Origin of the sequence: Mesorhizobium sp. LHD-90, assembly GCF_030929505.1 — a bacterium.
Lineage (GTDB): Bacteria > Pseudomonadota > Alphaproteobacteria > Rhizobiales > Rhizobiaceae > Kumtagia.
Genome location: NZ_JAVFVV010000014.1, coordinates 115,344 through 173,014, shown reverse-complemented (window position 1 = coordinate 173,014; position 57,671 = coordinate 115,344). Strand labels below are relative to the sequence as shown.

Sequence of the window (57,671 nt, the reverse complement as noted above, 5' to 3'; positions counted from 1 at the left end):
TGGGCGCGGTGCTGCGTTGTCTCGAACTGAGCCGACTGCCGCTGCTCAATAGCCCAGTGCGGTTCAGCCAGCCAGGCCGCCGGTTGTTGTGGACGAGCCGTTCGCCGCGTCCAGCGTGGGATTAATTTTAACGAGGCGACGCCTGTATGCCGATAGCCAGGCCGGGATTGATCTGTTCCGGCGCAGGGGTCGCTTGTGCCTCCCATGCCGGTATCGACTGCGCAGGTTCACCGTCGGTCGTGGCAGCGGAAATACAGTCAGGCTGTGCCGAGGGACCGTCGAGCACGTTGAACAGGCTCGCACGCGCGCTGTCGAACCAGGTAGAATGATCGGTGGCGGAGCTGTCCCGGATCGTCACGGTTGCGGTCATGCCGGACACAAGCGGCACGCCGGGCGGCACTTCGTCGATGGCGATGCGCACCGGAACGCGCTGCGCCAGCCGCACCCAAGTATAGATCGGATCCACATTCGGCGGTCCCTGCGCGCCGGCGGTTGCATTGGAAACGCTTAAGCCCCGGGTGACCGTATTGACGTGCCCGATGATCGGCGTTGAGTAGCCCATCAACTTCGCCTCGGCGCGGGCTCCCGTGCAAACGCGCGCCATCTTGGTCTCTTCAAAATATCCGTCGATCCAGAAACTGTCGGTATCGATGTCAATCACCACTGAATCGGGACCCTGGTTTTTCATGCAAAAGGGGCTCTGACGCACTCTCGCTGCGGCCACAGCCTAAGTTGCACCGACGAGGCGCGCCTGGAGCAGATCAATCTTGGCGCGGCCGTACATTTGCCGCTTGATGAGTTTGAGCTTGGTGATCTGGCCTTCCCGCGTCAAAACGGACTGGCGCTCGCGCTGCGCGACATCGGATGCATCAATAGGTCCATCTTCCTGCCCCAATGGTGGCAGAACCCGGAAATGCGCAGGAACGCGACCGCCGGACTCAACAAGAGCGAGGCCCAAAATACCCTGGCTCGCGCGCTGTTTTTCAATCGGCTCGGAGAGCTGCGGGACAGAACCTTCGAGAGCCAGTACTATCGGGCGTCCGGACTGAACCTGCTGATCAACGCCATCGTCTATTGGAACACGCTCTATCTCGAACCGGCGTTCGCCGAACTCAACCGGGAAGGCGTCACCACACCGCCGGACGTGATCAAACACATCACCCCGCTCGGATGGCAGCACATCAGCCTGACCGGCGATTACATCTGGACCCCGACAGACAACCTCGACCTCAGGCCACTGCGACGCGAAACATCTATGCTGGCAGCCTGATCACCCTATGTTCTCAAAGGTCGGACAGATTCATCACTTTCGTGTCGTGACGCCTACACCTATGTCACCACCAAAGACTTCCTGCTGGAGTTCGGCCTCGCCACGCAGCGGGATTTGCCGGATTTCGAGGCGCTCGAAGACGCCGGCCTGCTGTCGAAGGAGAAGCTGCTGGCGGGCGACATTGTGCCCGACTTTTCCGGCAGCCACGAGGAAGCCGCCGAGATCGAGGACTAGCGGCCCGCCGATCGATCCTCGCCGTCGGCAGCCGCGCACGTTCGCGGCTGCCGACGGCGCGGCCTATGTCGGCGGGGCGGCGGCCGTTGCTGTTGCGGCCGGTACAGGAGGCGCTCTAAGTTTCCAGGCAAAGTACGCTCGACCTCGTCGGCGCAATCAACCCGCGCGAGATCATGGGGAAGGGTAGCTATCGCTGCTGTGGCATCGCGTAGGGCGATGGCGCCGTCAAGTAAATGCCCGATATGGCAAGCTACGACCGCTTTGCCTTTGATGTGCGCAATCGTTCTATGCGAACTGCGCGGCCGATGCGGTTACCGCTGCGGTCATCGCGGTGCTCGAAGTCATGAAGGACGCAAGAATTGAAGGAGACGAAGCCATGCCCTCACGCCGTGATTTACTTGCTATGGCCCCTTTCGCGGCGGCCGGCGCCATGACCCTGATGCCCGCGACGGCGCGGGCGCAGTCCGGTCCCACCCCTGGCGGCGCGCAGGCTATCAACTCCACTGTCTTCCATGGCGAGGACATCAAATCCGTCACGGCCGTCACGGAAGTGTTCGGGCGCAGCCAGCGCACCACCGCGGCAATCGTTGAATATGACGCCCCGATCGGAAGCGGCATGGTTGACGCGAACGCCTGGACCGTTGCCGGCCGGACAGTCATGCGGGCCTATGCCAACGATCATGCTGAAAAGGCCGCCGAGGAGCGCGACGGGCGCTTCGTCGTCCTCGAACTCGATCCCGAGGACGACGGCGCCGTGACCTACGCGCCCGATGTGGAGAAGCCGGCGACGGTCGTGGTTTCGCAGGTCGCCCCGGTGCACGCGGTTTCCGGCGCGACCTATGCGCCAACGGAGACCGCCATCATCAACACGCGGCAGACGAACCTGATCGTCGACGATTTCCAGCAGTTCAGGTTCACCGATCCGGACACCGGCCTTCTCCTCACCTACAACCTCTATGTGCCCAAAGATTACGACCAGTCGAAATCCTATCCGCTGGTCCTGTTCATGCACGACGCCGGCGTGACCGGCACCAACCCGCTGCGCACGCTGCAACAGGGGCTGGGCGCGGTGTCCTTCGCGAGCCCCGAGGATCAGGAAAAGCATCCGGCCTTTGTGCTCGCGCCGCAGTATCCCGTCGCCATCGCAAACGACGCGTCGCAGATCAGCGACTATCCGGAGGTCACCGTCCGCCTGATCCGGGACCTGACGACACGTTACAGCATCGATGAAGGTCGCCTCTACACGACGGGCCAATCGGGCGGCTGCATGGCTTCCATCGCACTCAACATCAAGTATCCCGATTTCTTCGCCGCCTCGCTTCTGGTGGCTGGCCAGTGGGACGCGGCGCAGGTGGCGCCGTTGGCGAACAAGAAGCTCTGGATCATCGTCTCGCAGGACGACGCCAAGGCATATCCCGGCATGAACGCCATCGCCCAGGTTCTGGAACAGAACGGCGCCGAAGTGACACACGCAGTGTGGGATGGGCGCTCGGACGCCGCCGCCTTCCAAAACGCGGTCGAAACGATGCTGAATGACGGGTCGGACAGCAACGTTTTCTATGCCGCCTTCCGAGAAGGCACGGTCATCCCAGAAGGCGTGAACGCCGGCGGCGGGTCGGGCCATGTCTGGACTTGGCCGATCGCCTATGCGATTCCGGGCGTGCGAGCGTGGTTATTTGAGCAGCGAAAATGAGGCTACTGCACACGCGAGAAGGTTTAGCCCGCCTCGCTCTGCCAGGAGACGCGGCGCCGTCCGCGATTGAGGTGGATATCGGTGGGCTGACGCGGCAGTTCGCGCCGCCGCGTCACCACCGCCATGCTCGCGGAGCGCGCGGGGTTTACCGGCGTGGAAACTGAGGATGCAGCAGCGCAAGGCTGCCTGAGCTCGACCAAACCTCAAACCTGCCATTGTCCAGCGGATAGATGGGTAACAGATTGAACCGGATACATGGGTTCCAGTTCTCCCCGTTGCTGGTCCGCAAAAGCGCCGGCTGGTTTGGGTTGCAAGGCGGTTTTGCGGACCAGCCTGCGGCGCTTCTCGTCGATGACGCCGAGGCGATGAGCGTGGAAGCGCATCGCCCATTCGCCGGCCTCGGTCTCCTCGATGGCGACCGGCTCGCCGCTGAGCGTCGCCGAGACGTAAATCTCTGCGCGCCGCCATTTGACGGCGCCGTTGTGGCGCACCTTGCGCGCCGCCGCCTCGGCCGGATAGTCGGGCTCGGGCGGTCTGGCCGGCATTTGCCGTGTCGACGGGCGATAGTGGTCGGCCGGCGTGTCCATGCCCAGCGCCTCGTGCGGCCGCTCTTCATTGTACTCGTGGCGGAACGCGTCGAAGACTTCGGCCTGCGCCGCCTGGTCGGCCGCCGGCGCCATGGCCAGCGGCAGCATGGTCAGGTGGAAGCGCTCGTGACCGCCGTTCTGCTGCGGCTGAGCGTTTGTCGAAGCCTTGCCCGGGTCGATGCGCTCCAGCACAATCCCCAGCCTGATGAAGCGCAGCGACAGTGGCGTCAGCCCGGTGACGCCGCTTGCCGCGAAGGGCGGGCCGTTGTCGCTGCGGATGCGGTCCGGCAGCCCATGCTCGCAAAACAGCCGCTCGAACACCGGCCAGGCCTCCGTCTCGCCGGTCGAGCCGGTCGCCTCCAGCGCCAGAAGAAAGCGGCTTTTGGCGTCCATCACCGTCAGCGGCTCGCAGCGCCAGCCATCACGGGTGCGGAACCAGCCCTTGTGGTCACCCGTCCACACCGCGTTCGGCGCCTCCGGCTGCGGCCAGGGGCCGTTGCCAGCTCCCTTCCAGCGGGCCCGCCGCCGCCCAACCAGCCCATGCCGCTGCAGGATGGCGCCCGCCGTCGAGGCCGACGGCCAGATTATGCCGGCCTCAACCCGCGCAAGCCGCGCCACGATCTTCTTGGGACCCCACAGCGGATGCGCCTCCTTCTCCGCCACGATCCGCTCGACAACCGCCGCCGGCGTCGCCCGACCGTGCGTGAGCGGCGCCCGCGGCAGGTCGCGCAGGCCCTCGGGGCCAAGCTCCCGGTAGCGCCCGAGCCACTTGTAGCCCGTCTTGCGCGATACCCCGAACCGCTCGCACAGCCCCGTCATCGTCTCCTCATCCTCAAGACACGCCGCAACAAACAAAAGCCGCTCGTCCATGACACAAGTCTCTCGCCATCCTATCGCCGGTCCTCCCGGCGGACAAGAAAACTGTCCCCCATGCTTCCGGTCCATTCTGTTACCTATCTATCAGGGTCGGACACCATTTGCTCCCCGGCCTTTGTCGGGGAGACGCCGATTGCGGAGAACGGAGATGACAGGACTCACAAGCCTTTAAGACGACAAACGTCAAGGCGCAGGCCGCTTGCCTGGGGCAGTGACCGTCGGTATGCGGGGATCGTTCGGGCTACCTTGGAGCCGGCTCGCGAGCGCCACGGTCAACGCTTGGGCGAGGCACATCGGCGCGGCGAGCGAACGCGAGAACGTGTACTCGTGCTCCGGTACTGCAAACAGCACTGCTGCTGACTTCGCAAGCGGGGACAACGTGCTATCTGAGATCGCGACTATGGGAATTCCCTTGGCCGCCGCCTGTTCAACGACGTTCACCACTTCGGTGGCGTAGAACCGGAACGACACAGCTACCAGCACGTCTTTCGGAGTTGCCGTGCGCGCCATGTAGGTTGCGAGCCCCCCACTGGGGTCCAGAAGAATGCACCTCTTGCCGAGCATCGTGAGCACGTAGCGAAGCAAGTCGACGACTGGTGCCGAGCGAAGCTGCCCGATGAGATAGACCGTGTCACTGTGCTCCAGGAGATCGACGGCTCGCGCCATATCCTCGGCAGGAGTCTGCGACAGCAACTCTTGAAGCGAGGCGAGGTCACGCACGACCAGATCCCGGAGAAAACCGAGTTCGCTCCTGTCAGTGCGTGTGCCGAGTTCTTCTTCAAGCGCCCTCTTCCTGGCCTCGAAGCCGGGAGCCGTCGTGGACAAGCGCTTCTGGAAGAGGCCCTGGAGTTCCTTGAACCCATCATAACCCAGAAATTGGCCATAGCGCACGAAACTCGAGGCGTGGACGCCACAACGTTCCGCGATGGCGTTGACCGACAACACCGCAACGTCGTTCGGGTTCTGCGTCAGATAGACCGAAATCTTCTGATAGGACTTGCTCATGTCCTCGAAGCGGTCGTGGATGACACGTATCAACTCTTCATAGTCACGCGGCGGTCCGGCTTCTGTCATTTTTAGGCCTTTCGCAATGTTCGTTGCATTTTGCGCCAAACTTTTGCGAACTGGCAACCGTGCTTGGTTCGCTCCGCACGGTGCATTCTCCCTGGCCTCCCGCCCTAGAAGGATTGCTGACCGGTCAGCTTCTCGATGAGCTTGTCGATCGACACAGCAAGCACAAGCAATAGTCCCGTCACGATAAGGCGAACCTCGTTTTCCACACCCATGAGGTTGAGGCCATTTTGCACGGTGCCAATCACAAGCGCGCCCAGCAATGCGGCATGGATGGCGCCGCGCCCGCCAAACAAGCTTACCCCGCCAATGACGGCTGCCGCGATTGATTCCAGAAGCAGTGTACCGCCGCCGACGCCTCCGCCAGAAAACACGCCAACGCCCAGCGTTCGCGAGGACGCGATGATACCGGCGATCGCGGCCACTCCCCCAGCTATGGCGAACGCCGCCATGCGGATTCGCGGCACCTTGATGCCAGCGCGGCGCGCGGCTTCATCGTTGTTGCCTACAGCGTAAAGATAGAGACCAAAGCGCGTCTCCTTAAGGGTGTAGCCGCCAATGCCGAGCATAGCGGCAAAGATCAGCACCGGCAGCGGAATTCCCTGATTGGCATTCAATACCAGCACTGCAACAGCACCAAGTGCACCTGCGGCGCAAAGCGGTACAATCACCGAATTCATTGTCGAGACTTCGAGCCCCGCCTTCCGACGCCGCTCGACGCCAGAGAGGATCAGCACGCCAAGCATGCCCATGCCCACCGCCCAGGCGAGCCAGGCATACAAACCCGAAATTGTGGTCTGCGCGATCAGTTCCACCCCGGTGCCCATCAATCCATAGCGCGCGGTCGCAGGCAGAAGCAAAAGCTGAATACCGTTCAGCGCCAAGCCAAGGCCCAGCGTCACAACGAAAGACGGAACGCCCACCCAGTTTACCCACCGGGCGGAACAAGTGCCGATGGCAGCGCCGATCAGGATCGAAACCGGCAATGCTATCCACGCTGAAACGCCGTACTCCACGATGAGCTTCGCGCCCAGTACAGCCGTTACACCGTGAATTGCGGCGACCGAAAGGTCGATTTCTTTCACCAGAAGCACGAACATCAATCCGAGCGCCATCATGCCAACGACGGTGGATTGCTGCAGCAGGTTTGAGAGATTGCGAGGCGTCAGAAACACATCGTTCTGAAGTGCGAAGAAGACCCAGAGGACAATCAGAGCGACGACGACTGGCAGCGCCCGTAGATCGCTTGTCAGAAGTTCACCAAAAGTGCGTCGTTTGGGCGCCGCGCTCGCAGAAATCGCAGACATCGATTTGATCCTTGAAATACGGAGGAGGCGCTCGAGGGTCAGCCCGCGAGGTTCACACCTTCGTTGCCTCCGACCATTGCATTGACCACCATTTCACCCGTCACATCCTTGGAGCGAAAGGTCGCGGCATTGGCGCCAAGGCGCATCACCACGATGCGATCCGTCGAGTTGACGACGAAATGATGGATGTCGTGGCTGACCACGACCACGCCCAATCCGTCATCGGCGAGGCTGCGAATAAGGTCGGCAACCTGCTGGGAGGCGGAGTGACTCAGCGCCGCAGTCGGTTCGTCGAGGATAACGACCTTGGGCTTCCACAGCACCGAGCGTGCGATCGCAATATTTTGCCGTTGGCCCCCGGACATAGCCCCAACAGGCCGGGTCAAGGAAAGGCTGCCGAGGCGCATTCGCGTCAACACTTCGCGCGCCCGAACCTCACTCTCGGCGCGGTGGATACGGCGGCCAAGCCAGCGCGAACCCGTCAGTTCGCGGCCAAGGAACAGGTTCTGAACGGCGTCCAGATTGTTGCAGAGCGCTAAGTCCTGGTACACTGTGGCAATGCCGTGACTGGTGGCATCCGAGGGTGTTCGGATGTTCGCAGGCTGCCCTTCGATTTCATACTCTCCCGTATCGGCGGCGTGCACGCCGGCCATGACCTTGACGAGTGTCGTCTTGCCCGCCCCGTTGTCGCCGACGAGGGCTACGATTTCGCCCGCGTGGACGTCCACCGATGCGCCGCGCAGGGCGTGTACGGAACCGAATGATTTCTTGATATCGCGCAATGAAATGAGCGGTACCGAGCTGGACGCCGTAGCGGCCTGCGTGACAGGCTGCGCTTCCTGTGCTGCGGTCATATCCCCTCCTCCCATCGCGTTGTCGGGAGCGGCGGCGTCCACCGCCGCTCCCAGGCGAGAACCGCCTACAGATTGCTTTTGCAGATATCGGTGGTTTCGATGCCTTTGCAGATTTCCGGCCACGTCCAGACACCGGCTTTCAAGACATCGGCAAGATTGTCCTTCGTGATGTTGGAAACCGGGAGGAATACAGCCGGAACATCCATGAACGTATTATTGACCTTACCGTTGATCAAATCCTTGGGCACGCCGTTGCCAGCAACAATCGACGCCACCACGTCAGCGGCATAGTTGGCCTGCACCTTCAGGTCCTTCAGAACCGAATTGTCCTGCCAGCCTTGAGCCACGTAGCGCAGCGCCTCGACAGTGGCATCCTGTCCGCCGGTCACGAGCTTGTCTCCCGGCTTGGCGCCCTGGGAAATGAGAGCGGCCACGGATCCGCCGGTCGTTCCGTCGTTCATGCCGATGAACACGTCGACATCGCCGCCGTTCTTGGTCAGGCAGTCTTCAGCAAAGCTCTGCGCGAGCACCGGATCCCAGTTCTGCGTGTATTGCTCACAAACGACCAGGACTTTGCCGGAGTCGATAAGAGGCTTCAGGAATTCGTTCTGGCCGGCCTCGTACTGGGTTGTTCCATACTCTCCCTGATTACCCTTGACGCGGGCGACCTTGACGGTCGACTTCGACATCGCCTGAATCAACTCTGCTGCGCGTTTGCCCTGTTCGCGGCCAACGGCCAGCGAATCGAAGACGATATGGGCGTCTGCCTTGCCGCCCACCGCATCGTGATCGTAGAGCACCACCGGCACGCCGGCCTTCTCCGCGGCCGCCAGCGAGCCGGCGGCAAGGTTGGCGTCCGCGGACGTCAGCACAATGACCTTGGCGCCCTGCGCGATGGCATCCTCAACCTGCGCCTGCTGCTTGGCGGGATCGCCCCCCGCATTCTGCACGACGACTTCAGCGTCGGGAGCCTTCTGTTTCATAGCTTCGATGAAGAACGGCGCGTCGCGGCTTTCGAAGCGTATGGTCGTTTGATTGGGCAACAGGAAAAAGACCTTCGCCTTATCCTGGGCGCTTGCGCCAAGGACCGATACGGTCGCGAAAACGGTCGTAGCGCAAAGTACGTTTATCAGGCGTTTCATTCATACCTCCCTTGAAACAATGATCTGCCTAAAGTCGCCAATAGGACGTGAGGCTGGCTCGTTCGTCCCCCTTGGCCTAAACATCACCAAACGTCATTTGGCAACGTTCATTGCAAAAACTAATATTCTGCAAAACACACTGAGTCAAAGGCAAAATGCAATGAATTATGGCAATCACATAGATTGGCAATAGATATTGCATCGCCACTCCAGGATGCCGTGACGGTGGCATCGCCGATCGCTCATTGCATGTCGCGTGGACGGCACTAGGCGCGCGCGCGCAGGGCGTTCCGATTTACGATGAGTTGAGGATCGATGCTGCCGGCAAAGAAGTTGAGCACATTCTCGACTGACGCAATCGCCATGCGTTCCCCACACTCTCGCGTCAGGCCTGCGATATGGGGCGACAAGATCACCTGATCGAAACTGAGCAAGGGATGGTCGGCAGCGGGCGGTTCGTCGTCGAATACATCGAGACCGGCCGCGCCAACCTGGCCGGAGCGCAACGCGTCAACCAGAGCGCTCTCCTCGACAACCCCGCCGCGCGCCGTATTCACGAGGATGGCGCCCGGTGACATCGCGGCGAGTTCGACGGCACCGATCAAAGGCTGGTCCGCCTTTGGCACGTTGACCGAGACGATATCCGCCCAAGCAAGCCCATCGGCCAGGGCGGCGACGGGCTCGGCCGATCCTTCGGGCCACCCTTGCTGAAGCAGGTAGGGATCGAAAGCTTGGATGGTCATTCCGAACGCGGACGCCATGCGGGCAAGATGCCTGCCGATGCGTCCATAGCCGACAATAAGAAGGCGTTTGCCGGAAATCTCCTCGGCTTGCAGAAGGTTGCGCCAGCCCCAATGTGCGGACTCCCGCACCGCCCGATCCCCCCGCAACGCTCTCTTGGAGGCCGCGAGAATGAGCATCATCGCATGTTCCGCAACCGATATTGAATTGACATCGCCGACGATCGTCAACGCGATGCCGCGCATATCAAGGGAGGGAAGATGCACGGCGTCATAGCCGACGCCGTGGCGCGAGACGACTTTAAGGCAATCGGCGTTTGCAACAGTCTCTGCGGAGAGTGGCTGAGTGCGGATAACCAGCGCATCCGCTTTGCCGATCAACGGCGCATACGAAGACTCCGACACCTCTTCGACATAATCAAACGTAATGCCGGGGGCGCTTCTCAGCATGCTGACGCCAGCAGGATGGAGCTTTCCGGCGACAAGAACGTGCGGCATCAGTAGGCTCCCTTCTCGCTGTTGGCGGCCTTGTTGCCAACCAGTTCGCGGAAGCGTGCAACGCTTGCGGCCGCGGCGGCGGCGAGCAATCGCGAGTCGCCTGACACCGTGGTCATGTCAAAGCCCCACCCTATCGCCCGAGCCGCGTAGTCGGGTGTGCCACAGTGCAGCGCGGCTTTGATCCCATTTGCCTTACAGGCCGCGACAATGCGCTGCAGCGCCTCGATCATTTCCGGTTCTTCGCGGTCGAATGCGGGAGCGAGCCTGCCGTCCGTTATGCTGAGCGTCAGATCGGCCGGTCCGACATAAATTCCATCGAGTCCCGGCGTTGCCGCGATGGCGTCCAGGTTCTGCATGGCCTGTTTGGTCTCGATCATCGCAAAGGCCAGGATCTCGGCGTTGGCCTCGCCGGCATAGTTCGCTCCGGACGCGAAACTGACCCGCGTGGGTCCAAAACTGCGCTGCCCGTGCGGTGGATAGCGGACGTAGCTGACGAACTCGGCTGCCTGCTCTGCCGTGCCGATCATCGGACAGATGACGCCATAGGCGCCGGCATCCAGAACCTTCATGATGATGCCCGGCTCGAGCCAGGGCACCCTCGCCAGCGGCACCACGCCTGAGGCGCGCATGGCCTGGAACATCGGCAGGACGGACGAGTAGTCGAGCGCACCGTGCTGGACGTCGATCGCGATGGAGTCATAGCCCTGCGAGGCCATGATTTCGGCACTAAACGCATTGCCGATGGACAGCCAGCCGTTGAGCGACGCTCGGCCTTCCGCCCAAATCTGCTTCAGCTTGTTCTTGATCACGACCGCCTCCTAGAAAACCACCTGGGCGAGTTTTGTGTCGAGGTAGTCGTTTATCCCTTCGATGCCGCCCTCTCGTCCCATTCCGGAATGGTTGGTTCCGCCGAAGGGCGCCTCCGAAGCAGCAAGGGCAACGCTGTTGATGCCGACCATCCCGGCCTTCAGCGCAGCGACGGTTCGGCGCGCCCGTTCCGGTGAACGCGTGAAAGCGTATGCCGACAGGCCCATATCGGAAGCGTTCGCGCGATCAAGCACCTCCTCCTCGTTCGAGAAGCGCGTTATCGCAGCAACTGGGCCGAAGTTTTCCGACGCAAAGACGCGCATGTCGTCGGCTACTTCAGTCAGCACGGTCGGTTTGTAGAAATGTCCGGCATTGAATTCAGCGGCGCGTTCACCGCCAGCGGCCAGTTTCGCGCCCGCCTTGACGGCCTCCGCCACCACGGCCTCGATTTCGCACAATCGCGCCGCATTGATCAGCGGACCCATTTGGGTCGCCGGGTCCAGGCCGTCTCCCAGCTTGAGGGCATTGGCACGCGATACAAAGCCCTCCACGAACTGGTCGTGGAGCCGCTCGTGAACGAAGAAGCGATCCGGCGTGACACAGACTTGCCCGGCGTTGGCAAACTTCGTCGGCACCGAGACATTGAGCGCCAGATCGAGGTCGGCATCGTCATAGACGATGAGCGGGGCATTGCCGCCAAGCTCCATGGACACCTTCTTCACCGTGTCGGCGGCGTCCCGGATCATCTGCTGACCGACGCGCGTAGAGCCCGTCAACGATACTTTTCGAACGGCTGGGTCGGTCATGATCGGCGCATAGGTGGCGGCGGTAGGGCCGACAACGAGACTGACGACGCCGTCGGGCAAATTGCCGGCCCGCAAGCACTCAACGATCAGCATCGCGACGCCTGGTGTCTGGCTCGAGGGCCGGATCACCACCGAGCAGCCTGCCGCAAGCGCCGGCGCCACTTTTCGAGCGACCAGGGCCGCGGGAAAATTCCATGCGGTAAAGGCTCCGACGATGCCGACGGGCTCACGCGAGACCTCAAAGCGTCCGTTTGGCACCCTGGACTCGATGATCCGTCCGTAGATGCGGCGCGCCTCCTCGGCAAACCAACGGAATTGGTCAGCCGATAGGCCCCATTCTCGCTCCGATTGAGCAATGGGCTTGCCAGTTTCGAGGGAAATCATTCGCTTGGCGTCATCCGTGCGACGGATCATCTCGTCGGCAACGCGATGAAGAGCGTCAGCCCGCGCGAAGGCTGCCGTCGCGCGCCACTTCTCGAAGCCCTTGGCAGCTGCTGCAAGAGCCCTCTGGGTGTCGGCGAGCCCGGCGGTGGGCACGCTGCCGAGGCTTTGAGCCGTGACAGGGCTGAAAACGCCGGCCGTCGCCCCATCGGCAGCCTTCGTCCAGGCGCCGTCGATAAACAGTCCATAATTCTCGTACATGGATCACCCGATCTCGCTGATTTTGACGCTGCGCCCCTGCGCCGCCGACACGATTGCCGCTTCCGCAAGGATCAGGGCCTGACGTCCGTCCTCGAACCCGACCTCCGGCGCCGCGCCCGTCTCGACCGCGTCGACAAACGCGCCGATCTCGGCCGTAAATGCTTCGACATAGCGGTTGATGAAGAAATTCAACAGGGGAGCGCCGCGGCCCGTGAAATCGGCGCGATGCAACGTCATCATGTTAGGACGTCGGTTCTCGGACGACGCCATGCCAGCCGTCCCCAGCGCCTCGACGCGCTGGTCATAGCCGTACACGGCCTGGCGGGAGTTGTTGATGATGCACTGTTTTCCCGAGGCGGTCTTTAGGATGACGCTCACCGTGTCATAGTCGTTGAGGCGCTTCATGAGGGGCGGATCGACGAGCCTGCTCCCAGTGGCGAAGACCTCCGTGACCTCTTCATCAAGGATGAACCGCGCCATATCGAAGTCGTGAATGGTCATATCGCGGAAGATGCCGCCCGACGCTTCGGCATAGGAAACCGGCGGCATGCCCGGATCCCTTGAGGTGATCACGACCTGATGCAGGTCGCCGATATCGCCCGCCCGCACCGCGTCCCTCACGGCGCGGTGGCCCGGATCAAACCTCCTGACGAAGCCGAGCATGATCGGGATATCGGAGCCCGCGATTGCCTTCGCACACGCGTTGACCCGCTCCAGGCTGAGATCGATCGGCTTCTCGCACAGGACTGGCTTTGACGCGGCGACGGCTTGCTCCAACAAATCGGCGTGAGTCGGCGTCGAGGTAGCGATGAGCACCGCGTCGACGTCGGTGCTCGCTAACACTGCTTCCGCCGATTCGTAGACCTTGGCATCGAGCTTGTTCGCGACATCCTCAGCCGCTGCGCGGTTTACGTCGAACACTCCGGCAAGACTTGCACGCGGATGCGACGCAATGTTTTGCGCGTGCATTCGACCGATGCGACCGCAGCCTAAAACCGCAATTCCAACCATGAGCGATCCACCCAAGAGATAATTTTCGCAATGAATGTTGCCAAACTCTTGCATTGTCAATAAATATTTCGTAGCTAGCAAAAAACGACATATCGGAGGAGATGACATGTCCCGCCAGACCGTGCGCCTGACGATGGCGCAGGCGCTCGTGCGCTATCTGTGCAACCAATTCACCGAGATCGATGGCGAGCGCGTTCCGCTGTTCGCTGGCGTGTTCGGCATATTCGGCCATGGCAATGTGACGTGCCTGTCCGAAGCACTTGAGGCCGTGCAGGACCAGCTGCCTACCTGGCGCGGTCAGAACGAGCAATCGATGGCGCTCGCTGCTGTTGCGTTTGCGAAAGCCAAGCGCCGACGCCAGCTCATGGTGGCGGCGACCTCAATCGGGCCTGGCGCAACGAATATGGTGACGGCGGCCGGAACGGCGCATGCGAACCGCCTGCCGGTGCTCCTCCTTGCCGGCGACATCTTCGCCAATCGTGTGCCAGATCCAGTCATGCAGCAAGTCGAGCATTTCACCGACCCGACTGTGACGGTGAACGACGCTTTCAAGGCGGTCACCCGCTACTGGGACCGCATCGTCCTGCCCGAGCAGATCATTTCATCTCTGCCGCAGGCGATTGGAGCCATGCTGGATCCCGCCGACTGCGGCCCTGCTTTTCTCGGGCTTGCACAGGACACCCAGGAACTCGCCTATGATTACCCCTCGGCATTCTTTGAGCCGACCGTGTGGAGGGTGCCTCGGCCGCGCCCGGACCGCACCAAGCTGGCTGAGGCAGTTGCGCTGTTAAAGACCGCAAAGCGACCGCTGATCATCTCCGGCGGCGGGGTTCGCTATTCGCTGGCGGGAGAAACCGTCGCCGACTTCGCCGTGAAGCGCGGCATCCCGATCATCGAGACAATCGCAGGAAAAGGCACCGTGACGCACGATCATCCGGCCCATGCCGGCCCTATCGGCATCGTCGGTTCGACCTCCGCGAATGCGCTTGCGCAGGATGCCGACGTCATCCTGGCGGTCGGCACCCGCCTCATGGACTTCACCACAGGTTCCTGGACCGCGTTTTCGCCTAACGCTCGCTTCGTTTCCATCAACACCGCCCGTTACGATGCCACGAAGCACCGTGCGGTCGCTGTGGTCGGAGATGCGCTGGAGACGGTTTCCGAACTGGATCAGGCACTAGGCGACTGGAAGGCTCCGGAAGGCCAGATGAAGAGGGCAAAGCAGCTATTCGCTGAATGGAACAGGATCGTCGACAAGCATCAGGTCGTCACCAACGGTCCGGTCCCGACCTACGCTCAAGTCGTCGGCATCGTGAACCAGTTCGCCAAGCCTAACGACACACTGATCGCCGCTGCTGGCGGAACGCCGGGCGAAGTCATGAAGGGTTGGCGCGTCAAGGACCCGAACACATTCGATTGCGAGTTCGGCTTCAGCTGCATGGGCTACGAACTGGCCGCCGGCTGGGGTCATGCCATGGCAAAGAACGGGGAAGGTACGCCGATCGTCATGCTTGGCGACGGCACGTACATGATGATGAATTCCGACATCTACTCAACGATCTTGACCGGCCACAAGATGATCGTCGTCGTCTGCGACAACGGCGGGTACGCCGTCATCAATCGCCTTCAACAGTTCAAGGGCGTTCCGGAGTTCAACAATCTGATAAAGGACTGCCGGGTCAAGCAGGCGTTCGGCGTCGACTTCGTGAAACACGCCGAATCGATGGGTGCGCTCGCCCGTCGATGCGAGAGCCTGGCCGACCTGAAATCCGCGATGGAGTGGGCGCAAACGACGGATCGCACCACCCTCATCACACTGGCAACCGATGCCTACGCATGGGTTCCCGGCGACGCAGACTGGGACGTGGGCGTTCCAGAGGTGTCCGATCGGCCGTCGGTTCAGAAGGCACGCGCGCACCAGGAAGAAATTCGCAAGAAGCAGCGGGTTGGCGTCTGATGAACCGCATCGAGGGGAAGATCGCCGTCGTCACGGGCGGCACCCAGGGACTCGGCGCCGCAGTTGCGCGAGCGTTTGCCAAGGCCGGTGCCGCTGGCATCGTGACCTGCGGCCGAAACGCTGAGAAGGGCAATGCCGTCGCCGCCTCCATAACCGAAGAGACCGGAACCCCGGTCTCCTTCGTTTCGGCCGATCTCGGAAAGGTCGAGGATTGCCGGACCGTTATGGCACAGGCAGATGCAAAGTTTGGCCGGGTGGACATTCTTGTCAATGCAGCCGGGCTGACCGATCGCGGTAACTTGCTGAACACAGAGCCCGAGCTTTTCGATCGCATGTTCGCGACCAACGTGCGGGCGCCGTTCTTTCTGATGCAGGATGCAGCCAGACTGATGATACGCGATGGCATCAAGGGCAGCATTGTGAACATAGGATCGACGTCCGAGCGAGCCGGACAGCCGTTTCTATCGCCCTATTCGGCATCGAAAGGCGCTCTGGCTACTCTGACGCGAAACTCCGGGTATGCCCTGATGCGCAATCAGATCCGCGTCAATCAGCTCGACATCGGATGGATGGCGTCCGACGGCGAGGACCGGGTGCAGCGGGAGTATCACGGCGCGGATCCCGACTGGCTCGCCAAGGCGGCGGCCGGACAACCTTTCGGACGCATTCTGGCCCCGGAAGAGGTCGCCCGCGCGGTCCTCTTCCTTGCATCGGATGACTCCGGAATGATGACCGGCGCTGTCATCCACTTCGATCAATCGGTCTGGGGCGCCTATGACGGCGGACCCCCGGCCCCGGCAGCCGCTCTCTCGGCATAAGGTGTTCGCCATGAAAACCATCAAGGGACCAGGAATCTACCTCGCCCAATTTGCAGCGGACCAAGCCCCCTATGACTCGCTGCCCGGCCTCGCCGGCTGGGTCGCGGACAAAGGCTTCGCCGGCGTCCAGATACCGACGTGGGACACACGCCTCATCGATATGAAGCAGGCCGCCGAGAGCAAGACGTACTGCGACGAACTCAAAGGTGTTCTCGCAGAGCGCGGTCTGGAACTGCCTGAACTCGGCTCCCACATTACCGGGCAGCTTGTGGCCGTCCACCCCGCGCACGACCGGATCATGGATAGCTTTGCGCCGGCGGCCGCTCATAACAACCCATCGGCGAGGCGGGCCTGGGCGGAAGAACAGATGCGTTTTGCGGCACGTGCGTCGCGCAATCTGGGTATCGACCGCCATGTCAGCTTCACCGGAACGTTGCTCTGGCCCTACCTCTATCCCTACCCGCAATGGCCAGAGGGCCTGATCGATGAAGCGTTCGACGAGTTGGCGAAACGTTGGCTGCCGATCCTGAACGATTTCGACGAACAGGGCGTCGACCTGTGCTTCGAAATCCACCCTTGCGAAGACGTGCACGATGGCCTGACCTTCGAGATGTTCCTCGAACGGGTCGGCAACCACCCACGCTGCAACATTCTCTACGACCCCAGCCACTTCGTCTTGCAGGCGCTCGACTATATGGAATTCATCGATCACTACCACGAGCGCATCAAGATGTTCCACGTCAAGGATGCCGAGTTCCGCCCGAACGGCAAGACCGGCGCCTACGGTGGGTTTCAGCCGTGGTCGAAACGCGCAGGTCGTTTCCGGTCGCTTGGCGATGGTCAGGTAGATTTCGGGACCGTTTTTACGAAGCTGTCCACCTATGGCTTCGATGGATGGGCAACCTTGGAATGGGAATGCTTCATAAAGAATCCCGAGGATGGAGCCGCGGAAGGCGCGCGGTTCATCCGCGACCACATCATCCGCGTGGGTGATCGAGCTTTTGATGATTTCGTGAAATCGGGCGCGAACCGCGAGGCCAACCGCGCAATGCTTGGACTGGACTGAGGCTCAATATGTCTGTGAACACTTCAAAGCGTCCCTTGCGGCTGGGCATGGTGGGCGGTGGGCAAGGTGCCTATATCGGCAACATTCACAGGATCGCCGCGCGGCAGGACGGTGACTGGCAGCTCGTGGCCGGCGCCTTCGACGTTGATGCCAAGCGCGGCCATGCGTTCGCGGCGGATGAAGGGCTCGATCCGTCCCGGTCCTACGACGACTACCGCGCCATGATCCACGGCGAACTGACCCGCGACGACAAGATCGACGCGGTGGCGATCTGCACACCGAACTTTACCCACTTTCCGATCAGCAAGGCGTTTCTCGAGGCCGGCTTCGACGTAATCTGTGAAAAGCCGCTGACGGCGACCCTGGCTGATGCGGTGGCGCTTGAGCAATTGGTACGCGACAGCGACCGTTTCATGGGCGTCACCTACACCTATTCCGGTTACCCTATGGTGCACGAGGCGCGGCATATGGTTGCCGCTGGGCTGTTGGGCAAAATCCGCACCGTGCAGGTGGAGTACCCGCTCGAATGGATGGCCACGGCGATCGAAACCGCGGGAAACGCGCAGGCTGCGTGGAGAACCGATCCGAATAAGAACGGGCGAGGCGGTTCCATCGGTGACATCGGTACCCACGCCTACCATTTGGCCGGCTTTGTTTCTGGGTTGATACTAGAGTCCTTGACGGCTGACCTCGCAACCTTCGTCGAAGGACGGGCCCTCGATGACAATGCTCACGTCATGCTGCGGTACCGCGGCGGCGCGCGCGGCCTGTTGTGGTCATCCCAGGTTGCGCTCGGATCGTCTAATGGTGTCAGACTGCGGGTCTTCGGCGAAAAGGCATCGCTTACGTGGTTCCAGGAACAGCCAAACGAACTGGTTCATGCGAAGCTCAACGGCAGGACGGAGATCATCAAGCGCGGCGCTGACGATCTGAGTGAAAGTGCAAAGGCGCGCACCCGCACGCCACCAGGGCATCCCGAGGGGTATCTCGAAGCATTTGCCAATCTGTACGCGGGATTTGCGGAGGCTATTCGCGCCAGATCGGAGGACCGGGAACCATCTGTGATCGGCCGCGACATACCCACCGCATATGATGGGCTGAAGGGCGTCGCCTTCGTGGACGCCGTGGTCGACAGCTCGGCTGCTTCTGATCAGCCGTGGCTGACGCCTGTCGCCGTGTGAGATCGCAAAGTTGCAGGGCCATCGCGGCGCCTTGCCGGCGACTCGCGTGGCCTAAAATGCTCGCTTCCTGGCACCGATAGCGTCGCCTTAACATGGCGTGTGGGCGCAGAGGCTCGATCCGGGAGTTGTCAACTTAACGCAGAATACTGCTTTCTACTCGTCAAGCTGAAAATCGTGGCGTAAGCAAATCAACGGCTTATGGGAGCGAAAATCGGGCTAGAAGCCCTCCAGGAGCGCTATACTGGATTAATTTGACAATTCCCTTCAGGGCAAACGATATGCCGGGATACAGATCCCGTTAGGTAGAGGATTCGCCTCGGTCTCCCTGTTGCGAAACCTGACTTATTTAACCATAAATCTCGAGCTGAATGGAAGGCTGGCGGCGCCAACTGCTTTTGGTGACGGTTTCAAATTGCTAGCAATGGCTTTGATACTCGGGCAGGCCGCTTCGAGATTGAGGCAAATGTCCTCGCAGACAGAATAAGGCGCATAGGAAGAGAGCACCACGCTCTCAAATTCGACAAACTGGCTAACGCCAGCGAGCGATCGCAACATTTCATCAACGAGACGCGCTTCCCACATTTGAATGATCTCATCTCTGTCTGGCCACGTCCCCGACCTGTCCCAAAGCGCATCAACGGACCTGCCGTCCCGCGCTAGCTCACGCTCAAGCGCCGCAATTCCAACGTCAAAACTTACGGGCGAATTTCCGTTGTGGATCTGGTGATTGAGGATAAGGCGGCCATGGAGCTTTGCACCCAGATAGAAGAACATATAGTCGGTGAGCGATTTGCCGACACCGAACATGCTCTCACCGCTCGCGGCCGCCGTGACGTCGTTCTGAACAAACACGGCGATTCCCAATTGTTCCTCAATCTCCTGCTGCAAAGCTATAAAATAAGCTTCTTCGTCTTGCCCGTCGGAAGCGCTATGCGGCAGGGCCATCCCGACACCTGCAAGCCGTAGCCGCTCTTTCTCAGGTAGCAGCGCGACGGCCTTGCGAATAGTTTCCAGGAACTGGGTGTGGTTGCTGCCGGGTGTGATTGCGGGATTGGCGAAAGTCTTGTGAAAGCGCACGGCCCCTACAAAGTCGATCAGAACGACATCCGTCTGCCGGGCACCAACGCTAAGGCCAACCGAATACGCGCCTTCAGGATTGAGCTCAATCGGCACGGTGGGTGGGCCGACGCGGCCCTTCAGCGCCGCGCCGAGCGCCACCAACCCCTCATGTTCAAGCGAGCGTACGAGCACAGAGACGGTCTGTGCGGACAGGCCCGTTCGTTCGCCAATTTCGAGGCGAGTTGTGGACTTGTTTTGGAGTAAAAGCGACAGGACAAGCCGCTCGTTGTAGCTTCTCACACTGACAGAATTCAGCCCGGTGGCGCGGTCCGCGATTCTCAAAGGATTGGGTGGCGCGAAGCGCATATCAGGCATTGCGGCAGTCCTCAGCGGATGGCGTATGGGGAAGCCATTTGGCTTTGGAAGACGGATAGCAGATCATTTCCAACCGATGGCCTCTACTTCGCGTGCCAGGGCCACGCCCAGCCCCTCATGCGCCCGTTGATTGATATGGAAGCCATCCAGCGGGTCGCACCCGACGACCGATCCGGCATCGAAGAAGTGGACCTCGAGAGAATCCGCGATGACCTCGAATTCGAGAGCAAGTTCGCGCGACTTGGGAGGCGCATTCTTGAAGATCTGCTCCCACTCCTTGATGTCATCGAGCATCGGCGGTGGTGCGACCACCAGGATTTCCGGGCAACTTCCCCTAGGCCCAGGTAGGAGCTCCTTGATGTCATGGACCAGGCAGCCGATGCCCATGGCGACTTCCGACGCGGGCTGGTTGAAACGGGCTTTTAGATCATTCGTGCCGAGCATGATCACGACGAGGTCCAACGGCGCATGACTCATCATGCAGGGGCGCAGGTAGCTCCTGCCGTTCTTGATTGCGCCCTCGATTGGATCATCGCGGACCGTCGTTCTCCCGCTCAACCCCTCCTCGATGACGTACCAGTCGCTGCCGAGTTCTCGGGCCAACACTCCCGGCCAACGCTGAGGGTATGGGTAGCGATCAAGCAGCGTCCCACCGGGGACCTGGCCATGGGTGTTCGAATCTCCGTAACACAAAACCGTTCGCATTGTCGGTCCGGCTCCGCATTTCCCATTTACAGACAATAGGTTACGGCCCACGATGGGCGCGCCACAATCGTTCAGTCATGACACCGACCGACGTGGATATAAAATAGATTTCTTATTCATTCAATCTGAATAACTATTGACACCGCGTTCGGACCGGTGTTTTTCCCTCGCCGGGAGGACAGACTTCGATGCACGAGTTGAGGGGGAGGTTACCACCTCGGAGCTAGCGTGAAGTCGCATCTGTCCAATGGAATTGCTGGCAAGGTCGATGAGCCGGCCACCAGTTGTCTGTGTTCCGGGACGCTCACACGTCCCGAAGCAGTCTGTCTTTGGCTCAGAGGAGGAACGTCAATGAAGCATCTCAGTTTGACCGTCGCGACCATCGGGTTGATGGCTGTGGCGGCACTCGCAGCGCCAGCGTTTGCTGCTGATTTCTTCAGCCCGTTGCCTGGCGCCGTTCCTGCGCCCGGCGACAATCCAGTCGTCGAGACCGGCAAATACAAGAAAGACTGTCCTTACACGATCGGCATGAGTCATTTCGGCGTTAATGCAAATACGTGGACGATTCAGGTCGCTCATGAAGCCCAGGCCGCCGCCGATCGCGAATCGTGCATCACGAAGTTCATTCTGCTCGATGCCAACTTCGATCAGAAGAAGCAGGTCGCCGACATCGAAGACCTGATCGCCCAGAAGGTCGACGCCATCATTGTTCAGCCGGTGACGTCGACGTCGGCTGACGCGGCAATCGAAAAGGCTGCTGCAGCCGGCATCCCGGTCGTTCTTCATACCGGCCTGGTCGAGACTGATGCCTTCACCACTGAAATCCGCGCCGGCGGTGTCTATTTCGGGAAGGTCATGGGCGACTGGCTGGTCAAGACAGTTGGTGACAATGGCAAGATCTGGGTTCTTCGCGGTCTTGCCGGCCACCCGGAAGATACTGGCCGCTACAATGGCCTGTTGGAATCCCTCAAGGGCACCAACGTCAAGATTGTCGCGGAGGACCATGGCGACTGGCAGTACGACAAGGGCAAGAAGGTCTGCGAGACGCTGTACCTGAACGACCCGAACGTCGATGGCATCTGGTCCTCCGGCGCCGATATGACGCGCGCCTGCGTTGACGTCTTCAAGCAGTTCGGCGCCAACATTCCGCCGATCTCCGGCGAGGGCAACAATGGCTATTTCGGCCAGTGGATCAAGGACGGGTTCCAGTCGATCTCCCCCGAATACTCGCCCGCACAAGGTGCGGCTGGCGTCCGCCTGGCCGTGGCGTTGCTGAAGGGCGAGGCGGGCATCTCCAAGCACTATGATTACAATCCTCCAGGCCTGGATCTGGAGAAGGCGAAAGCCCTCTATCGCGATGATCTCTCCGCCAATGTCTGGTGGCCGACCGACCTGCCGGAGGAAAAGCTCAAGGAGCTCTACGGCAACAAGTAAGGATCTCCCAAGACGACACTGCCTGTCGAGGCTTTCGGCCCCGGCAGGTGGTGTACAGCACGCCGCGAACTCCACGCCGTGGGAAGGGAGCGTACAATGGCCAATCTGATCGAGATGTCGAATATTTCGAAGTCGTTCGGCGGCAGCGTTGCCGTCGACCGGGTGTCGCTCGAATTGCTGCCGGGAACCGTGCACGCCCTGATGGGCGAGAACGGCGCCGGCAAGTCGACGCTGATGAAGATCCTGGCCGGCGTGTACCAGCCAGACAGCGGAGAGATCTACAAGAACGGCCAAAAGATCGCGTTCGCCAATCCCAGGGAAGCGCTTGCCTTCGGCATTTCGACGGTCTTCCAGGAACTGTCGCTTCTGACCAACCTCACCATCGCCGAGAACATGTTTCTCGGGCGCGAGCCGGTCACCCGGCTCGGATCGGTCGATTATGCCCGCATGAATGCGGAAACACGCAAGGCGCTTGCCGAACTCGGGCTTGATCTTGATTCCGAAACGCTGGTTTCCGAGTTGTCGATCGCCGAGCGGCAGTTCGTGGAAATCGCGCACGGCATCAAGGCCGACGCAGCCGCCTTTATCCTCGACGAACCCACCGCGGCACTGAACGCGGCCGACGTCGAGATTCTGAACCGGCACATCCGCCGACTCCGCGATGAAGGAAAGGCGATCGTCTACATCTCGCACCGAATGAACGAGATCTTTCAGATCTGCGACACCGTTACTGTACTCAAGGACGGGAAGCTGGTCGGCACAAAGCCCGTGTCCGAATTAACGCCGAGTTCGTTGATCGCCATGATGGTCGGCCGCGAACTCCAGGATCTGTTTCCTGACCGCGGATCGCCGTCCGGCGAAGTCGTTCTCGACGTCAAGCACTTCAAAATCGAGGCCGCATCGATGCCTTTCTCGATCAGCATCGCAAAAGGCGAGATCGTCGCGCTGGCCGGTCTGGAAGGACAGGGCCAGCAGAAGTTGATGCGATCGATCGTCGGACAGTTTCGGCCGTTTGCAGGCACGGTCACGATAAAGGGCAAACCGCTTCCCCTTCCGGTTCCGCAAGGAGGCGGAATTCGACGGCTGCAGGCGGCTGGGGTCGGCTTCGTGCCGGAAGACCGGAAGGAGGAGGGGCTGTTTCTGGGGCTTCCCATCGCACACAACATCGCTATCGGCCTGCATGCACGGCAGGGTGAACTGTCGATCGCGAGGAGCTTTCGCAAGACCGTCGCTGCTACCATGACGGAACTCAACATCAAGGCTGCGAGTGCGGCGGCGGCCGTGAACTCCCTGTCCGGCGGCAATCAGCAAAAGGTGCTCCTCGGCCGATATCTGGCGGCGGACGTCGACATCCTGCTGATCGAAGAACCGACCCGGGGCGTCGACATTGGCGCCAAGTCCGAGATCTACAAGCTGCTTCGGGACTTTGCCAACGCCGGCGGCGCGGTGCTTGTCCTGTCGCGCGAAACCGTCGAACTCATCGGGCTTTGTGACCGCATCTACGTGGTCCACAACAACACTGTCGTTTCCGAACTGCCGGCCGAGAAGGCGACCGAACACGACATTCTCAACGCCGCGTTGAACGCGTGATGCCGGGATCGAAAGCAAAGCCGATGAAGACAAGGCTTTCAAATTTGCTGACGGGAAACCAGAGCCGGCAAGGCCTATGGTTCCTGCCGATGCTGATCGCGGCAGCAATTGCATTCTTCCTTTCTATCCGCACGACCCAGTTCCTGGCGCCGGAGAACCTGTTCAATCTCGTCGCGCAAGCCATGCCGCTCGTCATTACGGCCATCGGCCAGATGTTTGTGGTTGTCGTGGGCGGCCTCGATCTTTCGGTGGGGTCGGTGATCAGCTTCACGACAGCAGTGCTGGCGCTCGGCGCTCCAGATTACATCACCATCCCAGCGGTATTCGCTCTCGCTGCGCTGGTGGGAATGACCAACGGTTTCGTCGTCACGCGGCTCAACGTGCACCCGATCATCGCCACGCTGGCGATGCAGTACATCCTGCTGGGGATCACACGGCTCATGCGTCCGGTATCGGGCGGTACGGTCCCGGATATCGTCATCCGGTCCGTCTCGGGTTCCATTTTTGGCATTCCGATGCCGGTGCTGTGGGGTATCATCGTCATCCTGCTTGCCTGGAAGCTGCTGCACGGATCGCGCTTCGGCTTGCATCTCTTTGCGATAGGCGGCGGCATAGCTGCCGGTACCGAGGACGCGGCCCGCAATTTTGGCGTCTCTGACAAGCGCAAGATCATGCTCGCCTATGTCGCCTGCTCCTGCTTCGCCGCACTCGCCGGCGTGTTTCTGGCCGGGCGGATCGTTTCGGGCGATCCGAATGTGGGGCTGCTGTTCGAACTGGATGCGATAACGGCGGTAGCCATCGGCGGCACACAATTGTCTGGGGGCGTCGGCAGCCTGCACGGCACCGTCATTGGCGCACTGGTCCTGGCGCTGCTCTCCAACGGCATGAACCTGACCAATGTCTCGCCCTTCATTCAAACGGCGATCAAGGGCAGCATCCTGCTTCTCGTGGTCGGGTTGCAGTCCCGCAAGAAGATGGGGCTTTGACGATGGCCGCGCTGTTGAACAGACCTCTTGCGCAACGGATTGTCGGCATTCCGCCGGCCTACTACGTTTTCGCCGCGCTGCTGTTCGTGTTGTGGATCGCCAGGCCCAACATGCTGAACGTGAACGTGATGGGCGTCTTCATCCGTCAGGTTGCGCCCCTCGGCGTACTGGTGCTCGGCCAGCTTCTGGTGATGAAGGTGAAGAGCATCGACCTGTCAGGGGGCGGCATCATCCTCCTCGTCAACTATTTCATCTCGTCTGGCATCTTTGCCGGTGCCTCGCTGGCCTTCTTCATCGCGCTCGCGCTCGCAATCGGGACATTCATCGGACTGTTCAATGGGCTGATGATAGCCAAGCGCCGCGTGTCCGCCGTGATCACCACCCTGGCGGTCAGCATCATTCTCGTCGGCTTCGTGCAATTCCTGTCGAGCGGCAAGCCGCCAGGCGACGTACCGTCAATCTTCGGCGATATCTACAATACCAAGCTCGGGCCGGTGCCGACGCCCGTCATCTTCTGGTTTGCGCTGACATTGGCGATGGCGGCGTTCCTGTCGCGTACCGTGTTTGGCCGCTACGTGATGTCGGTCGGCGAAAGTGCCGAGGCGGCGCATTTCTCCGGAGTGCCCGTCGAGCGCACGGTGATCCTGGCGCACACGCTTGCCGGTTTCATCGCGGGCGTCGCCGCACTCGTCCAGACCGCATCGATCGCCGTCGGCAGCGTGCGCGTGGGGCTCGACTTGCCGATCCTCGCGGTTGCGGCGACCATCCTTGGCGGTGTGGTCTTCGGCCGCGGCGATGGCGGTGTCTGGGGCCCGTTCTTCGGTGTTCTGTCCTTCGCGCTTCTGTTCGTGGTGATGACGGCGTTCGGCATCGGCGAGCCAGGCAAGCTGATCGCGCAAGGTCTGATCATTCTGCTCGCTGCCGTCTTCTACGGCGTGCGGACGGCGAAACTCAAATGACCAAAAGCAATCCCTATCGAGGAGCAGTCGATGACTGAGAGAAGGTCCATACTGTGTTTTGGCGACTCACTGACGTGGGGCTGGATCCCTGTCGAGACCGGCTCGCCGACCCTGCGTTATCCCTATGCCGAGCGCTGGACGGGAGTTGCGGCGGCGCATCTCGGCGAGGGTTACCACATCATCGAGGAGGGGCTCAGCGCCCGCACCACCAGCGCCGACGATCCCAACGATCCGCGGCTGAACGGCAGCCAGTACCTGCCATCGGCGATCGCCAGCCACTTGCCGCTCGATCTCGTCATCATCCTGCTGGGAACGAACGACACCAAACCCTTCTTCAACCGCACGCCCTACGACATCGCTTACGGCATGGCCAAGCTAGTCGGTCAAGTGATGACCGGTGGCGGCGGCATCGGCACAGCCTATCCGGCTCCCCGTTGCCTGGTGGTCGCACCGCCGCCGCTCACCCCCATGCCCCATCCGTATTTCCAGGGAATGTTCGGGGGTGGCCACGAGAAATCGGCCCAACTCGGCCAACAGTACCGAGACATGGCTGATTTCATGAAGATCGACTTCCTCGACGCGGCGGATTTCATCACGACCGATGGATGCGACGGAATTCACTTTACAGCCCAGAACAACCGCGATCTGGGCAAGGCGATCGCCGACAAGGTCATCGAGATCTTTAGGCGCGTCCCGGCCGTCGAGGCTGCCTAACTCCGAAGGGAGGGAGCGGCGTTGTCACGTTATCTGAGGTTGGACGTGAGGGACCACTGGCAGGGATATCAGGCGAGGGCTTGGGTTGCAGCTTTCCATTGCGCCATGGCGTTGAGGCGATGGAGATGGATCTGAAATGCGGGGCGTTGTTTTGAGCGGGCCGGGACGAAGAGATTGCGGAAGGCTGAGAAGATCAAGGTGAAGCGCTGCAGGCTGCCTGGCGAACAGAACCCCTGCATCGCCCGCTCCCGCTTTCGCAACGGCACGTGGGAGTTTTCGGCCCCGTTGTTGAGGCCCTTGTGCGCGCGGTGCTCAACATCCGCCATGGCCTGCCGTTTCGCCGCTCCATAAGAACGCAGCTTGTCGGTGATCATGCGCTTCGGTGCGAGGCCTTGTTTCGGTAGCCGCCCAAAGAAGCATCCAGACGATCCGCAGTCGGGACGAGGCCGAAAAGGACAGGCGAATACGCAGAAAACACCTGTCATGGCGATAGTGCAGCGGCCGAACAACGACACGCCGGACGCCCCGGCGGGCGATGCGCGTGCCGCGGTGATGACCGGCCTTCGTTCCGCGGTGCGGAGCGCGTCATCGAAACGCAGATCACGCCCAATGCCCGCTCGATGAGCGACGGTGCGAAGGCGTTCATGGCCACTGGTGAGAGTTTCGCAGAGCATGAGACCGTAAAGCACTCCAGCGGCGAATATGTTCGCGACGCTATCCACGTCAATTCGGTCGGAGGGAACTGAACTTGCCTGAGGACTTAAACTGGGCGACACTGGGTCTTCGAAAGCCGCTATCGATGATAACGGCGAGCAAAGGGATTCCGACAATGGCACTTGGCATATCAGGCCAGCTTCTTCGCTTGAAATCGAGTGCAGCGACTGTAAGAACAGCTTTGGCTGCTACGGCGCTATCGCAACTTGGAGCTACCTATCAAGCACATGCCGCCGAGGGCTCCTTTGATGAATTTCCGGTCATGGTTCATTGTGAGGTTAGCGGCGTCCACCGTGCGTACTATCTTTCCAAAGTCGACGCGGACGGAGTTGCCATCTATATTACACCCGACAGGCAGGCTGGTACTGTAACCATAGACGGCAAGGCCCAGCCCGTGGGCGGGGAAGGCCCGGGAAGTTGCTCGGGAAAGTCACTCCAGCAACTGCAATCCGCGGGTCAAGCATATTACTTGCAACCACGCTGATTTTTTGGGCGCGCGCTGCATTCTCTTGTTTAGACAATTGGCTATGGCCGCCGTTAGGTCAATAACGTTACACTCGGCCGCCGTAACGGCTTGAGGTTTGGCGCACCCAAGCCATCTGGGAGCCGAGACAAAAGAGGTCGATGTTTTCGGGCCACCCATGCCACAGCATTACTTCCTGAACAGTTCGAACCACGGCTGACCCAGATATCGTCCGCATAACCCGGGGTCACTCGCTATTTGCCCAACTCCTTGATCCAGCAATCGAAGCCGTCGCTGCTTAAGCCTCCACCCTGCGTCGACGGGTTCGCGGCCTTCTGGACGCGCATTCCGCGCGCTTCCGCCGGGCTCAAGCCAAAACGGCTCTTGAAGGCCCGTGAGAAATAGTCGGCACGGGTGAAGCCATATCCTGCGGCGACATCGGACACCTTGCGTGGGTGCTCGCTATCGGCCAAGGCTTGGCGAACCTTGTCCAGACGTCGAGCAAGAATGAATTTTTGGACTCCATGTATGTTCTCAAAAAGGCGGTAAAGCGTCCTTCTCGAAACACCCAGGAACGACGCAACCGAGTCCGGCGAGAGGTTTGGCGAGGAAAGCTCGCGGTCGATATAGTTTTTGGCGCGGCGAAGCAAAACGGCGTCCAGGTGTGGTTGAGCGATTTCCATATTGTTTAAAGAGGGCCTTAGACATGCGACCAGCATGTCGCAGGTAGCACTGGCAAGTTCCTCGCCGCTCGAAGCCGGCAGCCCCGGTAGCCGTTTAGCCAGCAGATCAAAGTAGTCCACCAAGAGTTCGGCAAAGGGTCCGACGGGCACTCGCCCATGCAGCGCAGCTATTCCAGGAAGCCGGCTTTCCAGTTTCTCCCGCGGTACGATCACACTGATCATATCGGAGCGCGGTTCGTGGCTCACCAGCGGCTGGGCCAGATCAACCACGCAAATTTGCCGCGCTTTCCCCTGAACCGGACCGGTTGTGCTTTCGCAGTCCCAACCGCCCAAACGATAAAGTGAGAACTGCAGATGGTCGATCTGATCGCGTCGAATCCGTTGGTCAGAACGCTTGTAGCGCTCGGCGTCGATGCAAGACACGGCCACGATGACGTCCGCAAGTTGGAATGCGTCGACCGTCGCACCAAACCCTCCCAATGCATGTTCGCTTTGGTTCTCCACATCGAAGATGACCGATATGCATTCATGCCACGCATCAAACTGGTCGCGCGGCGCCAGTTCAGAAGTCGAAAAGTGCGTGGAGACGATACCAGTTTGAGACACCGCTGCACCCTGAATCTTCCACCCAGAGCGATCATCTGCTTTTGGCGCGGAGAGTCAACACTTGGCATGCTTGCATGGCTAGTAATAGTCGTCGTTTCGTCCAATAGTGCACGCGGTCAAGGGCTTGGCTGAAGATCGATCCGGGGAGGGAATCATGATCGACTGGTTCGTCAACACGCTGCGCAGTTATCCCGAGATCGCGATTTTCATGTCCCTGGCGATTGGGTACTATTTCGGCTCCTTTACGTACAAAGGTTTGGGTCTAGGGGCCGTAACGGCGACCCTTATCGCAGCCGTGATCATCGGACAGCTTGGGATCACGATCTCTCCGCCGCTCAAGGCGACGTTCTTCCTTATGTTCCTGTTCGCGATCGGCTACGGGGTTGGGCCTCAGTTCGTCAGAGGCATCGCCAAAGACGGCGTGCCGCAGGCGCTGTTCGCGGTGGTTGTCTGCGTGTTCTGCCTTGCCGCGCCCTTCCTCGCCGCCAAGATTGCGGGCTACGACATAGGCTCCGCGGTGGGGCTTTATGCCGGCTCGCAGACGATTTCCGCTTCGATGGGCCTTGCGACGGACGCGATAAACCGGCTTGAACTCCCTCCGGAAGAGGCAAAGCGGCTGCTCGATGCGATGCCGGTGGCATACGCCGTCACCTATATTTTCGGCACCGTCGGTTCGGCGATCGTGCTGGCCCTGATCGGGCCGGCGCTGCTGGGCATCAATCTCGAGGCGGAATGCAAGCGCTACGAGGCGGAGTTCGGCGGCAAGAAGGAGGCGGGTGGGACCGGCACTGCCTGGCACCATTACGAATTCCGAGCGTATCGGGTGCGGGAAGGCGGCAAGGTCGCCGGCAAGACGGCGCGCGACGCCGAGGCGCTTCTTCCCGAGCATCGCGTGTTCATAGAGCGCATCCGGCGCAACGGAAAGGTCGAGGACGCCACGGCCGACACCGTGATCCAGGCGGGTGACGTCGTGGCGGTGGCAGGCCGCCGCGACGTGCTGGTGGATTTGATCGGACACGAGGCCGAAGAGGTCGAGGATCGTGAGTTGCTGGCTGTGCCCGCTGAGGGCGTCGATGTGCTGGTGATCAACAAGCAGGTCGACGGAAAAACGCTGGTCGAGCTGGCGAAAATGCCGGCGGCGCGAGGCGTGTTCCTGCGCAAGATCGTGCGCGGTGCCACCGCGACCGAGATCCCGATATTGCCGAACACGAAAATACATCGCGGCGACATTCTAACCGTCGTTGGGCGGACCCAGGACACCACCGCGGCCGCAAAGGCCATCGGCGTGATCGATCGCCCCAGCGACATCGCCGACGTGGCCTTCATCGGCGCGGCGATCACCATCGGCGCACTGGTCGGCGCCTTCGTCTATAAGGTCGGGGATGTGCCCCTGACGCTGTCTACTTCAGGCGGAGCCCTGATCTCGGGATTGTTCTTTGGCTGGCTGCGTTCGGTGCATCCAACCTTTGGTCGAATTCCCTCATCCACCGTCTGGTTTATGAACTCGGTCGGCCTGAATGTCTTTATCGCCGTGGTCGGCATCTCATCGGGGCCGGGCTTTGTGGCCGGCCTTCGGGAACTTGGGTTCAGCCTGTTCCTCTGGGGTGTTGTCGCTACGACCGTTCCCCTGGTGCTGGCGATGTACGTCGGAAAATACGTCTTCCGGTTCCATCCCGCGATTCTGTTGGGGGCCTGTTCGGGCGCGCGCACGACGACTGCGTCGCTGGGCATGATCAACGACCGGGCCAAAAGTCAGATACCCGGGCTGGGATACACCGTTACCTATGCGGTCGGAAACACGCTCCTGACTGTTTGGGGAATGGTTCTTGTCTTACTCATGACCTAGACGCGGCGCGCGGATAGGTTAGTCAGATAGAGAGGACGAAATGGCACAGAAATCTTCTGCAGAGACTGTTTCGGTTTCCACTCCCGAGCAGCGGCTGACGCCTTACGACGAGTTCAACATTCCCATACCGCGCGAGGAATTTCCGGAGCAGGGAATGTCGGCCCGGGCGGCGCTGGCGTTAGTGAATTCAGAGTGCTGGACCGATGCCAATCCGATGCTCAACCTGTCGTCCTTTGTCACCACTTATATCGAGCCGGAAGCCAAGGAACTCGCTCTCCAGCATTTTCACAAAAATTTCGCTGATCCGGATATGTATCCGCACACGAAGGGAACCGAATTCCAGTGCGTGAAATGGCTGCACGACCTTTGGAATGGCCCCAAAGATGCCACACCCTACGGTTCCGCCACGATCGGCAGCAGCGAGGCCTGCATGCTCGGCGGCCTGGCGCATAAATGGAACTGGCGCGAGGCCCGCGAGAAGGCCGGCAAGGATACCAGCCGCCCCAACATGGTGACCGGTGGCAACGTCCAGATCGTCTGGAAGAAGTTCCTGCGCTATTTCGACGTCGAACCTCGCATCGTTCCGCTCAGGCCTGGCAACTACCGCCTGACCGCCGAACATCTCGATAAATATGTCGACGAGAACACGATCTGCGTGGTGGCGATCGCCGGACAGACTTTTACGGGCGAAGACGATGACATCCAGGAGATCCACGACTGGCTTGACGCCTATGAGAAGAGGACCGGCATCTCGATTCCGATGCATATAGACGGCGCGTCGGGTGGATTCATCAATCCGTTCCTCTACCCGGACTACAAGTGGGACTTCCGATTGCCTCGGGTGCAGTCGATCAATGCGTCGGGTCACAAATACGGGCTCGTGCCGCCCGGCCTGGGATGGGTGGTGTTCCGCGACCGCAAGATATTCAACGAGAAGCTGGTGTTCTACGTCAACTATCTCGGCGGAGAGGCGGCGACAGCTACGCTGAACTTCAGCAAGGGCTCCGCTGCGATTATCCTCCAGTATTACCAGATGCTGCGCTTGGGGCGCGACGGCTATACGCGCGTCATGCGGCATGCGGTCGAGAATGCCGGGTATTTACGCAATCGACTGGTCGATAGTGGCTTCTTCAAGATCATGAACGAAACGCAGCGCATACCGGTGGTGGCGTTGACGCTCGACAAGACCAAAGCGAAGAACTTCAACGAATTCGATGTCTCGGCCAAGGTGCGGGAAAAAGGCTGGGTGCTTGCTGCCTATTCGATGCCGGCAGATGCGCAATCCGTCAACAGCCTCCGGATCGTCATTCGACCGCACATCAATCGCAATACGGTGGAAAACCTCGCTGACGACATTGAGCGGGCGTGCGAGTTCCTGAGCAAGCATGGCGGCAATGTCAAACCGCCGGAACTGCACGACCCGTACAAGACATCGCCGGTCAAATGCTGATGCTGGCGATTTTTGCAGAATGATCTTCATGGCCAATGCCGAAGCATTGGCCATTTTTGCTTGGAAAGGGATCATCATGGCACGCTATGTTGGAACAACAGCGATTTTTGGTCCTTTACTGACGGTGATGCTGGCACAGTCAGCCTCCGCGGCCGACGCTGCCTTGCCGCAAGAACCGGCCGCTCCCGCCACCGAAACCCGGGAGACGCTGTTTCCCAAACTGCGCTGGGGCGATGACCGACATTATCTTGAGTTTTACGCCCAGATAAACAAGGGGCTACTGGTCTTTGACGACGGCGGGTCGACCTTGGGCTATTTCCCGGTCGACAACGGCAATTCGTCATCACGCGCCGGACTGCGCGGCTACACCACTCTCGATGAATACTGGTCGCTTGGCGCCAATCTCGAATGGGAATGGAACCCTTATTCGACGAACAATGTGAACCAGTTCAATCGAGACGATTTCGATTGGGAAACCGATTTGCTTAGAAAGGCCGAGATCTACCTGGAATCCGAGCAGTACGGCAAGGTGTGGCTGGGTCAAGGCAGCATGGCCTCTGACAATACGGCGGAAGTCGATCTCTCCGGCACGACTGTTGTCGGCTATTCGCTTGTGGCGGACATGGCTGGCGGACCGTTCTTCCGTCTGGATGAAGGGGAGTTGTCGTCTGTGCACGTGAAGGACGCGTTTACGAATTTTGACGGCGTGAGCCGCAAATTCCGCGCCCGGTACGACACGCCGTCGTTCAATGGCTTCAGCCTTGCAGCCTCCGTAGGGACCCAACTGGTACCTGTAGAGACAGACATCACCGTCTGGGACATTGCGGCGCGATACGACAACACGTTCGGCGACTACAAGTTTGCCGCAGCCGTCGCGTTTTCACAGCCCAACCGCGACGAGGGCCTTTATGACGGGTCGTTTTCCATCCTGCATGAGCCGACAGGTCTGAGCCTCACGCTTGCGGCCGCCTATTCCGACGAGGAAGTTGCAGACGGGCGCTACGGCTACGTGAAGCTGGGTTATCAGGAAGACTTCTTCGAAGTAGGAAAGACGGCTCTTTCGGTCGATGCCTATTTCGGCCGAGACATCGCAGCCCTCGACAGCGATAGCACTTCATTCGGCGCGCAGATCGTCCAGAACTTGGACTATCTCCAGACTGAATTGTACCTGGGTGTCCGTTCCTACTCCTATGACGAAGAGATCGAGGATTTCCAGGACAGCGTCGCCATGCTGGCGGGCGCCCGAATGAAGTTCTGAGCTTAAGAACCAAGCGGGCATCAAAGTCCCGCACATGATTAGCGTGACCGTATAGAACGCAGCAGCCGATAAAAATCGCTGCAAGTACGAGGAGAAGTTCGATGGCGACGACGATCGACTACCGTGAATACGAGAAGATGAGCCCGTTCGAGATCAAGGATGGGTTGATGAAACTTGCCAAGCGAAGTGCGCAAAAATCCGCGCACGCCCTGCTAAATGCGGGGCGCGGAAATCCCAACTGGATTGCTACCGCACCGCGTGAAGGCTTTTTTCTGTTTGGGCAGTTTGCGCTGACCGAATGCCGGCGCTCGATGGACGATCCGAAGGCTGGTCTCGCCGGGATGCCCCAGATGAACGGGATAGCCGCCCGCCTGGAAAATTGGCTTGAGAAGCATTCCGACATCGCCGGCGCCGATTTCATCTCGAAGATGGTGGAGCATGGAGTGAAGCTGTTCGGCTTTGATGCCGACGCGTTCGTACATGAACTCGCCGACTCGATCATCGGCGACAACTATCCGGTTCCAGACCGTATGCTCGTTCACGCCGAGCAGGTAGCGCACCGCTACCTGATGTGGGCTATGGGAGGCGACACTAAGCAATCCGGCAGGTTCGACCTCTATGCCGTCGAAGGCGGCACGGCCGCCATGTGCTACATCTTCAAGTCGCTGATGGCCAACCGCATCCTGAAGAAAGGCGATACCATCGCGATAGGCACGCCGATCTTCACACCCTATATCGAAATCGCCGAACTCGAGGACTACGCGTTCAAGGCGGTGCACATCCGAGCGACGCAGGAACATCGCTTCCAGTATTCCGACGAGGAGATCAAGAAGCTCGAGGACCCGAAGATTAAGGCATTCTTCGTGGTCAATCCGGGAAATCCAACTTCGATGGCGATCGATGCCGCGACGCTGAAGAAGCTCGTTGACCTGGTAAAGACGAAGCGCCCGGATCTCATCCTGCTCACGGATGATGTGTATGGGACGTTCGTGCCGAATTTCCGGTCACTGCTGGTGGAGTTGCCGTACAACACAATCGGCGTCTACTCCTACTCCAAATATTTCGGCTGCACCGGGTGGCGCCTGGGGGTCATTGGTATCCACGAGAAGAATATCCTCGACGACACGATCGCCAAGCTTCCAGCCAAGGAACTGGAGGCCCTGGACAAGCGCTACATTTCCATCACGCTCGAACCGCGAAAGCTCAAGATGATCGACCGCATTGTGGCCGACAGCCGGGACGTGGCGCTCAACCACACCGCCGGTCTTTCGTTGCCGCAACAGGTGATGATGACCATGTTCTCCATGAGCGAGTTGATGGATACGGAGAAGGTTTATCAGAAAGCCTGCATGGATATCTGCAAGCGCCGTGTCGACAGCCTGCTCGAAGGACTCCCTTTGGATGTTCAGCCCAACGCGAATTTCGCGGCATACTACGGAACCCTCGATTTCGAGTTCTGGCTGCGGAAGTATGTAGGCGAGGAAATGGTGGAATGGTTGAAGCAGAATGTTCATCCGCTCGATCTTGTTTATCGCCTTGCGGAAGATCATTCGATCGTGCTGCTCAACGGAGGCGGGTTCGATGCTCCCAATTGGAGCGTGCGCGTCTCTTTCGCCAATCTCCAGGACGACGTCTATGACGACATAGGCCGCGCCGTCCGTGCCGTGGCGCGCAGCTACGTCGACACCTTCCAGGCTGTGCAAAAGAAATAGATTGGCAATCGCCATTGTAGGAACAGGAACAACCAGATGACCAATTGTTCCAGGTTCGGCCTCGTTTCAGTTGGTCTCGCTGCCCTGCTGATGCTTTCGTCGCCGGTGGGTGAGCCGGCCTATGCCCAGGCACCCACGCCGACCCCACGGCCGGCGACGGACGGTGACTCGGCAGCGGGCTCTGAGGAGTCTGCTCCTCTCACGCTCGACGAACTGAAGGTCCTGACGGCGCCAATAGCGCTTTATCCCGACGATCTCGTCGCACTCACCATCGCGGCTTCACTCTATCCGCTGCAGATCGTGCAAGCCGCCCGCTTCCTTGACGAAAAGGAAAAATCGCCTGACCTCGAGCCGAGCGACAAGTGGGACGGCAGCGTGATTTCGCTGCTCAACTATCCCGACCTCGTCAAGAAGCTGAACGACGATCTCGAGTGGACCGAGCAGTTGGGGAATGCGGCCGCCAACCAGCAGAAGGATTTGCTCGTCGCTATCCAGCAGTTGCGCGACGAGGCGGTGGCCAAGGACTACTTGAAGACGACGGAGCAGGTGCAGGTCGTCAACGAAGGCGACAATGTCGTGATCCAATCTGCCGATCCGCAGACGGTCTACATCCCGACCTATCCCCCCGAGATGCTTTACGAGCCCGACTACGTCATAGCGGGCGACCCGATCGTCTACGACCCGTACCCTTCCTACTACTTTCCGACGGCGCCCTACTGGCCGGCGCTCGTGACCGGTGCGATCTGGGCCGCCGCGGTCGACTGGGACGATTGGGGCACCTGGGGTGGCGACGTGGATATCGATGTCGACATTGGCGACAACATCGATATCGATTTCGACAATATCGACATCGACAACATCGACATCGACAAGCTGAGGGATCTCGATCTCAAGAACATTGACCGCGACAAGATCAATCTCAAGAACGCGAATATCGACCGCGACAAGCTCAAGCAGAATTTGAAGGGCAAGGACTTCAACAATATAGCGAAGAAGGCCAAGGACCGCGCCGGACCGGGAAAGCGCCGGGAGCCGGGCACTCTTCAGGCACGGGCGCATGATCTCAAGGGCAAGGACGTGCGCAAGAACGTCGCCGAGGGCCTAAAGCAGCATCCGAACGCCAAGCTGCCGAAGCCCGGGAACAGGATCCCTGATGCGAAGCGCATTTCCGATCAGCATAAGAAGGCCACATCGGCGGTCAACAAGCCTGCCGCAAAAAAGGTTGCGCAGAAGCGGGCCAGCAAGCCGAAACCTGGCGCGCGCGTGGACAACCGTCCGCGCAAGCCGTCGGCGATGGGGAATCACCGGCCCGGCAGGGTTGCGACCAACCATTCGAACCGCGGCGCCTATAGCCGGGGTGGCGGCCATCGCCAGATGAGCCGGGGTGGTGGCGGGCGCCAGATGCACCGGGGAGGCGGCGGACGGGGAGGCGGAGGCCACAGGGGCGGAGGAAGGCGCAGATAACGCCGCTGCTTGTTGCACCTTACAGGAACACGACCATGAACCGGTACTTCGTTACAGCAACTCTCGCACTCTCGCTCAGCGTTCCCGCGCTTTCGGCCGGCAGCACCCAGGAAGCAGAACCCAGCACGGTGAAGGATTTCGAGTCTTTTGTCGGGGAGGAGCCCCCGACCTTCGCGACTGTCGAGGAACTCGTAGAAGCGTTCCGCAAGGACCTCGCCGCCAATGACAAGGAGGCGGTGGCGTCGCTCCTGGGCCTTGCCCCTGCCGAGGTGATGAAATCCAAGGAGATCGACGAGAGCTTCGCCGAGATCAGGGAGGCCGCGGCGGTGTCGATTGCGGTCAAGGAGACCGATCCCGACCTCAGGACTCTTGTTCTAGGCGACAAGCTGTGGCCGTTTCCATTCCCGGTCGTGCAGGCAGAGGGCAAGTGGGCGTTCGATACCATTGCCGGACTGGAAGAAGTCATCAATCGCCGCATCGGCGATAATGAACTGACCACCGTCGCGAATTTGCGTGCTTATGTCGACGCCCAGGAGGACTATATGGAAACCGACTGGGACGAGGATGGCGTCGGCGAATATGCTCAGAAGCTGATCAGCACTCCCGAAACATATGACGGGCTTTATTGGGAACCCGGCGATGGCGTTCCGGAAAGCCCATTTGGTTCGCTGATCAGCCAGGCAGAGTTGGCGACTGCCGCCGGGGACGGCTATTTCGGCTACCGTTATCGCATACTGAACGGCCAAGGCGCTAACGTCGCCGGCGGCCAGCATGACTACGTCATCAACGGCAACATGATCGGCGGCTTCGCCTTGCTGGCCGCCCCTGCTCAGTATGACCGCACAGGCATCATGACCTTCGTCGTGAACCAGTACGACACCGTCTACGAAAAGGACTTGGGGCCGGGCACGGCGGCGCTCGCCGAAAAAATCACGGCGTTCGACCCCGACGACGGCTGGGCCGTGGTCAACGATCCGGGCGATTGAATTCTGCCACCAGTCGGCGGTCACGAACGAAAAGAAGGCGGGCATGTCCGAAGCAATGCATCCAGCTGCGACACAGCATCTCCCATCGTTCATAACAGCTCCGAGCGAGACCGATGTGTTGTTCACAGGAACGGTCATCTTCCTTGTGGTCGCCGTGATGGGGATCGGGAGTTTGTACTTCTGGCTTCACTCCTTACCGGAGCGCATGTCTCACGGCGCCAGTCAGCTCCAATTCCAGTTGGTGGCGGTCCTGTCGCTGCTTGCGCTGTTCACCCATATCAATGCGTTCTGGGTAGTGGCCTTGCTGCTGGCTATTGTTCCTGTGCCCGATTTCTGGACTCCCTTGGCTAGTATGGCCGACTCGCTTGCGAGAATGGCGATGAGGTGGTCACGAGCGCCAGGTGCCGAAGCCCCACCCGGCCCGCCTCCGGACGTCGCTGTCCATAACACGCCGGACCAAGTGGAAGATGCACCGGCTGCTATTCCGATCAGGCCGGCGCGCCATGACCTTGAACGCGAAAATGCCAAAACGCCGCCTGCGACTAGCCATTCGACGGTTGTCAGCGTGACGCCGAAGCGGTCGGGAGATGATGACTGATGATCGAAGTGCTTCTGTGTTCGGTCCTGACCGTCCTTCCTGATTTTCTTATTCGGCGCTTTGTCCAGGGAAAGAGGCTCGGTCGCGAGATCACCCTCTATTCGATATGGTACGAGCTGCGATACGGAATAACGGCGTGCATAGCACTGACCATAGTTCTGCTGACGCTCATTCTTTATTTCCATCCGTCAACAAGCAGCGCCGTCTCGTTCTATCGCACAATTCCCCTCCTTCCTGAAGGCTCAGGCCGGGTCGACGAGATCTACGTGGAGATGAGAGACAAGGTCGAGGCAGGCCAGCGCATCTTCAAGCTCGACAGTTCAGAGCAGGAAGCGGCGCTCGAGACCGCGCGAAGCCGCGTAGCGGAAATAGACGCTGAGTTCGGATTGGCCAAGACTGAACTGGCTGGCGCCGACGCTCGTATTGCCGAAGCGCAGAGCGCCTATCAGCAGGCGCTGGACGAACTCGAGACCAAGGCTGAACTGCAAAGGCGGAATTCCCCTTCGGTTTCGGAACGGGAGATCGAGAGGCTCGCAATCGTGGTTGAAGGACGAGAAGCAGCTGTTTCCGCCGTCATGGCTGGCAAGCAGTCCGTCGAGACCCAGATTGCATCGGTGCTGCCGGCACAGAAGAAAAGCGCGGAGGCGGCGCTTGCCCAAGCCCAGGTCGAACTGGACAAGACCGTCGTCTATGCCGGAGTCGCCGGCACATTGGAACAATTCACGCTGCGCAAGGGAGACATCGTCAATCCCCTGATGCGGCCCGCCGGCGTTCTCATCCCGGCGGAGGCCGGACGAAAGGCTCTTGTAGCGGGCTTCAGCCAGCTCGAAGCCCAGGTCATGAAGGTCGGCATGGTTGCCGAGGCAACCTGTGTTTCCATGCCTCTGACGATCATCCCGATGGTGGTCACCGAGGTTCAGGGTCTCATCGCGACCGGTCAGATTCGGGCGTCCGATCAGTTGATCGACCCCCAACAGGTAGTTCGGCCCGGAGCGATCACCGTCTTTCTGGAGCCGCTTTTTGCCGGAGGGTTCGATGGCGTTCCTCCAGGCAGCAGTTGCATCGCCAATGCCTACACCAACAATCACGACGCTCTTTCCGCAAAGGGACTGAGCACGCCCAAATGGCTGTTCCTGCACGTCATCGACGCGGTCGGGTTGGTGCATGCGATCATATTGAGATTCCAGGCGCTGCTGCTGCCCGTGCAAACGCTTGTCCTTTCAGGTGGGCATTGAATGACACCGAACACCCCGGGCGCAGCTACAATCCCGAGCCGTAGCGAAAGGATATTCTGACCGTGCCCGAAGGAAATTGCCAAGTACGTCGGTGATGGCGATGAATCCGGAGAAGGCATGGAAAGATCATTTAGACAATCCCCGCGCCGAGTTTAGAGCCTTTAGTAGAGCAACTCCCGAGAGATTCTGATTATGGTCTGGTTCGAGCAATTCCTTGTCAAGTATCCAGAACTGGCAGTGTTCCTGGCGATCGGCCTCGGATACTTGATCGGTGGCGTGAAGATCAGGGGCTTCAGCCTCGGGCCTGTCACCGGCTCACTCTTTGCCGGCATCCTGATCGGCCAGTTCGCCCATGTCCCGATCTCGGCGATGGCGAAGTCGATGCTGTTCCTGCTGTTCCTGTTCGGCATAGGCTATTCGGTCGGCCCGCAATTTTTGCAGTCGCTGAAACGAGACGGACTGAGGCCGGTGCTGCTCGCCGTGGTCGTATGTGTAACCGGCCTGCTCACTGCAATAGTCGTAGCCAAAGTTCTTGGCCTCGATCCAGGCTTTGCTGCGGGGCTTGTTTCGGGCGCGCTCACCGAAAGCCCGGCCATGGGCACGGCGACAGAGGCCATCAACGCCCTGCCGCTGCCGGAAGCCGAGCGAACGCGGCTTGTGGCGCACATCGCGGTGGCGGATGCCGTCTGCTACATCTTCGGTGCCGTCGGAGTTATTCTGTTCTGCAGCGTCGTCGGGCCGAGATTGCTTGGCATCGACCTGGTCGCCGAGGCGCTCAAACTGGAACAGGAACTCGGAATTACCCGCGCCGCGGGGACCGCCTCCGCCTGGCACAAGTTCGAGTTACGCGCATACCGGATCGCCGACGGCGCGCCAATCGCGGGGCTTTCAGTGATGGCTGCCGAGACGAAATTTCCTGATCATCGGCTGTTCATCCAGCGCGTGCGGCGGGGTGGAGCGATCCACGAGGAGAACCCGGAGTTGATGATCCTCCCTGGGGATGTAGTCGCTGTATCCGGACGCCGCGAGGCGCTGGTGGAGGTGCTCGGTCCGCGCGCGGAGGAAGTCGAAGACCGTGAACTCCTCGACATCCCGGTCTCTGTCGCAGATGTATTGGTGACAAATCGCGATGTGTCCGGTCGGCCCGTTGACGAGATGGCAAAGGAGAGCTGGACCCGGAGCCTCTATCTGCGCGCTGTTACGCGCGGGGGCCAGGACATTCCCGTCGCCCCCGGCATCTCGGTCGAACGTGGCGATGTCCTGCGCTTGGTAGGAGCGGACGCGATCGTGTCACGCGCGGCTAAGCGTATCGGTGTCATCATAGCACCGACGACAGCGACCGATTTCTTCGTTCTCGGCCTCGCCATCTTCCTTGGTGGACTGGTCGGCGTTCTGGTAACATTTCCGATCGGCGACATACGGATTTCCTTGAGCACGAGCGTTGGAACGCTGCTGGCCGGGCTGATTGTCGGGCATCTGCGCACGCGTTTCCCGCTCTTCGGCCGCATACCGGATGGGGCCGTCTCACTGATGACCGCACTCGGTCTTGCCGCCTTCGTCGCCATGACCGGCCTGCATGCGGGTCCGGTATTCGTTTCCGCCATCGCCGAAGCCGGGATCGGCCTGCTTTTCGGCGGCATGGTCGTCACCACTGTCCCGTTGGTCGTAGGGCTGTACCTCGGGTACTACCTGCTCCGTATGAACCCCATACTGCTCCTTGGGGGACTAGCCGGGGCACAAACCATGACTGCCGGCATGGCGGCGGTGCAGGACCGTTCGGGTAGCCCGGTTGCCGTCCTCGGCTACACGCCGACGGTCCCGATCGGCCACATCCTGCTCACGACCTGGGGAACAGTGATCGTGGGCGTGATCGCGAACTGAAATGCAACTGGAGAAAGGGGATCGGTGGCCGTTGGATTATCCGGTAAGCCACGATCGCGGCGAATGAGGCGCATGTTTTTTCGTGCTCTCGTGCAGCAGCTTCGCGTGGTATGGCCGATCTTCTCCGGAATCCTTCTCGCCATGGTGGGAGCCGGACTAGTCATCGGACGCATAGAGGATTGGCGCGTCGACGAAGCTCTGTACTTCACCTTCGTGACGGGCCTTACGATCGGCTACGGCGATTTTTCGCCGCAGCATGTCCTGACGCGGTTACTGGCGATAGCGATCGGTTTTGCAGGCGTCGTGATGACGGGCCTCGTTGTGGCGGTTGCGGTCCAGGCGCTAAAGGCCGCGAACCGCAGTCTCCCAAATGAGGAAGCAAAAAAGAATGGGCCCCTTGCTCAAAGAGATCCGTAGCAACGCCATTCTCTGGCTGTTGGCGTTTGTTCCGGTGGTCTTCGTCGTCCGCCAATTGGAGCCGGAAGCGCATACGCTGCTCTTTGTGCTCTCGGTGCTGGCGATTGTGCCGCTGGCCACGCTCTTGAGCGCTGCCACGGAGTCGGTGGCGTCCAAGACGAGCGATACAGTGGGGGGACTGCTGAATGCAACGTTGGGCAACCTGACGGAACTGGTCATTGCGCTGACTGCGCTGCAGGCCGGCCAGTACGCGCTGGTGAAGGCTTCTATCGCCGGAGCAATCGTCGCCAACACTCTGTTCATGTTGGGCGCCTCATTTCTGCTGGGCGGCCTCAGATACCATATGCAGGAGTACAACAGGGTCAGCGCCAGACTACAAACCAGCCTGCTGTTCCTCGCTACGATCGCGATAATGACCCCGTCTATGGTGGCGCATGTCGATTCTGTCGCCACGTCCGCGTTCACGCAGACGCTGAGCGTCGGATTGTCGGTGCTGCTTATGAGCGCCTACGCGATGGGCCTCGTCTTCTCGCTGAAGACCCATCGAGAACTTTTCAGCGGCACCGCCCATGCGGAAGACGGCGAAGCGTGGCCGATGGGTCTGGCTCTCGGAACGTTGGCAGGGGTGACAGTGCTTGTTGCTCTGGTAAGCGAAGTGTTTGTCGAGTCTGTGCAGGAGGCTGCGGTCGCGTTCGGCATGACCCCGGCTTTCGTGGGTTTCATCGTCGTTGCATTGGTGGGCGGTTCTGCCGAGATGGCGTCGGCATTTGCCGGCGCACGGAGGAATCGGCTGGACCTGAGTGTGGGAATTGCGCTTGGGTCCGCATCGCAGATCGCGCTCTTCGTCGCCCCGATGATGGTGCTACTCAGCTATATTGTCGGCCCTGCTCCGATGGACCTGCTGTTCTGGCCTGGCGCGGTCGTCATGGTGCTCATTGCCACGATAACCGCATTTCTGATGACCAACAGCGGACGTTCCGCATGGTTCGTCGGAGTGCTCCTGCTGATGGTCTATCTGATCTTCGCGATGACGATCTACCTTCTGCCACCGCAAGTTTAGACAGGCAGTGCGTGGTTCCGTCGGGGCGAACATCAAGGCTGGAATCGGTCCTAGAGTGAGAAGTGTACAGCTAGTGGCCTCAATGGGAGGGCAGGCAATTGAGTTCAGAGAGTTCGCGACCCCTCGTCCCTCTTCGTCAGGACATTACCCGCGTGACGCTGGCGGTGCTGTTCATCGGCAGTCTTCTTGTCGCCAGCTTCTTGGTGATGCAGTTATTTCTGCCTGCGATCGTATGGGCCACGACCCTGGTGCTTGCCACCTGGCCGCTCCTGCTCTGGTTGCAACGCCATACCGGCAACCGCCGCGGGCTTGCCGTCCTGATCATGACGTTGACCTTGCTGCTGCTAGTGATCGTGCCCTTCTGGCTGGCGCTCAGCACGGTCATAACGAATCTCGAAACGGTTGGAGACCTGATCCGAACCATCCTGTCGCTGCGCCCGCCGCCGGTTCCCGACTGGCTGGCGGGAGTACCTCTGGTTGGAGCACGTGCTGCCGAGGCATGGGAGAAACTGAACTCGGCCAGCGTGCAAGAACTGCTTCCGAGACTCACTCCCTACGCTGGAACGCTAACCTATTGGTTCGCGTCTGCCACCGGAAGTCTGGGGGGCATGTTCATACATTTCCTGCTTACAACCGCGATAGCCGCGGTCATGTATTCGGGCGGCGAACGGGCCGCCGCCACCGCAATCCGGTTCGGGCGACGGTTGGGTGGCGCTCGCGGAGAGACTGCGGTGCGGCTGGCTGGCCAAGCGATTCGAAGCGTAGCCTTGGGCGTAGTGGTGACCGCCGTTGCGCAAAGCGCTGTAGCGGGTATCGGACTGGCCGTGGCTGGCGTGCCCTATGCCGCCGTGCTCATGGCATTGATCTTCATCTTGTGCCTGATCCAGCTCGGTCCGGCCCTGGTAATGGCTCCGGCGGTGATCTGGATGTATTATTCGGGCGATGCGCTTTGGGCGACAGTGCTGCTGGTCTTTACGATTGTTGCCGGGACCATGGATCAGTTTATTCGCCCCGTTCTAATCCGCAGAGGCGCCGACTTGCCTATGCTGCTTATCCTGGCTGGGGTTATCGGCGGCCTCATAGCGTTTGGCATACTGGGCATCTTCATCGGCCCCACCGTCCTCGCGGTCGCCTACACGCTGCTCAATGCGTGGATGGCGGAATGCGATGAGCGAGAGCCTCCCGTGGAAACGCCATAACGCCGGTCACCCGTGCCTGCATTTCAGCTAGGAAGTGATGGCAGCGACGGGATCCAAATTGACGGGTCGGATGTGCTCAATGCCCGCGGCCGGCGGTTCACCCCCCAAGCGCTATAGTAATAACAACTAAGAAGCTACCGATCGCCGACATTGCCAGAGCCATCGGCCATGGGCTTCTGCCCATATAGTTGCCGAGCCTGGCGCCGATCAAAAACAGCATGGCGACAGATACGACGTTCGACACGCGCATCGCCGTCGGCAAATCGTCGACGAACAGGAAGGGCATAGAGGGCGGCAGCGTCGATGCGATGACGAGCAAGCAAATTGAAACTGCAGCTCCAACATCCCGAATGCCCATAATGCGCCGATGGTCCGATGCTGGGAGGGATTTGATGCGTGTGACCACATTTTCGGCGTCAGCTTCGGACGTTGCTAGGCGGATATCCTCCGGCATTTCGGCGAGGAAAATAAGCCGTGCCTCTGCCGAAGGCAGGATGCGGATGTCCTCGATGAAATTGAGACGCTTTGCTCGCTCCACTGCTGTCGTCAGGGCAAACATCACGCCGTCGACAATTCCCCAGGCGAGATTGCAGCCCAAGGCCGCCCAAAGGACAGTCCCCACCTTGTCGCCCTCGCCAACCGCGACGCTCATGGTGCCTGTGAAGGAAAGCGCCATCAGCAGTCCGAAAATGACCTCTGACAGGCGGTCGATGGGGTCGAGCACTGGTCTAACGGGATCGGGACCGTTCATGGCAGACAGCTAGCATGGCAACTATTGAGCAACCGCATCTTACGGCGTCAGGCGGGTGATTTCCGAATGCCTCAAACTGGAGGCCATTTTTAAAGACCACCGCCGATCTCGCATCTACAGCGGCAGGATGCTTGCGAGCACCAGAAGTCTGGCGTGGCGATGTTTCACTTATGTAAGTTCGGCATCTACTGGATTTGTGATGCCTAGCCCCTGGAAAGTTTCAGTAGGTGGCCGGTCTCCGGAAAAGGCGAAATATGCATGGCCCTGCTGCGCAACAGGCTGAACGGGATGCGCGTCGGCATATTCCCCGAAGGCGTCGAACAGCGCGACGGCAAGTGCGCCGGACGGACTGACAATGCTGTTACGTGCGGCCAGCGTTGGTAGAAGCTTGGCGAATGCCCGTTCGAAGAATTCGAAATGCGTGCAGCCTAGGATGAGCGCGGTAGTCTTGCGTCGCACTAAATCGCCAGAAACCTCGTGCAAGTATTCCGCCAACTTCTCGCGCCACTCCTGCTTGACCAACCCTTCGGCGTCAAGAATGTGTGCAACATCGACGGCGGCCACCAGCTTTTGCGCCGCCCGCGCGATGATCTCAACATCGTGCGGCAGATGTTCGGGCGGTGTCCAGTGTCGAATGCCCGCGCGGGTTGTGCCGCCCGGTCCCGGTTCGTCTTCGCGAAACACCGCAATATGGGGAGTATGTTTATAGTCAATCAGGTCGGCGGGCAGAGTAGGTTCAATGTCGTCGCGGCCAAAAGTGTAGTGGATCAGCGGCAGTTGATGTCCAATCGCATCACTCAATATCCGCCTATGTCGTTCGACGATGCGCTCGGCGTGCGACTGGATCTCAGCGGTGAGTTCGGTTCCAAGCACGCCTATAGTCTTGCGACCCCGTTTCATTTTCGGGTCCGGAAGAACTCGGGCTCGGTCGTATGCCTGTTGCGCAGCCACCTCGACGACGCTGAAAACCTTAGGTTGCCGCAGGCCGTCGCTTTTGCCAGCGGATCCAAAATGGGCCCAGGAAGCACTGGCCGTATTGCAGGCGATACCTATTACCGGACAATGCGAGGACAGCCGCTCTATGATGGCGTCGCTCAGCTTGGCGACGTGCTCCTGGGTCTTGGTTCCGTAAGGGAGATTGGCGGTGTCCCCGAAGAACACAACGGAAATGTCACTGAGATCCGCATCGGCGAGCATCTTGAGAAGCCACGCTGCGGTCACCATGCCGCCACTTCCTGAATCAAACACGCCGATCGCACGTTTTGCGACAATGGTGGGGGGTTCTCGACGAGTTACAGGCTCGATATCGTCAGCCATATTTTACCCTTTCAAAACGCCGGTACACCTCAATCAAACCCCATGAATGGACAATACAACGGCGGGAGCGCAGTTGCTAGGTTACTTCCCGGCTCGGGACATGCGAAACAGCGTTCGGCTAGCCCGACCCAAGAGGCAAACTCATGCCTTGCGAAGCCGGGCCGATGGTACCAATGCTGCCAGATGTCACGCGCTAACTCACCCGATTGCCCTGCAACAGACGTGGTCCAGACGTGGTCCAGTCTTTCCATCGGAGGATATGGAGCGTAGAATATCGGCTGTTCGACATAAGTTGAACAAGACTGACGTTCGCAAGCAGTTGTTTGCCTTCGGTGTCGAACTGTCCAACGGTTTCAGGTGAGGAGAAAAAATGGCTGACATCAAGGACATAGACGTAAATGCCCCGCCGCCGAGCGCTGAGGAGCTTCGCAAGGCCATCCTTCAAGAACGCATGAAGGAGGCAGAGAAGCAACAAAAGCACCGAACGCAAGAGAATGAGGCGCTGACGAAGTTCACAGACAGTTTCATGAAAGACCAGGTGAGCGATGACGAAATTGCGATGGTTCGCCGCTTGGCAATGAACGCCGTCAAGAGCGGCAAGTACGAGGCGCTGGTCTACAGCTTCCCGTCAGCGCTTTGCACTGACAGCGGCCGGGCCATCAACAGCGCTGATCCGCAATGGCCCGAGACGCTCCAGGGCAAGGCCAGGCAGTTCTATGAGCGTTACCTCAAATATGCGAAGCCGCAAGGTTTCAAGCTCAGCGCCATGATCGTCAACTTCCCCGGCGGGATCCCTGGCGATGTCGGCTTCTTCGTCAGTTGGAAGACCGAAGTCAAATAGGAACCGGCGCTGGTTCCGGACTGCTTTTGACGCAGGGTTGTTCAAACAGGTCCGGCACCACGTTGCGCGGAGTCGGATCGTCCACGAAGTCGTCGGGTCGTTTTTGGCGCTTGCCGAACTTGGGCGCCTCGAACGCGACGCGTTCATAGGGGATCGAGCTCAGTATATGCGAAATGCAGTTGATACGCGCCCGCTTCTTGTCGTTCGACGGCACGGTCCACCAAGGTGCATGCCGCGTGTCGGTCATGCGGATCATCTCGTCGTAGGCGCGGGTATAGTCCCACCAGCGGTTGTATGATTCAATGTCCATCGGGCTCAGTTTCCACTGCCGAAGAGGATCTTCGACACGCTGGCGGAAACGCTTTTCCTGTTCTTCCTCGCTCACATCGAGGAAGTACTTGAGCAGCGTTATGCCGCTTTCGACAAGGGCGGCTTCAAAACGCGGCGTCTGTTCCAGAAAGCGCCGGGCCGTCTTCTCGCCGCAGAAGCCCATGACGCGCTCGACGCCGGGGCGATTATACCAGGAGCGGTCGAATATCACGACCTCGCCACCGGCGGGCAGGTGCTGCACGTAGCGTTGCATGTAGATCTGGGTCTTCTCCCGATCGGTCGGCGCCGGCAATGCGACGACGCGGAACACCCGTGGGCTGACCCGCTCTGTGATGCGCTTGATCACGCCGCCTTTCCCGGCGGCGTCGCGGCCCTCGAAGATGATCGCGATGCGAGCTCCAGACTTCTTCACCCAAGCCTGAAGATAAGCCAGCTCGACCTGCAATCGGGCGAGTTCGGTTACGTAACTTCTTCCGTTCGCCTTCGAGTCGGTCATCCCGGCCAACTCGGAGGTATTGGCCGCCTTGTCCTTCTTCTTGTCCTTGTTCTTACCCATGTTCTCCTCCTCTTATGCACAACCGACAGTGAGACGATCAGGCCTGGACGTCGAACGCGCGAGACGCGTCCTCGAGATTGTCGAAAACCATGGCCGGGCCGATGCGCTCGATCACGCCGGCCCGATGAAGCATCCCGCGCGCTTCGGCATGCAGTTCCGCCAGGCCAAGCCTGATCCCGCGACCGCGCAATTCGTCACACAGCTCCCCGAGCATTTCCGCTGCTGAGCTGTCGATCTGGGAAATCGCGCTGGCGTCGATCACTAGCCAGTGTGTGTCGGCCGGCAGTGCGTCGGCGATGGAGCGCAGGCGCGTCGCGATGTAGTCGGTGTTGAAGAACAGCAGGCTGCCCTGGATGAGGCAGACGGCCAGGCCCGGCGCCTGACGGGCCTCGGGCGTTCGATGCAGCTTGTAAAAGCCGTCACGACCCGGAACGCGGCCAAGCATGGCGTCGCGGGGACGCATGAGCTTGCGCAGGACATAGGCCAGCGTGGCGCCGATCGCGATGACGACGCCATTGAGGACGCCTAGGCCGATCGGCCCCCACATTGCAATCAGCGCGAAGACAAATTCCATGCGGCTGATGCGCCAGATCTGCCTCAGGGCGGCGAGATCGATCAGGTTGATGGCGGTTGCGGCAAGAATGGCGCCCAGCGCCGGAATCGGGATGATCCTGAGGGCGGGCCCGAGAAACAGCAGTGTCGCGATCAAGGTCGCAGCCGCGACGATGCTTGTCGCTTGCGAACGGCCGCCAACGGTCAGGTTGACTGCCGTGCGCGAGTCGGAGGCCGTCACAGGGAAGGCGCCGAAAAGGCCCGCGGCAATGTTTGCAGCGCCAAATCCGATCAGTTCGCGGTTCGGATCGACCGGGTAGCCAGCCATTGCGCCAAAGCTGCGTGCCGTAATAATGCCCGCGCCGTAGCTGACGAGGAAGATCGCCGCAGAGCCGAGGGCCAGTGTTTGCAAAGGAAGGTCGGCGATCCGTGGCAACGTCAACGAGGGCAGGCCCGTGGGGATGTCGCCGACCACAGCGATGCCGCGTCCTTCAAGATCAAAGACCGCCGAAAGGATCGCGGAGAGCACCACAACCAGCACCGGCCCGGGAACCGGAAAACGCATGATCCGCGCGACCTGCAACACGCCGAACATTCCCAGCGCCAGCACCAGAGACGGCCAATGTATCGACCCGGCCTTGCGCAGAAGTTCGAGCACAGGTCTGAGCAGGCCGTCCGCGTCGATGTCCACCCCGGTGAAGCGGCCGATCTGCCCGACCAGGATCGAAAACGAGACGCCGATGAAGAATCCCGTCAGGATCGGACGCGACAGGAAGGTCGCAAGAACGCCGAGCCGAAGCACCCACGCCGCCACGCAACACAATCCGACGCCGAGCGCGAGGATTGCAGCGATCGCTGTGCGGTCCACTGCGAGGCCGGCCGGCGCGCTCGCTGTAACGGCGACCAAAGTCGCGGCAAGCACCGTCATCGTTGCCGCGTCGGGACCGACTATGAGTTGACGCGAGGGGCCGAAGAAGGCGTAGGCGACCAGCGGCGCAATGCTGGCGTAGATGCCGGTCTCAGGCGGCAGCCCGGCTATGGCTGGGTAGGCGATCGCGCTGGGAAGCCCAACCGCGGCGACTGCGAGCCCGGCGGAGACATCGTGTCGTATCCCGCCCGGCTGATAGCCTGAAAGGCCCGCAGGCACGGGAAGGTGAAAGGTCCACCTGCCGGAATCCATATTGTCCTACATATCTTCCGGCATTTTTCAATGCCGAGTGCCCTCAGGAGCAATGCAGTCAATCGCGCTATGCCGGCAGGATACACTTTTTGCTTGCCGGGCGACAGCTTTTCGAGACGGTCACTTGCCGGCCAAGCGCTTCCTCGATGCATGCATGCTCGAGTTCCCGGTTTTATCCTCCTCATGCAAGATGAGCCCGCGGCTGCCGGTCATGCACGCGGCACTTACTTTGCGGGTGCAGGCCGGATACGCTAAAGTTGCAACAAACCGACCTGGATCTGTCACATGAGCGAGATCGAGTTGAAATTCCTGCTCGACGACGTGACGTCGAGCGACATTTGGGCGCGCGTGAAGGCGTCGAAACTGAAGAGCGACGGTCCAAGGACAAGAACGCTCAGAAGCATCTATCTGGACACCTCCGAACATGCCTTGAAGAAGGCGGGGATCGCGCTCCGGCTCCGGCGCGACGGGCGGCGCTGGATACAGACCGTCAAGACCAATGCCGAGCTGCACGGCGGTCTCTCGCAGGTCGGCGAGGTGGAGAACACGGCTCGAGGCGGGCGGCTCTGTGTCGAAGCCATTCCGGACGCAGAGGTCCGGGACGCAGTAATCCATTGCGTGAATGGCGCGCCGCTTGAGCCTGTCTGCGAAACCGTGATCAAGCGTTCCGCCGGGGAGTTGTCCCTCGCGGACGGCACCCGAGCGGAACTGGCGATCGACGTCGGCGAGGTCCGCGCCAACGGGCGCTCCGCCGAGCTGCGGGAAGTCGAGATCGAACTCATCGAGGGCAATCCGGGCGGATTGTTCGACATCGCGCACCTGTTGTTCCCCCAAGGGGGCCTGAGGTTTTCCCGGCTCTCCAAGTCGGCGCGCGGCTATCTGTTTGCGGAACAGGGACAGATCGACCCGCCGCTGGCACCCCGCCATGCCGTGGCGATTGCGCTCGATCCGGATCAGATCGCCGAGCAGGCGGCGCGCGATGTCTTGCGCGAGTGCCTCGACCAGGTCGCCACCAACATCGTGGTGGTCCGCAAGCTCGACGACCCGGAAGGGCCGCACCAGTTACGGATCGGCCTACGCCGCTTGCGAAGCGCGTTCGCTGCCTTCGCTGCAGTGCTTGGGAGCCCGGAAATGGCCCGGCTTAACGACGAGGCGCGGTGGCTTGGCCAGGAGGTCGGGCGCCTCAGGGATCTCGATGTGGTGGCGAACGATATCGTGCGGCGGGAGGCCGGAACCCACCCGGATCAACCCGGCCTCTCTGCGCTTGCCGATGCGCTGTCGCGGCAGGCGGGGGAACTGCGGCGCCTCGTCGGCAAGCTTCTTGCCGAGGCGCGCGTGCAGGCGTTCCTGATCGGTCTGGCGCGGTTCGTGGAGACGCGAGGCTGGCTCGTGCCGCAAGATTTCGAGCAGACTGGGCGGCTCGCCACGCCGGTCGCCGGGTTTGCCGGCCGATCGCTCGCAAAATGCTGGAAGAAGGTCCGCAAGCGCGCACACGGGCTTGAGACATTGACGGTGGAGCAGCGTCACGAATTGCGCAAGGAGCTGAAGAAACTGCGCTATGCGGTCGAGTTCTTCGCTCCCTTGTACCCGGCGAAGCGGGCGGATGCGTTCCGGAACCACTTGCAGAAACTTCAGGCGGTTTTTGGCGACCTGAACGATGCGGCGACAATCAGAACTATGTTAACAGGGGCGGAAGCTCCCGGCGGCGGTGATCCGACCGCTCAGCGTGCCGTCGGATGGGTGATCGGAGCGAGCCAGGCGCGCGCCGAATTCGGCTGGGCCGGCGCAAAGGCATTGTGGAAGGACCTTGAGGAGACCCGACCCTTCTGGAAGTGAGCTGCCTGGCCAGCGGAACGACCGCTTCGCAGCGAGACCTTCGCGGCAGCGTCCATGACGTTCGGAACCCACAAAGAGGTCTTTGAGCTCAGTTCTCGATACTCTCCAGACCTTCCACCTTTCAAGACACCAACCGTTACCCCTGTCGGAGGCTTGGATCAGCACTACGGGTTTCAGGTCGCAATTGGCAGTTTGAGGAAGCACCGGGATGGTGAGTACGCATTCTTCCAGGCAGAATCCTCCGGGCTGCATGATGTTCACAATCCGTTCGACCTTAGCGCAGGATTTTGAACTGCTCTTGTCCCGCCCCGACATCCGCAGGCTTCCAAAAGCGTGGCAGCTGATATCCCCCTGCAGACGATCCTAGGTGTTTGATCCCAGGCTTTGATGGCGCATCCTTGTCGTCCGAATCAAAGGATGCGCCATGGGCCATGGTTCTACATGGGAGCGCCACGACGACAGAGGCAATCCGTCGAGCGATACAGCATAGTCAAGAGAGCCTGAGATCGCTTTCCAAGCGCTACGGGATCAACCAGAAGACCGTCGCCAAGTGGAAGAAGCGGACTTAGGTCACGGACCTCCCGACCGGCCCGAGGGAGCCGAGATCGACTGTTCTTTCAATTGAAGAGGAGGCGGTCATCGTCGCCTTCCGGCGCTATACGCTGCTGCCACTCGACGATTGCCTCTATGCGCTGCAGCCGACGATCCCGCATCTGACGCGCTCGTCGCTTCATCGCTGCCTGCAACGTCACGGCATCGGCCGGCTCCCGGACGTCGAGGGCGACAAGCCGGCGAAGAAGAAGTTCAAGGCCTATTCGATCGGCTACTTCCACATCGATATCGCCGAAGTTCGAACCGGCAGGGCAAGCTCCACATGTTCGTTGCCATCGATCGAACATCGAAGTTCGCGTTCGTCGAATTGCACGAGAAGGCCACAACCGCCGTCTCGAGAGAATTCCTGCTCCGGCTGATCGCAGCCGTCCCCTATAAGATCCACACCGTGCTTGCCGACAACGGCTCCAGTTCACCACGCCCGGCGCCGGGGGCTCGGCTGTCCCGCTGATCAAGGAGGCAATCGCCAACGGCGAACTCTTCCAAGCCCACGCTTTCGAACTCACCTGCGCCAGGAACGACATCGAGCACCGCACCAACAAAGCGAAGCACCCATGGACCAACGGCCAGGTCGAGAGAATGAGCCGCACCATCAAGGATGCGACGGTCAGGCGCTTCCACTACGAAACCCACGACCAACTCCGCGGCCATCTCGCCGACTTTGTCTCCGCCTACAACTTCGCCTGCAGGCTCAAGACACTCAAAGGCCTGACACCTTACGAGTTCATCTGCCAACGCTGGACAAAAGAGCCCGAACGCTTCAGGCTCAATCCAACCCACCAAATACCGGGACTAAACACCTAGGCCGTGTGGACGAATTGACTCAGGTATAGGTTTTGGGGTTCCGTGGACGAATCCGGTCTGATTCATAGGTTGCCGACTGATTTGGAGGTCGGCGATGTCCACGAAGATGACGGATACGGATTGGGCGAACGCGCTGGAGGTTTTCCGGGCCTGCCTGCCACGGCGCGGGCGCAAAGCCGCGGACGACCGGTTGTTTCTGGAAGCGATGCACTTCTTCACGGTGGAGAATGTGCGCTGGCGCGTTCTGCCGGAGCGCTTCGGCCATCGGAACTCAGTGTGGAAGCGCTTTGATCGGCTGAGCAAGGCCGGCGTGTTCGAAGCCTTCTTCGACACGCTGGCCGAGATGAGCGCATCGGCCCATTTGATCCAGATGTTCGATTCCACCATCGTGCGCGCCCACGTCTCGGCGGCCGGCGCAAAGGGGGGCAGCAAGGCCAGGCGCTCGCCCGTGGCGTGACCTTCCGGCCTTCTTCGGCAAGTGGAACAGCGTCTTCACGCGATATCGCAACTGGGTCAAAGCCGATGTTTTCATTCGGCTTTTCGAGGCCTGCTCGGACGGACCGGACATGGAATACGCCATGGTCGACGCCACCATCGTCAAGGTCCACCGCCACGGCCAGGGCGCAAAAGGGGGACTCAACGCCAGGCCATAGGCCGCTCCAAGGGCGGCATGACCACCAAAATCCTGGCGTTGACCGACGCGCTGGGCAATCTCGTGCGTTTCATCCTGCTGCCGGGCCAGCGCTTCGAGACGGTCGGCGTCGAGCCGCTCATCGACGGCCTCTGCTTCGGCGCCCTGATTGCCGACAAGGCGTTCGACAGCAACAGCATCATCGCCGATCTCAACGAGCGTGGCGCCAAGATCGTCATCTCCCAGCATCCGCGCCGGACAAAGCCGGTTCAGATCGATGCCGAGATCTACAAATGGCGTCATCTGATCGAGAATTTCTTCTGCAAACTCAAAGAGTTCAAACGCATCGCCATGCGCGCCGACAAAACCGACCAGAGCTTCAACGCCATCATCCATCTCGCCGCTGCCGTCATAAACTCCAGATGAATATCAACAGACCCTAATGCGGCTCTACTCCCTCAAGGGTGCGGCGCGAGGAGCCGCCAACACGGAAGCATCTGCGCTTCAGGCCGGCATCGCGGCGCTCGTCAGACAGTCGCGACGGAGATTTATCGGGCTCTTACCAGTCCACCGGCGACAAGCATGACTGAAAGCACTTGGGCCATGAAAGCCGAGCAGCCAAGCGATCTGTGAAACCGGCAGCTTGCGCTCTTCCAGATGGCGCACTGCGAGATCGCGGCGCAAATCGTTAAGGATTTCCGCGAAGGTGAGGCCTTCCGCTTTCAATCGACGGGAAAAGGTCCTCTCACTCAGCCCCAACCGCCGGGCAACCGTTTTTGCCCCAACTTCAGCGTGCGGAAGTAGCGGCGCAATGGTGTTCTCCACCAGCGTGCGAAAAGGGCTCACGTTGGACAATCGCCCCGCCATCGCCTCCTCGCAGCTTTTCAACATCAGTTCGTTGAGAAATGGATCTTCACCGACAAGAGCAGCATCAAGCAGCGCAGGTTCAAGGCATATTTCGTCGACGGACGCGCCGAACTCCACACCGTCGCCGAAGTGCCGCATCATCTCGCGCAGATCGCCGGATCGATGGTGGACAAAGCTTGTGGCAACCGGCATCACTTTCTGGCCAACAAGTTGCCGGACCAACCGCACAAATGCGAGCGCCAAGAACTCCATCTGGTGACGATCCAAATGGCGGGGCACGCCGGTGTAGGCAAGCCCGATGCGGCAAACGGAACCTTTCGCGATCCGCGGGACGAGCGCCTCGTTACCAAGCCGGGCGTAGCGCTCCAACCGTTGGAGCGCGTCGCCAAACCGATGGGATGAGGCGGCGACGTAGTAGAGCATTCCCATTTCGCGTAGGTCGAAATCAGCAGCCAGAGTGAGGCCGATCCAATCGTCTGCAACCGCACGCGACACGAGCACAAGGAAATCCATCTGGCTTATCACCGGAATGCGATTGCGGTCTGCCAGCGCGGTAGGAGAAAGGCCTGCCTGCCTTAACAAAGGGCCGGGGTTTATGCCTCGACGCTCAAGATGAGCAACCGCCAAGCGACTGGCTAGGCCCATTGCCGTTGGCGTGGCGACCAAGCTCTCAAGCACTGATCCTTCCCGTTTGTTCACCGGCGTTATCCGCTAAGGACCAGATATCAATTTCAACTTATAGACTTTTGGCGGCTGGGAGCAAGTTTTCGGCATTGCCACGCAAGATCCACGAAAATCAATCAGGCATAGCTCCATCCGCGCAGTCTTGGCGGGGGTCACTTGCGCAGATGCTCGGTGAGATGCGTTACCCTCAGCGGTATTTTCACCGGGCATCAAATTTCTCGAACTGACAGCGCCGCGACCGTTCCGGGACCGAACGCTCAGCTCGATGACCCTCGGTAACCCAAATGAAAGCTCAACGGCCGCGCGGGTGCACCCCTTGTGCACAGAACCGAAACTCTCGCATCGCCTGGTCCGGCACTGGCGCCCAAACTGGGAGCTTTGCCATAGGCTCGTCGAGATTCGTTGCTGGAGCTGCGATCGGCACCGCAATTGGAAACGCAATCCGCACTTCCATCGTCAAGCAGAAGTGCATGACCATTCAGGGTTGGAAGAACGTGCGCAAACCGAAGGGCGTTAGCACAGTCGTTACCAAGAATGGCAAGGTAAAACAGGTCGATCCGACCAAGACTTTTGCAACTGGCGCGATCTGCCAGAGAACACCATCGGCCTGCGAATAAATCCTGCGCGTTGGACTGGCACGCAAAACCACATCCTCAAAAGGAAAGCTGAAATGAAGAAAGTCGCGCTCGCGCTTATCGTGGTGCTCTCTTTGACCGCTTATGCCGCGTCAGACACTTGCGATCCGAACTACGATCCCTGCGTGCCGGTCGCCTCAGATGTCGATTGCGCGTCCGGCAGTGGCAACGGGCCGGCCTATGTACAGGGTCCGGTGCGCGTTATAGGCAGCGATATTTATGAGCTCGATCGCGACGGCAACGGCGTGGGGTGCGAGTGACTACCAACAGCTTTATTGCGCCGGGTATCACGAACTTTGCGCGCGATGGCAGCAGCCGCCCAGCAACGAACAGCCTATCTGGATGACGATCATCCGCGGCGTCCTATTCGTCGTGTAGTTCATTTTCGCGTTATGGCTGAACGCCGACCAGCCCTGACGGCAAGCCCGGATGTCGCAATTCCTACGATCCATCGTGGTGGCTGGTGCACTTCTGCGCGATACGTCGGGTCGCTTCCGAACTTCCGAAAGACCGTTGTGCGATGCTCAGATCGTGTGTTCTTGGGCTTGCAGTCGGGCTTCACGTCACCGCAAGCGTGCGACGCGCCACAAAATGGATCTAAAGGCGAGCCACCGAGCATACCTTCCCCCCACTCCTGCGTCCGTGGCGGTAGATAGCAAGACTTCGGCATAACCGAGCAATACCGCATAGTACCAATAGTGCAGGCACGTAGGACGCATCACGTCACACGGCCAACTTGCCGACGGGAGTACGTTCTCGCGCCTTTGTTACAGCGGGCCCCTGCCACTCGCGGGTTGCACGATGCTTCTGCTCGATCGCACAATTTTCGCTGATTCTGAGTTGCGTTCCACTGCCAGAAACTTGTTGTTTGCCGCCAAATGGCTCAGGTGCAAGCCAGGGTAGCTGCCACGACCTTGCAATGATGAGCGATCCTTCCGATTTAGGCGCCGACGCGACAGCCTGACAGGTCGCCGGCATTCCAAAAATATCCAAGCATCCCAGCCCTGACTCGATGTCGGTTCGTGGCGATGCATGACCAGGGAACAGACATGGCAGAACCGGCATTCGCCGCTGTGACGAAGGGCAATGAACTGAGGACAGCGTTCCGGCAGTGCACCGGCGCGCTGCTTGGTGTCGGCGTCCTTTCCGGCGTGATCAACCTCCTGGGCCTCACCGGCTCGCTCTTGTACCGGCAAGTCAATCGGCCTAACTGGATCGTAGGATCATCGATGCTCGTCTATGGGGAACGTGGTCAGGTCCTGCGGGGGGCTTTAATGGAATTCGCCGAATTGTTTTCGGCTCGCAATCGAATTGTGCGTTGTGTTCTAGCAGTCCTGTTGGCAACAGCAACGTCGTCTAGCAACGCACATGCTGAGACCTTGCCCCAACGTGTGGGAAGTATTGCCGGGCGCGCATCCGTCGTCGATGGCGACACAATCGAAATCCATGGGGAACGCATCCGCTTCAACGGGGTCGACGCTCCGGAATCCTCGCAGCTTTGCCTGGATGCAGGGGGCAGGAAATACCGCTGCGGATCCATGTCGGCAAATGCTCTCGCTGACTTCCTCGGGCAATCGACGCCCACCACCTGCGAACTTGTCGAGCGCGACCGCCACGGCCGCTTCGTAGGCAACTGCTACCGTGCGGACGGTACAAGTGTCCAGGAATGGCTCGTCTTGAACGGCTTTGCCCTCGATTGGGAGCGCTACAGCGGCGGAGCCTACGCGAAACTGCAGGAAGACGCGAGGTCCAGGAATTCCGGCTTGTGGTCCGGTTCTTTCGAGAACCCTTGGGACTGGCGCGCAAACAAGCGTGTGCCTGCCGCCGCTGTGCCACTGTCCGCCCAGGATGGCGGCGGCTGCAGGATCAAGGGCAACATCTCCGCCAGTGGCGAACGCATCTACCATGTTCCCGGACAAGAACATTATGCCCGGACGGGGATCTCCGAAAACAAGGGCGAGCGGTGGTTTTGCACCGCGGACGAGGCGGTATCCGCAGGCTGGCGTCCTGCAGCCCGATAGGAACCGAAATGCCGCTTGACGCGGCAGCCTCTGGAAACTCCAACAAAAAACTCGCGGGTGAGCATTTGTCAAAAAGATTTGAGAGCTTGAACAAGCTCAG

44 protein-coding genes and 8 pseudogenes (1 of these 52 only partly in view) are annotated in these 57,671 nt (G+C 60.3%); 33 read left to right on the top strand and 19 right to left on the bottom strand.

Translation table 11 applies throughout. The features are described from left to right. Positions 1-127 precede the first annotated feature (127 nt). Positions 128-652: pseudogene (locus tag RB623_RS20340) on the bottom strand (HlyD family secretion protein); the annotation flags it as partial. Positions 653-817: 165 nt separating this feature from the next. Between RB623_RS20340 and RB623_RS20335 the strand changes: the two are divergent. From RB623_RS20335 to RB623_RS20325, 3 genes and pseudogenes are all read left to right on the top strand, one after another. Further along, a pseudogene (locus RB623_RS20335) lies at positions 818-1,270 on the top strand (Tn3 family transposase); the annotation flags it as partial. Between the two features lie 54 nt (positions 1,271-1,324). Beyond that, positions 1,325-1,504: pseudogene (locus RB623_RS20330) on the top strand (SMC-Scp complex subunit ScpB); the annotation flags it as partial. Between the two features lie 430 nt (positions 1,505-1,934). Then, positions 1,935-3,197, top strand: coding sequence for a PHB depolymerase family esterase (locus tag RB623_RS20325; RefSeq protein ID WP_308058773.1), 1,263 nt, complete (start codon positions 1,935-1,937; stop codon positions 3,195-3,197). A 263-nt stretch (positions 3,198-3,460) separates the two neighbouring features. Here RB623_RS20325 and RB623_RS20320 read toward each other — a convergent pair. The 9 genes and pseudogenes from RB623_RS20320 to iolG form a co-directional block, all read right to left on the bottom strand. Next, positions 3,461-4,678, bottom strand: a pseudogene (locus RB623_RS20320) (helix-turn-helix domain-containing protein); the annotation flags it as partial. A gap of 165 nt (positions 4,679-4,843) precedes the next feature. Beyond that, entirely contained in the window at positions 4,844-5,734 is an 891-nt protein-coding gene (locus RB623_RS20315; RefSeq protein WP_308058772.1) for a MurR/RpiR family transcriptional regulator, read from the bottom strand. A gap of 104 nt (positions 5,735-5,838) precedes the next feature. Beyond that, positions 5,839-7,038: an ABC transporter permease gene (locus RB623_RS20310; RefSeq protein WP_308058771.1), complete on the bottom strand. Its 1,200-nt coding sequence runs from the start codon at positions 7,036-7,038 to the stop codon at positions 5,839-5,841. A 38-nt stretch (positions 7,039-7,076) separates the two neighbouring features. Continuing rightward, the gene (locus RB623_RS20305) at positions 7,077-7,892 is read right to left on the bottom strand and encodes an ATP-binding cassette domain-containing protein (protein WP_308058770.1); all 816 of its coding nucleotides are present in this window, start codon (positions 7,890-7,892) and stop codon (positions 7,077-7,079) included. Between the two features lie 65 nt (positions 7,893-7,957). Beyond that, positions 7,958-9,034, bottom strand: coding sequence for a sugar ABC transporter substrate-binding protein (locus RB623_RS20300; RefSeq protein ID WP_308058769.1), 1,077 nt, complete (start codon positions 9,032-9,034; stop codon positions 7,958-7,960). 266 nt (positions 9,035-9,300) lie between these two features. After that, a complete protein-coding gene (locus RB623_RS20295; RefSeq protein ID WP_308058768.1) occupies positions 9,301-10,272 on the bottom strand; it encodes a hydroxyacid dehydrogenase in 972 nt (323 codons plus the stop codon). Then, positions 10,272-11,081 carry an aldolase/citrate lyase family protein gene (locus tag RB623_RS20290; RefSeq protein WP_308058767.1) on the bottom strand — a complete coding sequence of 270 codons (810 nt, stop codon included), beginning with the start codon at positions 11,079-11,081 and terminating at the stop codon, positions 10,272-10,274. Before RB623_RS20290 ends, RB623_RS20295 begins: the two co-directional genes overlap by 1 nt. A 9-nt stretch (positions 11,082-11,090) precedes the next feature. Next, positions 11,091-12,527 carry an NAD-dependent succinate-semialdehyde dehydrogenase gene (locus tag RB623_RS20285; RefSeq protein ID WP_308058766.1) on the bottom strand — a complete coding sequence of 479 codons (1,437 nt, stop codon included), beginning with the start codon at positions 12,525-12,527 and terminating at the stop codon, positions 11,091-11,093. 3 nt (positions 12,528-12,530) lie between these two features. Then, complete coding sequence (gene iolG, locus RB623_RS20280; protein ID WP_308058765.1) at positions 12,531-13,538, bottom strand: inositol 2-dehydrogenase; 1,008 nt, start codon at positions 13,536-13,538, stop codon at positions 12,531-12,533. Between the two features lie 106 nt (positions 13,539-13,644). Here iolG and iolD point away from each other — a divergent pair, with 106 nt between their 5' ends. From iolD to RB623_RS20260, 4 genes are read left to right on the top strand one after another with little or no spacing between them, the layout of a single operon-like run. Then, positions 13,645-15,495 (top strand): 3D-(3,5/4)-trihydroxycyclohexane-1,2-dione acylhydrolase (decyclizing), encoded by a 1,851-nt coding sequence (gene iolD / locus RB623_RS20275; protein WP_308058764.1) that lies wholly within the window; start codon positions 13,645-13,647, stop codon positions 15,493-15,495. Next, on the top strand, positions 15,495-16,313 hold the full coding sequence (locus RB623_RS20270; protein ID WP_308058763.1) for an SDR family oxidoreductase: 819 nt from the start codon (positions 15,495-15,497) through the stop codon (positions 16,311-16,313). Before iolD ends, RB623_RS20270 begins: the two co-directional genes overlap by 1 nt. Before the next feature lie 10 nt (positions 16,314-16,323). After that, positions 16,324-17,379 (top strand): sugar phosphate isomerase/epimerase, encoded by a 1,056-nt coding sequence (locus tag RB623_RS20265; RefSeq protein WP_308058762.1) that lies wholly within the window; start codon positions 16,324-16,326, stop codon positions 17,377-17,379. 47 nt (positions 17,380-17,426) lie between these two features. After that, complete coding sequence (locus tag RB623_RS20260; RefSeq protein ID WP_374121718.1) at positions 17,427-18,560, top strand: Gfo/Idh/MocA family protein; 1,134 nt, start codon at positions 17,427-17,429, stop codon at positions 18,558-18,560. Between the two features lie 342 nt (positions 18,561-18,902). Here RB623_RS20260 and RB623_RS20255 read toward each other — a convergent pair whose 3' ends face one another. Together RB623_RS20255 and RB623_RS20250 are read right to left on the bottom strand one after the other, a co-directional pair. Beyond that, positions 18,903-19,985, bottom strand: a complete 1,083-nt coding sequence (locus RB623_RS20255; RefSeq protein WP_374121717.1) for an ROK family transcriptional regulator — start codon at positions 19,983-19,985, stop codon at positions 18,903-18,905. A 72-nt stretch (positions 19,986-20,057) separates the two neighbouring features. Beyond that, the gene (locus RB623_RS20250; protein ID WP_308058759.1) at positions 20,058-20,699 is read right to left on the bottom strand and encodes an SGNH/GDSL hydrolase family protein; all 642 of its coding nucleotides are present in this window, start codon (positions 20,697-20,699) and stop codon (positions 20,058-20,060) included. A gap of 228 nt (positions 20,700-20,927) precedes the next feature. Here RB623_RS20250 and RB623_RS20245 point away from each other — a divergent pair, with 228 nt between their 5' ends. The 5 genes from RB623_RS20245 to RB623_RS20225 all read left to right on the top strand — a co-directional run bounded on the left by RB623_RS20245 (position 20,928) and on the right by RB623_RS20225 (position 26,382). After that, positions 20,928-22,133, top strand: a complete 1,206-nt coding sequence (locus RB623_RS20245) for a substrate-binding domain-containing protein (protein WP_374121715.1) — start codon at positions 20,928-20,930, stop codon at positions 22,131-22,133. Between the two features lie 96 nt (positions 22,134-22,229). Next, positions 22,230-23,723: a sugar ABC transporter ATP-binding protein gene (locus tag RB623_RS20240; RefSeq protein WP_308058758.1), complete on the top strand. Its 1,494-nt coding sequence runs from the start codon at positions 22,230-22,232 to the stop codon at positions 23,721-23,723. Positions 23,724-23,812: 89 nt separating this feature from the next. Further along, positions 23,813-24,709, top strand: coding sequence for an ABC transporter permease (locus tag RB623_RS20235; protein WP_308058757.1), 897 nt, complete (start codon positions 23,813-23,815; stop codon positions 24,707-24,709). A gap of 2 nt (positions 24,710-24,711) precedes the next feature. Further along, positions 24,712-25,668, top strand: coding sequence for an ABC transporter permease (locus RB623_RS20230; RefSeq protein ID WP_308058756.1), 957 nt, complete (start codon positions 24,712-24,714; stop codon positions 25,666-25,668). Between the two features lie 30 nt (positions 25,669-25,698). Beyond that, entirely contained in the window at positions 25,699-26,382 is a 684-nt protein-coding gene (locus RB623_RS20225; protein ID WP_308058755.1) for an SGNH/GDSL hydrolase family protein, read from the top strand. A gap of 68 nt (positions 26,383-26,450) precedes the next feature. On the opposite strand, the pseudogene RB623_RS20220 reads toward RB623_RS20225, so the two are convergent. Continuing rightward, a pseudogene (locus RB623_RS20220) lies at positions 26,451-26,786 on the bottom strand (DDE-type integrase/transposase/recombinase); the annotation flags it as partial. 10 nt (positions 26,787-26,796) lie between these two features. Here RB623_RS20220 and RB623_RS20215 point away from each other — a divergent pair. Further along, a pseudogene (locus RB623_RS20215) lies at positions 26,797-27,122 on the top strand (transposase); the annotation flags it as partial. Positions 27,123-27,813: 691 nt separating this feature from the next. Here RB623_RS20215 and RB623_RS20210 read toward each other — a convergent pair. Next, the gene (locus tag RB623_RS20210; RefSeq protein ID WP_308058754.1) at positions 27,814-28,848 is read right to left on the bottom strand and encodes a helix-turn-helix domain-containing protein; all 1,035 of its coding nucleotides are present in this window, start codon (positions 28,846-28,848) and stop codon (positions 27,814-27,816) included. Positions 28,849-29,002: 154 nt separating this feature from the next. Between RB623_RS20210 and aspT (RB623_RS20205) the strand changes: the two genes are divergently transcribed. The 12 genes from aspT (RB623_RS20205) (at position 29,003) to ydiK (ending at position 43,954) form a co-directional block, all read left to right on the top strand. Further along, entirely contained in the window at positions 29,003-30,694 is a 1,692-nt protein-coding gene (aspT, locus tag RB623_RS20205; RefSeq protein ID WP_308058753.1) for an aspartate-alanine antiporter, read from the top strand. A 40-nt stretch (positions 30,695-30,734) separates the two neighbouring features. Beyond that, positions 30,735-32,144 carry a glutamate decarboxylase gene (locus tag RB623_RS20200; RefSeq protein WP_308058752.1) on the top strand — a complete coding sequence of 470 codons (1,410 nt, stop codon included), beginning with the start codon at positions 30,735-30,737 and terminating at the stop codon, positions 32,142-32,144. A gap of 19 nt (positions 32,145-32,163) precedes the next feature. Further along, the gene (locus RB623_RS20195; RefSeq protein ID WP_308058751.1) at positions 32,164-33,402 is read left to right on the top strand and encodes a porin; all 1,239 of its coding nucleotides are present in this window, start codon (positions 32,164-32,166) and stop codon (positions 33,400-33,402) included. 101 nt (positions 33,403-33,503) lie between these two features. Continuing rightward, on the top strand, positions 33,504-35,114 hold the full coding sequence (locus RB623_RS20190) for a bifunctional aspartate transaminase/aspartate 4-decarboxylase (RefSeq protein WP_308058750.1): 1,611 nt from the start codon (positions 33,504-33,506) through the stop codon (positions 35,112-35,114). 36 nt (positions 35,115-35,150) lie between these two features. Next, positions 35,151-36,578, top strand: a complete 1,428-nt coding sequence (locus RB623_RS20185) for a DUF3300 domain-containing protein (protein WP_308058749.1) — start codon at positions 35,151-35,153, stop codon at positions 36,576-36,578. 35 nt (positions 36,579-36,613) lie between these two features. Then, positions 36,614-37,564 carry a DUF2950 family protein gene (locus tag RB623_RS20180; protein WP_308058748.1) on the top strand — a complete coding sequence of 317 codons (951 nt, stop codon included), beginning with the start codon at positions 36,614-36,616 and terminating at the stop codon, positions 37,562-37,564. A 43-nt stretch (positions 37,565-37,607) separates the two neighbouring features. Beyond that, on the top strand, positions 37,608-38,162 hold the full coding sequence (locus tag RB623_RS20175; RefSeq protein WP_308058747.1) for a hypothetical protein: 555 nt from the start codon (positions 37,608-37,610) through the stop codon (positions 38,160-38,162). After that, positions 38,162-39,397, top strand: a complete 1,236-nt coding sequence (locus RB623_RS20170) for a biotin/lipoyl-binding protein (protein ID WP_308058746.1) — start codon at positions 38,162-38,164, stop codon at positions 39,395-39,397. Before RB623_RS20175 ends, RB623_RS20170 begins: the two co-directional genes overlap by 1 nt. Positions 39,398-39,589: 192 nt before the next feature. Then, complete coding sequence (gene aspT, locus RB623_RS20165) at positions 39,590-41,278, top strand: aspartate-alanine antiporter (protein WP_308058745.1); 1,689 nt, start codon at positions 39,590-39,592, stop codon at positions 41,276-41,278. Positions 41,279-41,341: 63 nt separating this feature from the next. Continuing rightward, positions 41,342-41,695 (top strand): potassium channel family protein, encoded by a 354-nt coding sequence (locus RB623_RS20160; RefSeq protein WP_308058744.1) that lies wholly within the window; start codon positions 41,342-41,344, stop codon positions 41,693-41,695. Then, positions 41,667-42,755 carry a calcium/proton exchanger gene (gene cax, locus RB623_RS20155; protein WP_308058743.1) on the top strand — a complete coding sequence of 363 codons (1,089 nt, stop codon included), beginning with the start codon at positions 41,667-41,669 and terminating at the stop codon, positions 42,753-42,755. The genes RB623_RS20160 and cax overlap by 29 nt, the downstream gene beginning before the upstream one ends. A gap of 98 nt (positions 42,756-42,853) precedes the next feature. Then, positions 42,854-43,954: an AI-2E family transporter YdiK gene (gene ydiK, locus RB623_RS20150; RefSeq protein WP_308058742.1), complete on the top strand. Its 1,101-nt coding sequence runs from the start codon at positions 42,854-42,856 to the stop codon at positions 43,952-43,954. A gap of 97 nt (positions 43,955-44,051) precedes the next feature. Here the strand turns inward: ydiK and RB623_RS20145 are convergent, their stop codons facing one another. Beyond that, positions 44,052-44,678 carry a VIT1/CCC1 transporter family protein gene (locus tag RB623_RS20145; protein ID WP_308058741.1) on the bottom strand — a complete coding sequence of 209 codons (627 nt, stop codon included), beginning with the start codon at positions 44,676-44,678 and terminating at the stop codon, positions 44,052-44,054. Between the two features lie 195 nt (positions 44,679-44,873). Further along, positions 44,874-46,022 carry a hypothetical protein gene (locus RB623_RS20140; protein WP_308058740.1) on the bottom strand — a complete coding sequence of 383 codons (1,149 nt, stop codon included), beginning with the start codon at positions 46,020-46,022 and terminating at the stop codon, positions 44,874-44,876. A gap of 370 nt (positions 46,023-46,392) precedes the next feature. On the opposite strand from RB623_RS20140, the gene RB623_RS20135 reads away from it, so the two are divergent. After that, positions 46,393-46,863: a histidine kinase gene (locus RB623_RS20135; protein ID WP_308058739.1), complete on the top strand. Its 471-nt coding sequence runs from the start codon at positions 46,393-46,395 to the stop codon at positions 46,861-46,863. On the opposite strand, the gene ppk2 is transcribed toward RB623_RS20135, so the two are convergent. After that, positions 46,856-47,689 (bottom strand): polyphosphate kinase 2, encoded by an 834-nt coding sequence (gene ppk2, locus RB623_RS20130; RefSeq protein ID WP_308058785.1) that lies wholly within the window; start codon positions 47,687-47,689, stop codon positions 46,856-46,858. The two genes, RB623_RS20135 and ppk2, sit on opposite strands and share 8 nt — an antisense overlap. Positions 47,690-47,786: 97 nt before the next feature. Then, positions 47,787-49,481, bottom strand: coding sequence for a SulP family inorganic anion transporter (locus RB623_RS20125; RefSeq protein ID WP_308058738.1), 1,695 nt, complete (start codon positions 49,479-49,481; stop codon positions 47,787-47,789). Positions 49,482-49,766: 285 nt separating this feature from the next. Here RB623_RS20125 and RB623_RS20120 point away from each other — a divergent pair, with 285 nt between their 5' ends. The 4 genes and pseudogenes from RB623_RS20120 to RB623_RS20105 form a co-directional block, all read left to right on the top strand. Beyond that, the gene (locus tag RB623_RS20120) at positions 49,767-51,317 is read left to right on the top strand and encodes a CYTH and CHAD domain-containing protein (RefSeq protein WP_308058737.1); all 1,551 of its coding nucleotides are present in this window, start codon (positions 49,767-49,769) and stop codon (positions 51,315-51,317) included. Between the two features lie 431 nt (positions 51,318-51,748). Then, a pseudogene (locus RB623_RS20115) lies at positions 51,749-52,733 on the top strand (IS481 family transposase). Positions 52,734-52,827: 94 nt separating this feature from the next. Further along, on the top strand, positions 52,828-53,190 hold the full coding sequence (locus tag RB623_RS20110) for a transposase (protein ID WP_308058736.1): 363 nt from the start codon (positions 52,828-52,830) through the stop codon (positions 53,188-53,190). Further along, positions 53,165-53,790: pseudogene (locus tag RB623_RS20105) on the top strand (IS5 family transposase); the annotation flags it as partial. The gene RB623_RS20110 and the pseudogene RB623_RS20105, both read left to right, overlap by 26 nt. 78 nt (positions 53,791-53,868) lie before the next feature. On the opposite strand, the gene RB623_RS20100 reads toward RB623_RS20105, so the two are convergent. Continuing rightward, positions 53,869-54,930, bottom strand: coding sequence for an AraC family transcriptional regulator ligand-binding domain-containing protein (locus RB623_RS20100; protein ID WP_308058735.1), 1,062 nt, complete (start codon positions 54,928-54,930; stop codon positions 53,869-53,871). Between the two features lie 655 nt (positions 54,931-55,585). On the opposite strand from RB623_RS20100, the gene RB623_RS20095 reads away from it, so the two are divergent. The 3 genes from RB623_RS20095 to RB623_RS20085 all read left to right on the top strand — a co-directional run. After that, positions 55,586-55,810, top strand: coding sequence for a hypothetical protein (locus RB623_RS20095; RefSeq protein WP_308058734.1), 225 nt, complete (start codon positions 55,586-55,588; stop codon positions 55,808-55,810). Between the two features lie 789 nt (positions 55,811-56,599). Continuing rightward, complete coding sequence (locus tag RB623_RS20090) at positions 56,600-57,571, top strand: thermonuclease family protein (protein ID WP_308058733.1); 972 nt, start codon at positions 56,600-56,602, stop codon at positions 57,569-57,571. Between the two features lie 8 nt (positions 57,572-57,579). Further along, positions 57,580-57,671, top strand: the start of a protein-coding gene (locus RB623_RS20085; protein ID WP_308058732.1) for a hypothetical protein. The gene runs 1,411 nt beyond the window's last position; 92 of the gene's 1,503 nt are visible here — the first part of the coding sequence; the start codon lies at positions 57,580-57,582; the stop codon falls past the right edge of the window.

Excerpts from the sequence above, each read along its gene's own strand:
- RB623_RS20095 (WP_308058734.1), top strand. The coding sequence starts at position 55,586 with ATGAAGAAAGTCGCGCTCGCGCTTATCGTGGTGCTCTCTTTGACCGCT.
- RB623_RS20185 (WP_308058749.1), top strand. The coding sequence starts at position 35,151 with ATGACCAATTGTTCCAGGTTCGGCCTCGTTTCAGTTGGTCTCGCTGCC.
- RB623_RS20235 (WP_308058757.1), top strand. The coding sequence starts at position 23,813 with ATGCTGATCGCGGCAGCAATTGCATTCTTCCTTTCTATCCGCACGACC.
- RB623_RS20295 (WP_308058768.1), bottom strand. The coding sequence starts at position 10,272 with ATGCCGCACGTTCTTGTCGCCGGAAAGCTCCATCCTGCTGGCGTCAGC.
- RB623_RS20110 (WP_308058736.1), top strand. The coding sequence starts at position 52,828 with ATGTCCACGAAGATGACGGATACGGATTGGGCGAACGCGCTGGAGGTT.
- RB623_RS20315 (WP_308058772.1), bottom strand. The coding sequence starts at position 5,734 with ATGACAGAAGCCGGACCGCCGCGTGACTATGAAGAGTTGATACGTGTC.
- RB623_RS20190 (WP_308058750.1), top strand. The coding sequence starts at position 33,504 with ATGGCGACGACGATCGACTACCGTGAATACGAGAAGATGAGCCCGTTC.
- RB623_RS20160 (WP_308058744.1), top strand. The coding sequence starts at position 41,342 with ATGAGGCGCATGTTTTTTCGTGCTCTCGTGCAGCAGCTTCGCGTGGTA.
- RB623_RS20265 (WP_308058762.1), top strand. The coding sequence starts at position 16,324 with ATGAAAACCATCAAGGGACCAGGAATCTACCTCGCCCAATTTGCAGCG.
- RB623_RS20260 (WP_374121718.1), top strand. The coding sequence starts at position 17,427 with ATGGTGGGCGGTGGGCAAGGTGCCTATATCGGCAACATTCACAGGATC.
- RB623_RS20125 (WP_308058738.1), bottom strand. The coding sequence starts at position 49,481 with ATGGATTCCGGCAGGTGGACCTTTCACCTTCCCGTGCCTGCGGGCCTT.
- RB623_RS20175 (WP_308058747.1), top strand. The coding sequence starts at position 37,608 with ATGTCCGAAGCAATGCATCCAGCTGCGACACAGCATCTCCCATCGTTC.
- RB623_RS20135 (WP_308058739.1), top strand. The coding sequence starts at position 46,393 with ATGGCTGACATCAAGGACATAGACGTAAATGCCCCGCCGCCGAGCGCT.
- RB623_RS20250 (WP_308058759.1), bottom strand. The coding sequence starts at position 20,699 with ATGCGAACGGTTTTGTGTTACGGAGATTCGAACACCCATGGCCAGGTC.
- RB623_RS20255 (WP_374121717.1), bottom strand. The coding sequence starts at position 19,985 with ATGCGCTTCGCGCCACCCAATCCTTTGAGAATCGCGGACCGCGCCACC.
- aspT (WP_308058753.1), top strand. The coding sequence starts at position 29,003 with ATGATCGACTGGTTCGTCAACACGCTGCGCAGTTATCCCGAGATCGCG.
- RB623_RS20195 (WP_308058751.1), top strand. The coding sequence starts at position 32,164 with ATGATCTTCATGGCCAATGCCGAAGCATTGGCCATTTTTGCTTGGAAA.
- cax (WP_308058743.1), top strand. The coding sequence starts at position 41,667 with ATGGGCCCCTTGCTCAAAGAGATCCGTAGCAACGCCATTCTCTGGCTG.
- RB623_RS20305 (WP_308058770.1), bottom strand. The coding sequence starts at position 7,892 with ATGACCGCAGCACAGGAAGCGCAGCCTGTCACGCAGGCCGCTACGGCG.
- RB623_RS20310 (WP_308058771.1), bottom strand. The coding sequence starts at position 7,038 with ATGTCTGCGATTTCTGCGAGCGCGGCGCCCAAACGACGCACTTTTGGT.
- RB623_RS20120 (WP_308058737.1), top strand. The coding sequence starts at position 49,767 with ATGAGCGAGATCGAGTTGAAATTCCTGCTCGACGACGTGACGTCGAGC.
- ppk2 (WP_308058785.1), bottom strand. The coding sequence starts at position 47,689 with ATGACCGACTCGAAGGCGAACGGAAGAAGTTACGTAACCGAACTCGCC.
- RB623_RS20300 (WP_308058769.1), bottom strand. The coding sequence starts at position 9,034 with ATGAAACGCCTGATAAACGTACTTTGCGCTACGACCGTTTTCGCGACC.
- iolG (WP_308058765.1), bottom strand. The coding sequence starts at position 13,538 with ATGGTTGGAATTGCGGTTTTAGGCTGCGGTCGCATCGGTCGAATGCAC.
- RB623_RS20090 (WP_308058733.1), top strand. The coding sequence starts at position 56,600 with ATGGCAGAACCGGCATTCGCCGCTGTGACGAAGGGCAATGAACTGAGG.
- RB623_RS20200 (WP_308058752.1), top strand. The coding sequence starts at position 30,735 with ATGGCACAGAAATCTTCTGCAGAGACTGTTTCGGTTTCCACTCCCGAG.
- RB623_RS20180 (WP_308058748.1), top strand. The coding sequence starts at position 36,614 with ATGAACCGGTACTTCGTTACAGCAACTCTCGCACTCTCGCTCAGCGTT.
- RB623_RS20225 (WP_308058755.1), top strand. The coding sequence starts at position 25,699 with ATGACTGAGAGAAGGTCCATACTGTGTTTTGGCGACTCACTGACGTGG.
- RB623_RS20270 (WP_308058763.1), top strand. The coding sequence starts at position 15,495 with ATGAACCGCATCGAGGGGAAGATCGCCGTCGTCACGGGCGGCACCCAG.
- RB623_RS20240 (WP_308058758.1), top strand. The coding sequence starts at position 22,230 with ATGGCCAATCTGATCGAGATGTCGAATATTTCGAAGTCGTTCGGCGGC.
- RB623_RS20285 (WP_308058766.1), bottom strand. The coding sequence starts at position 12,527 with ATGTACGAGAATTATGGACTGTTTATCGACGGCGCCTGGACGAAGGCT.
- iolD (WP_308058764.1), top strand. The coding sequence starts at position 13,645 with ATGTCCCGCCAGACCGTGCGCCTGACGATGGCGCAGGCGCTCGTGCGC.
- RB623_RS20170 (WP_308058746.1), top strand. The coding sequence starts at position 38,162 with ATGATCGAAGTGCTTCTGTGTTCGGTCCTGACCGTCCTTCCTGATTTT.
- RB623_RS20325 (WP_308058773.1), top strand. The coding sequence starts at position 1,935 with ATGACCCTGATGCCCGCGACGGCGCGGGCGCAGTCCGGTCCCACCCCT.
- RB623_RS20140 (WP_308058740.1), bottom strand. The coding sequence starts at position 46,022 with ATGGCTGACGATATCGAGCCTGTAACTCGTCGAGAACCCCCCACCATT.
- RB623_RS20230 (WP_308058756.1), top strand. The coding sequence starts at position 24,712 with ATGGCCGCGCTGTTGAACAGACCTCTTGCGCAACGGATTGTCGGCATT.
- aspT (WP_308058745.1), top strand. The coding sequence starts at position 39,590 with ATGGTCTGGTTCGAGCAATTCCTTGTCAAGTATCCAGAACTGGCAGTG.